The sequence below is a fragment of the Capnocytophaga cynodegmi genome (assembly GCF_002302475.1).
Taxonomy (GTDB): Bacteria; Bacteroidota; Bacteroidia; order Flavobacteriales; family Flavobacteriaceae; genus Capnocytophaga; species Capnocytophaga cynodegmi.
The window spans coordinates 518,510-576,180 of sequence record NZ_CP022378.1; the positions used below are offsets into that span (position 1 = coordinate 518,510).

General features: G+C 34.8%; 44 protein-coding genes (2 of these 44 running past the window's edge). 16 read left to right on the forward strand and 28 right to left on the reverse strand.

Going from position 1 to position 57,671, the window contains the following annotated elements:
- Positions 1 to 837 carry the 3' portion of a ribonucleotide-diphosphate reductase subunit beta gene (locus CGC48_RS02460; RefSeq protein WP_098029735.1) on the forward strand. The gene continues 123 nt to the left of window position 1, outside the view, so the window shows 837 of its 960 coding nt (coding positions 124-960); its start codon lies beyond the left edge, outside the window; its stop codon occupies positions 835 to 837.
- A 30-nt stretch (positions 838 to 867) separates the two neighbouring features.
- On the forward strand, positions 868 to 1,155 hold the full coding sequence (locus tag CGC48_RS02465) for a hypothetical protein (protein ID WP_098028343.1): 288 nt from the start codon (positions 868 to 870) through the stop codon (positions 1,153 to 1,155).
- A gap of 57 nt (positions 1,156 to 1,212) precedes the next feature.
- Here CGC48_RS02465 and CGC48_RS02470 read toward each other — a convergent pair whose 3' ends face one another.
- The 7 genes from CGC48_RS02470 to CGC48_RS02500 all read right to left on the reverse strand — a co-directional run bounded on the left by CGC48_RS02470 (position 1,213) and on the right by CGC48_RS02500 (position 20,593).
- The gene (locus tag CGC48_RS02470) at positions 1,213 to 2,091 is read right to left on the reverse strand and encodes a DMT family transporter (protein ID WP_098028344.1); all 879 of its coding nucleotides are present in this window, start codon (positions 2,089 to 2,091) and stop codon (positions 1,213 to 1,215) included.
- Between the two features lie 66 nt (positions 2,092 to 2,157).
- Positions 2,158 to 2,886, reverse strand: a complete 729-nt coding sequence (locus CGC48_RS02475; RefSeq protein WP_040354106.1) for a response regulator transcription factor — start codon at positions 2,884 to 2,886, stop codon at positions 2,158 to 2,160.
- Between the two features lie 114 nt (positions 2,887 to 3,000).
- Complete coding sequence (locus tag CGC48_RS02480) at positions 3,001 to 4,572, reverse strand: sensor histidine kinase (RefSeq protein WP_041990955.1); 1,572 nt, start codon at positions 4,570 to 4,572, stop codon at positions 3,001 to 3,003.
- Positions 4,573 to 4,643: 71 nt separating this feature from the next.
- Positions 4,644 to 5,237, reverse strand: a complete 594-nt coding sequence (coaE, locus tag CGC48_RS02485) for a dephospho-CoA kinase (RefSeq protein WP_098028345.1) — start codon at positions 5,235 to 5,237, stop codon at positions 4,644 to 4,646.
- Positions 5,234 to 6,124 (reverse strand): YbbR-like domain-containing protein, encoded by an 891-nt coding sequence (locus tag CGC48_RS02490; protein WP_232780535.1) that lies wholly within the window; start codon positions 6,122 to 6,124, stop codon positions 5,234 to 5,236. The genes coaE and CGC48_RS02490 overlap by 4 nt, the downstream gene beginning before the upstream one ends.
- Before the next feature lie 259 nt (positions 6,125 to 6,383).
- Positions 6,384 to 8,543 (reverse strand): S9 family peptidase, encoded by a 2,160-nt coding sequence (locus CGC48_RS02495; protein WP_098028347.1) that lies wholly within the window; start codon positions 8,541 to 8,543, stop codon positions 6,384 to 6,386.
- A 104-nt stretch (positions 8,544 to 8,647) separates the two neighbouring features.
- Entirely contained in the window at positions 8,648 to 20,593 is an 11,946-nt protein-coding gene (locus tag CGC48_RS02500; protein WP_098028348.1) for a T9SS type B sorting domain-containing protein, read from the reverse strand.
- A 377-nt stretch (positions 20,594 to 20,970) separates the two neighbouring features.
- On the opposite strand from CGC48_RS02500, the gene pncB reads away from it, so the two are divergent.
- The 3 genes from pncB to CGC48_RS02515 are packed head-to-tail and all read left to right on the forward strand — an operon-like array spanning position 20,971 to position 22,975.
- Entirely contained in the window at positions 20,971 to 22,158 is a 1,188-nt protein-coding gene (gene pncB, locus CGC48_RS02505; RefSeq protein WP_098028349.1) for a nicotinate phosphoribosyltransferase, read from the forward strand.
- Between the two features lie 4 nt (positions 22,159 to 22,162).
- Positions 22,163 to 22,387 (forward strand): hypothetical protein, encoded by a 225-nt coding sequence (locus tag CGC48_RS02510; protein ID WP_098028350.1) that lies wholly within the window; start codon positions 22,163 to 22,165, stop codon positions 22,385 to 22,387.
- Between the two features lie 48 nt (positions 22,388 to 22,435).
- A complete protein-coding gene (locus CGC48_RS02515) occupies positions 22,436 to 22,975 on the forward strand; it encodes a Smr/MutS family protein (protein WP_098028351.1) in 540 nt (179 codons plus the stop codon).
- 67 nt (positions 22,976 to 23,042) lie between these two features.
- Here CGC48_RS02515 and CGC48_RS02520 read toward each other — a convergent pair whose 3' ends face one another.
- Positions 23,043 to 23,417 carry a DUF1573 domain-containing protein gene (locus CGC48_RS02520; protein ID WP_018279955.1) on the reverse strand — a complete coding sequence of 125 codons (375 nt, stop codon included), beginning with the start codon at positions 23,415 to 23,417 and terminating at the stop codon, positions 23,043 to 23,045.
- Between the two features lie 224 nt (positions 23,418 to 23,641).
- Here CGC48_RS02520 and CGC48_RS02525 point away from each other — a divergent pair, with 224 nt between their 5' ends.
- The 5 genes from CGC48_RS02525 to CGC48_RS02545 all read left to right on the forward strand — a co-directional run bounded on the left by CGC48_RS02525 (position 23,642) and on the right by CGC48_RS02545 (position 30,520).
- Positions 23,642 to 26,275, forward strand: a complete 2,634-nt coding sequence (locus CGC48_RS02525) for a valine--tRNA ligase (protein ID WP_098028352.1) — start codon at positions 23,642 to 23,644, stop codon at positions 26,273 to 26,275.
- A gap of 126 nt (positions 26,276 to 26,401) precedes the next feature.
- Entirely contained in the window at positions 26,402 to 27,232 is an 831-nt protein-coding gene (locus CGC48_RS02530; protein WP_098028353.1) for a hypothetical protein, read from the forward strand.
- A gap of 1,143 nt (positions 27,233 to 28,375) precedes the next feature.
- Positions 28,376 to 29,101 carry a DUF6261 family protein gene (locus tag CGC48_RS02535; protein WP_098028354.1) on the forward strand — a complete coding sequence of 242 codons (726 nt, stop codon included), beginning with the start codon at positions 28,376 to 28,378 and terminating at the stop codon, positions 29,099 to 29,101.
- Between the two features lie 43 nt (positions 29,102 to 29,144).
- On the forward strand, positions 29,145 to 29,825 hold the full coding sequence (locus CGC48_RS02540; protein ID WP_098028355.1) for a hypothetical protein: 681 nt from the start codon (positions 29,145 to 29,147) through the stop codon (positions 29,823 to 29,825).
- 251 nt (positions 29,826 to 30,076) lie between these two features.
- A complete protein-coding gene (locus CGC48_RS02545; RefSeq protein WP_018279947.1) occupies positions 30,077 to 30,520 on the forward strand; it encodes a hypothetical protein in 444 nt (147 codons plus the stop codon).
- Between the two features lie 6 nt (positions 30,521 to 30,526).
- Here CGC48_RS02545 and smpB read toward each other — a convergent pair whose 3' ends face one another.
- The gene (gene smpB / locus CGC48_RS02550; protein WP_018279946.1) at positions 30,527 to 30,982 is read right to left on the reverse strand and encodes an SsrA-binding protein SmpB; all 456 of its coding nucleotides are present in this window, start codon (positions 30,980 to 30,982) and stop codon (positions 30,527 to 30,529) included.
- Between the two features lie 230 nt (positions 30,983 to 31,212).
- Here smpB and CGC48_RS02555 point away from each other — a divergent pair, with 230 nt between their 5' ends.
- Both CGC48_RS02555 and CGC48_RS02560 read left to right on the forward strand, forming a co-directional pair.
- On the forward strand, positions 31,213 to 32,190 hold the full coding sequence (locus tag CGC48_RS02555) for a pyruvate dehydrogenase complex E1 component subunit beta (protein ID WP_041990979.1): 978 nt from the start codon (positions 31,213 to 31,215) through the stop codon (positions 32,188 to 32,190).
- Between the two features lie 385 nt (positions 32,191 to 32,575).
- Positions 32,576 to 33,193: a 4'-phosphopantetheinyl transferase family protein gene (locus CGC48_RS02560; protein ID WP_098028356.1), complete on the forward strand. Its 618-nt coding sequence runs from the start codon at positions 32,576 to 32,578 to the stop codon at positions 33,191 to 33,193.
- Between the two features lie 69 nt (positions 33,194 to 33,262).
- On the opposite strand, the gene gyrB is transcribed toward CGC48_RS02560, so the two are convergent.
- The 6 genes from gyrB to CGC48_RS02590 form a co-directional block, all read right to left on the reverse strand.
- Positions 33,263 to 35,215 (reverse strand): DNA topoisomerase (ATP-hydrolyzing) subunit B, encoded by a 1,953-nt coding sequence (gene gyrB / locus CGC48_RS02565; protein WP_098029736.1) that lies wholly within the window; start codon positions 35,213 to 35,215, stop codon positions 33,263 to 33,265.
- 173 nt (positions 35,216 to 35,388) lie between these two features.
- Positions 35,389 to 38,235 (reverse strand): aminomethyl-transferring glycine dehydrogenase, encoded by a 2,847-nt coding sequence (gene gcvP, locus CGC48_RS02570; RefSeq protein WP_098029737.1) that lies wholly within the window; start codon positions 38,233 to 38,235, stop codon positions 35,389 to 35,391.
- 121 nt (positions 38,236 to 38,356) lie between these two features.
- Positions 38,357 to 38,743: a pyrophosphohydrolase domain-containing protein gene (locus tag CGC48_RS02575; protein WP_041996158.1), complete on the reverse strand. Its 387-nt coding sequence runs from the start codon at positions 38,741 to 38,743 to the stop codon at positions 38,357 to 38,359.
- A gap of 79 nt (positions 38,744 to 38,822) precedes the next feature.
- On the reverse strand, positions 38,823 to 39,284 hold the full coding sequence (locus CGC48_RS02580) for a lipocalin-like domain-containing protein (protein ID WP_098028357.1): 462 nt from the start codon (positions 39,282 to 39,284) through the stop codon (positions 38,823 to 38,825).
- Between the two features lie 128 nt (positions 39,285 to 39,412).
- Entirely contained in the window at positions 39,413 to 40,321 is a 909-nt protein-coding gene (locus CGC48_RS02585) for a bifunctional metallophosphatase/5'-nucleotidase (protein WP_098028358.1), read from the reverse strand.
- A 21-nt stretch (positions 40,322 to 40,342) separates the two neighbouring features.
- Entirely contained in the window at positions 40,343 to 41,131 is a 789-nt protein-coding gene (locus CGC48_RS02590; protein WP_232780537.1) for a 5'-nucleotidase C-terminal domain-containing protein, read from the reverse strand.
- A gap of 64 nt (positions 41,132 to 41,195) precedes the next feature.
- Here CGC48_RS02590 and CGC48_RS02595 point away from each other — a divergent pair, with 64 nt between their 5' ends.
- Both CGC48_RS02595 and dapA read left to right on the forward strand, forming a co-directional pair.
- The gene (locus CGC48_RS02595) at positions 41,196 to 41,711 is read left to right on the forward strand and encodes a DUF6913 domain-containing protein (protein WP_098028360.1); all 516 of its coding nucleotides are present in this window, start codon (positions 41,196 to 41,198) and stop codon (positions 41,709 to 41,711) included.
- 20 nt (positions 41,712 to 41,731) lie between these two features.
- Positions 41,732 to 42,616, forward strand: coding sequence for a 4-hydroxy-tetrahydrodipicolinate synthase (gene dapA / locus CGC48_RS02600; protein ID WP_018279936.1), 885 nt, complete (start codon positions 41,732 to 41,734; stop codon positions 42,614 to 42,616).
- Positions 42,617 to 42,642: 26 nt separating this feature from the next.
- Here the strand turns inward: dapA and CGC48_RS02605 are convergent, their stop codons facing one another.
- The 3 genes from CGC48_RS02605 to CGC48_RS02615 all read right to left on the reverse strand — a co-directional run bounded on the left by CGC48_RS02605 (position 42,643) and on the right by CGC48_RS02615 (position 45,570).
- Entirely contained in the window at positions 42,643 to 43,860 is a 1,218-nt protein-coding gene (locus tag CGC48_RS02605; RefSeq protein WP_098028361.1) for a metallophosphoesterase, read from the reverse strand.
- 81 nt (positions 43,861 to 43,941) lie between these two features.
- Positions 43,942 to 44,724, reverse strand: coding sequence for a glycoside hydrolase family 16 protein (locus tag CGC48_RS02610; RefSeq protein ID WP_098028362.1), 783 nt, complete (start codon positions 44,722 to 44,724; stop codon positions 43,942 to 43,944).
- 123 nt (positions 44,725 to 44,847) lie between these two features.
- Positions 44,848 to 45,570 (reverse strand): copper homeostasis protein CutC, encoded by a 723-nt coding sequence (locus tag CGC48_RS02615; protein WP_098028363.1) that lies wholly within the window; start codon positions 45,568 to 45,570, stop codon positions 44,848 to 44,850.
- Between the two features lie 147 nt (positions 45,571 to 45,717).
- Here CGC48_RS02615 and cdd point away from each other — a divergent pair, with 147 nt between their 5' ends.
- Entirely contained in the window at positions 45,718 to 46,194 is a 477-nt protein-coding gene (gene cdd, locus CGC48_RS02620) for a cytidine deaminase (RefSeq protein WP_098028364.1), read from the forward strand.
- Positions 46,195 to 46,245: 51 nt separating this feature from the next.
- Here cdd and CGC48_RS02625 read toward each other — a convergent pair whose 3' ends face one another.
- The 10 genes from CGC48_RS02625 to CGC48_RS02675 form a co-directional block, all read right to left on the reverse strand.
- The gene (locus CGC48_RS02625; RefSeq protein WP_098028365.1) at positions 46,246 to 48,651 is read right to left on the reverse strand and encodes a 3-hydroxyacyl-CoA dehydrogenase/enoyl-CoA hydratase family protein; all 2,406 of its coding nucleotides are present in this window, start codon (positions 48,649 to 48,651) and stop codon (positions 46,246 to 46,248) included.
- A gap of 187 nt (positions 48,652 to 48,838) precedes the next feature.
- Positions 48,839 to 49,498: a PAS domain-containing protein gene (locus CGC48_RS02630; protein ID WP_041991009.1), complete on the reverse strand. Its 660-nt coding sequence runs from the start codon at positions 49,496 to 49,498 to the stop codon at positions 48,839 to 48,841.
- A gap of 36 nt (positions 49,499 to 49,534) precedes the next feature.
- Entirely contained in the window at positions 49,535 to 50,221 is a 687-nt protein-coding gene (locus tag CGC48_RS02635; RefSeq protein ID WP_098028366.1) for a PAS domain-containing protein, read from the reverse strand.
- Positions 50,222 to 50,476: 255 nt separating this feature from the next.
- Positions 50,477 to 50,995 carry a GNAT family N-acetyltransferase gene (locus tag CGC48_RS02640; protein ID WP_098028367.1) on the reverse strand — a complete coding sequence of 173 codons (519 nt, stop codon included), beginning with the start codon at positions 50,993 to 50,995 and terminating at the stop codon, positions 50,477 to 50,479.
- A gap of 14 nt (positions 50,996 to 51,009) precedes the next feature.
- Positions 51,010 to 51,801, reverse strand: coding sequence for a diaminopimelate epimerase (gene dapF / locus CGC48_RS02645; RefSeq protein WP_098028368.1), 792 nt, complete (start codon positions 51,799 to 51,801; stop codon positions 51,010 to 51,012).
- A 15-nt stretch (positions 51,802 to 51,816) separates the two neighbouring features.
- Positions 51,817 to 52,635 carry a phosphatidate cytidylyltransferase gene (locus CGC48_RS02650; RefSeq protein ID WP_026193946.1) on the reverse strand — a complete coding sequence of 273 codons (819 nt, stop codon included), beginning with the start codon at positions 52,633 to 52,635 and terminating at the stop codon, positions 51,817 to 51,819.
- Positions 52,636 to 52,654: 19 nt separating this feature from the next.
- Positions 52,655 to 53,254, reverse strand: coding sequence for an LUD domain-containing protein (locus CGC48_RS02655; RefSeq protein WP_098028369.1), 600 nt, complete (start codon positions 53,252 to 53,254; stop codon positions 52,655 to 52,657).
- Positions 53,255 to 53,368: 114 nt separating this feature from the next.
- Complete coding sequence (gene ftsH / locus CGC48_RS02660) at positions 53,369 to 55,351, reverse strand: ATP-dependent zinc metalloprotease FtsH (RefSeq protein ID WP_098028370.1); 1,983 nt, start codon at positions 55,349 to 55,351, stop codon at positions 53,369 to 53,371.
- Between the two features lie 4 nt (positions 55,352 to 55,355).
- The gene (gene rsfS / locus CGC48_RS02665; protein ID WP_041991022.1) at positions 55,356 to 55,733 is read right to left on the reverse strand and encodes a ribosome silencing factor; all 378 of its coding nucleotides are present in this window, start codon (positions 55,731 to 55,733) and stop codon (positions 55,356 to 55,358) included.
- Positions 55,734 to 56,054: 321 nt separating this feature from the next.
- Positions 56,055 to 57,065 (reverse strand): META domain-containing protein, encoded by a 1,011-nt coding sequence (locus CGC48_RS02675; protein WP_098028371.1) that lies wholly within the window; start codon positions 57,063 to 57,065, stop codon positions 56,055 to 56,057.
- A gap of 496 nt (positions 57,066 to 57,561) precedes the next feature.
- Here CGC48_RS02675 and CGC48_RS02680 point away from each other — a divergent pair, with 496 nt between their 5' ends.
- Positions 57,562 to 57,671 carry the 5' end (the start) of a site-specific integrase gene (locus CGC48_RS02680; protein WP_098028372.1) on the forward strand. 1,138 nt of this gene lie beyond the right edge of the window, so the window shows 110 of its 1,248 coding nt (coding positions 1-110); the start codon lies at positions 57,562 to 57,564; its stop codon lies off the right edge, out of view.

Consider the following 57,671-nt stretch of genomic DNA (forward strand, 5'->3'; position numbering starts at 1 on the left):
CAGGACTTTAAGTCTAACCTTTCCATCATTGAAAAAGAAGCTGTCAAACGTGCTTTACTTGGTATTGCTCAAGTGGAAGTTTCTGTAAAAACTTTCTGGGGCGACCTTTACGACCTTTTTCCAAAACCTGAATTCAACGGTTTGGGTGCCACATTTGCCGAGTGTGAATTTCGTCATAGTGAGGCATATTCGCGTCTTTTAGAAGTACTTGGCTACAACAACGAATTCGAAAATTTGCTTGAAGTACCTATTTTCAAGGAAAGAAATAATGTTTTGAAAGAGTATTTAGCAAAAAACAAAGAAAATGCTATGGAGCGTATCTTGTTTTTTACATTAATTATTGAAAATGCCTCTCTTTTTAGCCAATTTGCAACTATTTTATCCTTTACACGTTTCAAAGGATATATGAAAAATGTCGCAAATATCATCGCTTGGACCTCTGTTGATGAGCAACTACACGCTAATGCAGGTATATACATTTTGAGAAAAATATTCGAAGAAAATCCAGAAATGAAAGAAAGAGCTAAAGAAGAAGCAACTGATTTCATTCGAAATTATATCGCTCTGGAAGACAAAATGTTAGAATGGATTTTTGAAGAAGGAGAAATTGAATTTTTCACCAAAGAAGATTTAGCAAACTATATGCGTTATCGCCTTGATGATTCACTAACACAATTAGGTTTAGGCAAACCCTTTGGTATAACAAATGAACAGGCAAAACCTATGTTATGGTTTGAAGAAGAAGTATTTAGCAATGAATTAGACGACTTCTTTGCCAAAAGACCAACCGCTTATACAAAACACGATAAAAGCATCAGTGAACACGATTTATTCTAAACAAATAAATTAAAAAAATTATTTTTTTTTATGAAGTTTCATCAGAAAGAAATTCTCATCGGCTTTCTCGTTGGATTTATTGCCAATGGGTTGGGAATTTTGTTGTACATTCTTATTTTTTCGAAATATGGTATTGAAACTACCCTGCAAGATGCTTATCAAAAAGGGTATTTGGGTTCTCTGATTGGTCTGGGAGGCATACTTGACTTACTCTCATTTTTCCTTTTCCTACGTTTAGGACGTGACGAAAGAGCAAAAGGAGTTCTAATGGCTTCATTTGTGTTAGCGTTAGTCATATTAGTTTTACAATTCACGTAAAGTAGTATTTCTTTTAAATAAAAAAGCAGGATTATTTATGATAGTCCTGCTTTTTTATTATTTATCTTTTTGTCCGAAAACAATATCGATTAATACTCCTATAATAATTAGTATCACACCAACTATCAATGTTACTGTAAGTTCTTCTGCAAATAATCCAACGCTGATTCCTACGGCAATAACAGGTTCAATCGCTCCCATAATTGCTGTTGGCGTAGACCCTATGTAACGAATAGCGTAAATCAAAGTCGTAAGAGATAACACTGTTGTAATCAATGAGAAAATTGTAAAATGAAAAAACATTGTTACCTCTGGAACAGGAATTTTAGATTCTAAAATCAATGATTTTACCAAAAAATAAACACTTGAAAAAAGCATTGAATAAAACGCAATCTTAATTCCTGAAGCAGAAAGGTGCGTTTCATTTACTACAACCATATACACTCCATAGACGAATGCTCCCATAAATGCTACAAACAAGCCAAAATAGTCAATTGAAAAAGAAGAAATATTTTTAACACTTAGGATAAATATCCCCACAATAACTATCAACAAAGAAAGAATCGTTGGTAATGAAATTTTCCCTTTAAAGAAAGTCCCTAAAATAACCGCAACAATTACAGGATACATAAAAAAGATGGTAGAAGCTATTCCTGGACTCAGATAATCGTAAGCGGCAAATAAAAATTCAGATGAAAGAGCATACAAAAGTCCCAAAAAGGCAAATGTGCATAATTCTCTTAGAGTAATTTTTAAACTCTCCCTAGTATACAACAAATATCCTAAAATGAAAACACTTGCTATCAGAAAGCGATAAAGCAATGCTCCGTCCAAAGAAAAATCACTTTTCTTAATGGGTATCATAAATAACGGAATCATTCCGTAAGTTGCTGCAGATATAAATGCAAGTATATATCCTTTTAATTTTAACTTCATAAATTAGAAAAGGCTACCCAGAAAAGTAGCCTTAAAAATTGATATTATAAAAAAATGTAATTCCTTCTAAACAAAACTATCTTCTTCCCTATTGGTAGTCAACCGGAAACCTTCTCCGTGTATGTTAAGAATTTCAACTTTTTCGTCTTTTTTAAGATACTTTCTTAATTTAGCAATGTAAACATCCATACTTCGTGAAGTAAAATAATTGTCATCTTTCCATATTTTAGACAAAGCTAACTCTCTAGGCATCAGGTCATTTTCGTGTAAAGCCAACAAACGGAGTAATTCATTTTCTTTAGGAGAAAGTTTTACAGGCTCTTCATCTTTGTACTTCAAAAATCTCAATTTTGAATTCAAGAAAAACTCACCAATTTCAAACTCAAATTTTTTGCTATCAGCCACTGTTTCAATAGATTTTCTTTGTAACATTGACCTAATTTTCATCAAAAGAATTTCAGAGTCAAACGGTTTGTTCAGATAATCATCAGCTCCCACTTTATATCCTTTCAACACATCTTCACGCATTGTTCGTGCAGTTAGGAAAATGATTGGTATCTTTTCATTTTTTTCACGAATTTCTTTTGCTAACGTAAATCCATCCTTGTAAGGCATCATAACATCAAGTATGCAAAGGTCGAAGGGCTCTTTTCTGAATCTATCAAAACCTTCCATTCCATTTTTGGCAAGAGCGACATCAAAACCACTCATTACCAAATAATCCCTCAGAACGGTTCCAAAATTGGGGTCGTCTTCAACTAAAAGAATTTTTTTGTTAGTTGTTGTTGTTTTCATATCATACGAATTTTCACTTACACTCATCATTTTATTTATTTTTTAAAGTTACGCTCTATTTTTCAAGAAGCCAGTAGTAAAGTTAGTAATATTTATAGTTTAGTATTTGCATTTTTAAATAACAGAAAGCTGTATGAAGAATGTACTTCCTTTCCCTTTTTCGCTTTCTACATATATTGTTCCGTTATGGTCTTCTACTATGCTTTTTACATAGGCAAGTCCCAGCCCGTGTCCTTTAACGTTGTGTAAATCGCCTGTATGTTCACGATAGAACTTATGAAAAACCTGTCGCACAGCCTGTTTACTCATTCCCTGTCCCTGGTCTTTTACCCGAATGAGAATTTTGTTATTCTTGATATTTTCCGTATAAATATCAATTTCAGGAGCCTCGGGCGAATATTTTATTGCATTTTCAATTACATTTATCAGAACATTCGTGAAATGTGACTCATTTGCCGATATATCGGCATTTTCTGCCATCAAATGTGTACGAATTACCCCATTTCTTTCATTCAGCATCATTTGCACGTGTCCGATAGCCATTTCTATCAGTATATGAACATCCAAAGGTTCTTTTTCAATATTTAGTTCCCCTTTTTCAAGTCGAGAAATTTGTAAAATATTTTCTACTTGCGAATGCATTCTCTTATTTTCATCTTTTAACATATTAACATACGTTAAAATTTTATCAGGATTACTGATTGTCATCGGATTTTTGATTGCATCAAGAACTAAACTTGTAGTTGCAATTGGTGTTTTAAATTCGTGTGTGATATTGTTGATGAAATCCGTTTTAATTTGAGATATCCGTCTGTGGGTAACCATTTGATTTAAAGTAATTGTGAAAACACCTATAATAACAATCATAAAAACAACTGATAATGAAGCTATTCCGATTACTGATGAAAACACAAACCGCTCACGTTGTGGAAATATCAAAGCCAACTCATACATTAAATCCCCAGAGCTATCCGTAAATAAAGGAGCCCGATATTCATTCATCTCATTGGGGTCAAAATACTTCGAACGAATATTCGTTAATATATTCCGATTATATATCGCGAATTCAAAATCAATATCCAACCCCCGATTTTTCATTTCTCTATTGACAAGATAGCTAATTTGCTGAGAAGAAACTCTGTCTATAATAGGTAATTTTTCAATAATATTCTTGAAAGACTCCTGTATCATTAACCGCTCTATTTCTGGCAAACGACTAAACTTTTCGTAAGTTTCTACGCTTGGGGTAACTTTATTGTCTATGTTCTTTCCAAAACTAATTCGTTGCTCTGATTGCCTACTAATATAATTTTTGATTGACAGCGAATCTGCTATTCCTGAACTAGTTGGCAAACTATAATCCTCTTCTAAAACACCATGTTTGTAAATGAACGTTTCCTTTGTATTTTTATTTTCTTGAACATACATAAACTCCCTAAGGGAGGATTCTTTCAAGACTAATGTGGTATCTTTCTCCTTTAAATCAACAATTTGAGCAACATATTTGCTTATCTCAGTCTGCTCCAAATCGTTAATCACAGAGTTCAACACTTGCTGGACAGAATGCATAAAGGCTTCCTCCCTATCATCAATGGCAGACTTAATCCAATACCCCTGAATGATGATAATTCCTAACAAAGAAATACTCATCAAAACAATGACTATTGTACTTAACTTACCTTTCATTGTACAAAACTAATACAAAAATTTTCTTAATTTTATTTTTTAACTAAATTTTAACTTAAATAAATTCCAAATTATTGTTTTCTCAATTTTTTAATTAATTTAGAATGTATTTCTTGTACTTTTAACGAAGAGATTTCAATATTTATATTATTTATAACTTCGTTCGACAGACTAATTCTTTTTTCATCTGTCCATTGATTTTTTATCCGTTCTCTTACAGATTTTTCGCTAACTCCATCTCTTTCAACTACTCTACGAATTCGTTCTTGCTCAGGAGCTATAACAGTAATGATATAATCACAACTTTGATAAGCCCCACTCTCAAATAAAATTGCACTCTCCTTGATTACATAAGGTGAATTTTGCTTAGTTTTCCACTCTGAAAAATGTTTTGCTACCTCAGGATGAACTATCTCATTGATTATAGATAATTTATCTTTGTCTTTAAAAACAATTTCTGCTATATATTTTCTGTTGTATTTACCATTGATATAAACCAATTCTCCAAATGAAGACTTTATTCTATTTTTAATATTTTCATCACTTTCTATCAATTTCTGAGCTTCTTGATCTGATATATAAACAGAAATTCCTAATTTCTCAAACATTTTTGCAATTGTAGTTTTTCCACTACCAATTCCTCCGGTCAGCCCCACTATCATCATATCTTCCGAATTAAAAAATCAACTTTATTTTCATTCAAAAATGATAATTTCACACGTTTTAACTTTGTCCGAATCGTTAAAGGTAAATATTTATTATTTTGAACGTTGTTATAATCTGCTATTACAGTTATTTCATCTGAAGTTATTTTTTTAAGTATATTCAAATCACCTGAACATAAAATAGTTACCTCTGTAGGAAAAATTTTAATTTGACTTCCTTCAGGTATATTAAGCAATTGTACAGGTATCTTGATGAGCTGCTCACTCATTTTATCGACAATTGCTTTAACGATTATTTTATTCTTGTCAAATTTTACGCAATCTGTATTTTTCAAATGATAAGACTTTTCAAATGAAGACTTTACATTTTTTTGAAGAGGAAAAGATATTGAAATGGTTTTCAATGTATCTATAACAGATTTTGCCCCCGAAACTATTACCGAATCTGGCTGAACAATCATTTCTGTAAGTTGGTATTCTTTCTGAAAATCAGCATTCAAATCAACTTCTACAGGTATTTTTTTAGTATATTTTTTTTGTAAATCGACGTAAATAGTATCTGAATATGTGTTTTGTATTTTCAGTTCCGATGAATATGAAGAATTTAACTTATTTGCAATATTTGTAGAAAGTTTATATTTTTTTCCTTCAATATGTTCTAAATCATTGAAATCTATACTTAATTCTTGAATGCCAGAATAGTACTTAAATAAAGCATATCCTTTTCCTTCTGCAAGAATTTTAATTTGGTGGGTTTGAGATGATTTCAAAAACATATTTTCAGGAACATTCGTAATCGAAATATCAACAGAAAATTCCCTTTGCAAATTTTTCGACAACCGAATAAGCACCCACAAAAGTACAGATAAAAGAATACAAATCAGCATCTTAAATGTTCTTCTATTTATTAGAAGTATTCGTATTTCATTTTTTGTTGAACGTATCACAGAATAATTTTTTTTAATTCTTTCCCAAATCTAAAACTTATTTTATGAAATAAAAAATTTCTGTTAATATTTTTTACACCACAGAAAATATTTTTACAAATTTACTCAAAATATTTTCTTTATGAAATTTTATTTGCATAAAAAAAGAAAAGTCTCATTTTTTACAAAATGAGACTTTTTTATATACATCTTACTACTTTTACTTAGTTATTCCTTGCAAATCCAGCATAAACGCGTATTCTTTGGCGGTTTCTTTCAGAGCTTCAAAACGACCAGAGGCTCCGCCGTGCCCTGCATCCATATTCGTGTCGAGGAACAGCAAATTATTATTGGTTTTCATCTGACGTAATTTAGCCACCCATTTAGCTGGTTCCCAGTATTGTACTTGCGAATCGTGCAATCCTGTAGAAACATACATATTCGGATAATTCTGTGCTTTTACTTGGTCATAAGGCGAATAAGAAAGCATATAATCATAATACTCTTTTTCATTCGGATTTCCCCACTCGTCATATTCTCCTGTTGTTAAAGGAATGGTATCATCGAGCATTGTGGTTATCACATCAACAAACGGAACTGCTGCAATCACACCGTTATAAAGCTCTGGAGCCATATTTACCACAGCTCCCATCAATAAACCTCCTGCAGAACCTCCTTCGGCATACAAATGCTCGTTTGAAGTGTATTTTTCAGCTATCAAGTGTTTAGAACAATCAACAAAATCGGTAAATGTATTCTTTTTGTGTAGCATTTTGCCGTTTTCATACCATTTTCTGCCCAAATATTGCCCTCCACGAATGTGAGCAATCACATAAATGAAACCTCTATCAAGCAAACTCAATCGAGAAGAGGAAAAATACGGACTTACTGTATGTCCATACGCACCATAAGCGTACAACAACAACGGATTTTTACCATCTTTTTTCATTCCCTTGCGATAAACCATCGACATCGGAATTTTTGTTCCATCTTGTGCAGTTGCCCAAATTCGTTCTTCTACGTAGTTATTTTTGTCGAAATTTCCACCCAAAACTTGTTGCTCCTTTAGCACCGTTTTTGCTTTGGTAACCATATTAAAGTCAATCACCGAAGCAGGTGTTGCCATCGACTGATATCCGTAACGCAATACATCTGTATCAAAATCAACATTTTGTGTAGTATATGCCGTATAAGTTTCACTTTCGAAAGGCAAATAATACGACTGCCCACCACTCCAAGGACGAATTTCAATTCTATTTAAACCATTGAACGTTTCTTCCACCACTAAGAAATTCTTGAAAATTTCGATTCCTTCTAAAAATACGTCTTCACGATGCGGAATAAGTTCTTTCCAATTCTCGGCAGAAGTCGCATTTTCAGCGGTTTTCATCAACTTGAAGTTCGTCGCATTGTCTTTATTGGTAACGATGTAAAAAGCATCACCATAGTGTGAAATATCATATTCCAAACCTCGTGTACGTTTCTGAAATACTTTAAAATCACCCGTTGGATTGTCCGCTTTTAAGATTTGATATTCCGATGTAAGCGTACTTCCTGAACCGATAACAATGTATTTTCTTGATTTTTCACGATATACATACGTATAGAAAGTATCGTCCTTTTCGTGGAAAACAAGTACGTCTTTTTTGGTATCCGTGTCCAATTCGTGACGATAAATTTTATCGGAACGAAGCGTTTGTGGATCTTTTTGGGTATAAAATAGCGTTTTGTTATCACTTGCCCAAGCTGCTGAACCTGTGGTGTTTTCAATTTTTTCAGAAAGAATTTCACCCGTTTCTAAGTTCTTGATTTGCAACACATATTGGCGACGAGAAACGGTGTCCACACCAAAAGCAGCCCATTTATTATCATCGCTTACAGAAATTCCCGCAAGTTGGAAATAAGCGTGTCCTTTTGCCATTTCGTTACAGTCGAACATAATTTCTTCGGGAGCGTCCAAAGTTCCTTTTTTACGTGCATAAATCGGATAATCTTTTCCAGTTTCATAGCGAGTAATGTACCAATATCCGTTTCGGAAATACGGTACGGACGAATCATCTTCTTTAATTCGGGATTTCATTTCCTCGAAAAGCGAGTTTTGAAAATCCTTAGTGTGAGCCGTCATTTTTTGGTAATACTCATTTTCGGCGTTCAGATAGTCGATAACTTCTTGGTTTTCACGTTGATTCAACCAAAAATAATCATCGGTACGTACATCACCAAATTTTTCCAATTTGTGAGGAACTTTCTTCGCCACAGGTGGCTGAATATCTGGATATTCTGTCTTTTTCATCGTTTCAGTATTATTTTTACAAGAAGTTGCAAAAATAACAGAAACGGCAGCAATAGTAAACCTTTTTAATGTTATTTTTTTAGGCATAATTACAAAATTTTAGTTTGACATCCCAAAGGTATGAAAAAAATGGAAAGTTCAAGAAAAACTTCTCTAACTTTCCATTTTTTATTCTGCTGATTTGCTACGATTTATCGGTATAGCGTAAAGTTTCCATTGAATTTACGTGAATCAATATTGCTATTCAAATCAATAATATACCAATAATCGCCACTTGGAAGAGCTCTGTTTTCATAGGTTCCGTCCCAACCTTCACCTTGAGAAAGAGTTTTAATTTTTCTTCCATATCTGTCGTAAATATAAACTCTCATATAAGGATAATCTTCAGCATATTTAGGTTTCCAAGTGTCATTTACACCATCTCCATCAGGAGTGAAGAAATTCGGAATCTCAATATCAAAATATTCTTCTTTTATAACCTTTGTACTTGAACAACCAGCTGAATCATAAACAATTACATTGATAACTTTATATCGTTTTCCGTTGATGACTTCTTCTGGGTCAGTAAACCTTAGTTGATATACACCATTTTCTCCTTGGTTTTGACCATTAAACACATACGTATATGGCTGAACCCCATCTTTCCCTTTAACTTCGATCGTATTTATCTTAGTGTTAGGAACTACCTGAACTTCACCTAATTGCAATGTTTTTTCGATAAGAATCGGTTCTGTTAGAGCGTATACACATTCCACTGGAAGTCTGGTTTCTACATCAACATCATTATAGAAAATAGTTAGCGTTTGTGTACCCGTTAAGTTTTCAAACACATTTTCATCAATATAACCAATATTGTCAGTATGTCTGGAGAATGCTCTCTTAGGACCTGCTCCCAACTGATAACTCAACTTATCAAAATTGACATTAGTTCTGAATTTCACTTCAATCCAAGTTTTATAAACATTGGACTCACAAGTTCCCTCTTGAGTTGCTTTTGAAGTAAGGTCTGGAACCTCTTTTACCTCAAATTTGTAAGTTGGTGACAACGTACAACCTCTGGCATCTGTGATTCTTATTTCGTACTCACCCACTCCCAACATTGCTGGTACTCGGAAGTTAGGGTCTGCTGCAGTAACATTCTGTGTATGTATGCTCACAACAGCATCAGTTCTCAGAAGTTCTGCTACATAAGGAGCTGTTCCTCCCTGAATTTCCACGTTAATCCAAGCTGTTTTTTCTGCATAACAAACAGTTAATTCCGCACCTGTTCTTGTCAAGGTCATTGGAGTTGCATCAACAATAGTTAATGTTCCTACTGTAACATCACAATCCCAAGCATCAGTTACAATTACTGTGTATGTATCTGGTGGTAAGTTTGTAAATACCGTTGATGATTGCGTAATCGATGTTTTTGTACCTTGCAGAACATAGTTATAAGTTCCTGCTCCTGAACCTCCTAATACGTTACTTATTGTAATAATCGCATCATTTGCCCCCGGACAAGTTATTTCCTGAGTAATGGTAGCCGTAGCAGTAACAGGAATGGGATGCACAAGTGTTACTGTTGTTATATCCGGTTGAACGCAACCTGAGGCATCTGTAACCGAAACATTGTAAGCTAATGAACCAGAAACTGGATCAGATTTCAAACCAATAAACAAGAATTGCCCGCCATTGTCAGTAACGTTTCCTCCTGTTTTGGTTTGATTTACTGAACCATCAACAGACGTTAAAGTTACTTGGTATGGAGCTTTTCCTCCATTAACAGTCACCATAACTTCTCCTCTATTGTTCAAGCAAGTAACCCCATAGGTTTCAGTTGCTGTAGCAGAAATAGGATATTCGCTTTGTGTAATTTCAAACGAAGCAATAGCTGTACAACCATTTTTAATAGAAGTTGCTGTTACTTGGTACTTACCAGCTAATAATCCAGTAATGGTTTCTGTTTTTCTGCCGTTAGCTGTTCCATTTTTAGTTGAACCTGCTGATGGAGCTATTGGGCTTATCACATAGGTGAATCCGTCTGTTGCTTGATCACCATCTGTAAGTCTTGTATCGGTAAATGTTAGTGTTATTTCACCATCTGAACCATTATGGCATTTCACATTTACCGGATTTGTTGCAGTAAGTATGAATGTTTCTGGAGAATGAACATCATATGATGTTTTTACTTCACAACCTGTATCCCTATTAACTGCTACAATAGTATAGTTTCCTACAGGCAAACTGAATGTTTCTGTCAATGAATTTGATATTTTCGTTGTATAGAAAGCCTCGCTACCATCTTGATTTCGTTTTACCACATTATAAACAATCACCTCATTATTATATGGTGTTCCTGTTGTCAACTCTACTGTAATATCTTGCAAGTTTGTATTACAATCTATCAATTTGTCGGTTGTAATTGATACCTTGTTAAGTATCAACGCAGGTTGAATGGTTATATTTGAGGAAACTTCCGAACATCCGTTTGCATCGTACACTTTTACGTTATATGACTTTTGAGTAGTCAAATGTTGTGATAATCCATAAGTGTAAATCGTTTTACCTGTTGTTACCACTTGTGTACTCAAAGCTGTTGCTACCCCCACTTCATAAAATTCTATACGGCTATAAGCTTGTGTTCCTCCACTAACTTTACCCAAATCGAAACTTAGAATAGGATATGTTGGTAAATTCGTGTTCGCTACACATTGATATTTATCAGCTTTCAGAGCGTCAGGTGCTATGGTCACTGCACTTGGCGAAGTAATTGTTGCTGTTGTTGTCACAGTACAATTTTTAGCAGATGTAGCTTCTATAGTGTAAACAATTCCTGTGTCACTACTTGGTAGATTATCAAATGTTGCATAATCATTTCCTGAAGTAGTCGCTACAATTGGTGTTGTTATCACAGGATTACTTGTAGCTATAATTCTGAATGTGAATGGTGCTTCTGTGTTTGGTTTAGCCTGTACTCGCAGTGAGCCATTTCCAGCAAAACAAATTGAATTAGTAACACTAACTACTTCTATTTGAGGCTGAACTGGTTCATCAACTTTGATTTCTTTCGTAATATAACATTTCTTATTCGCTGAATCATATAGTCGTACTCTGTACTTACCTGCACCATTGTTTATTGGTATTACTTTTGTCCCTACTGAAGCCAATCCTGCTGTAACTATCGGAACTACATACTCATTTCCTTGGTCATCTATATCATATACTTTATCTAATTTGTATTCGTAGTTACCAGAACCTCCTTTTATGTCAGAAAGAATTATTTTAACTTCATCTGTACCACAAGCCATTGGTGACGAACTTAATTTATATTCCATTGGCAAAGGTATATTTATCGTACCCGTCACTTCACAACCATTTCCATCTTTCAATTCAATGGTATAAGTATTTCCTGCAGCCAAACGAATTGGTAAAGAGAATGAGGTAATTCCTGAAGCTATGGAAATATCTGTCCAAGTTGATATTACTGATGTTCCCATAAGTACTTGATAACTATGTTGCCCTACTCCTACTTGTGAAAGATTCAATCGTACTGCAAAAGTTGTGGTGTTCGCACAAGGGTCTTCAACTTCGATTGAATTTATAGCAGGTTCCGTGTCCTTTCCAACTGTGATTGGAGACGTAGCTTTAATACATCCTGAAGCATCTCTTACGAATACAATCCATTGTCCTGCATCAACTTTTTTAGATGAAGTATCGGTTGATGCATCTAATTGGGTTGTTAAAGCTGTGGAACCAATTATAGGAGCTGGAGTTGCCAGATTATGATAATAGTATTTGTATGGAGCTTGACCATCACGTACCTCTACTGAAATTTGCCCGTTGCCTCCTCTACAATTATCATTGCTCGTTGTTGGATTTTCAACAACTAATTCTGTTAATGATTTCTCGATAACAAATGGTTCAGAGGCTTTTTTACAACCTGTCACATTCTCAGTAAATACTACATAGTATTTATTGGCTGGTAAGTCCTCAATTTCTATATTCATAGGCGTTACCACTGGCAAAGAACCTCTGAAAGTTGTTGGTCTGTTATCTGAATATGTATAAACTTCATATTCAATACTTGTAGTTGAGCCATCCCAATCTGACAATGTAAAGCGCACTTTTCCGTCATTGGCACTATTACAAGTAGTTGATGTAGGTGTTGGAGCAGAAATCTTCAGATTTGATTGAGCTGGAGGTACTTCACCAGCCTCTTCTATAATATAACATTTTGTTGTATTGTCATACACTATAAATCTGTATTTTGCCCCCGGTATCAAATCACGTAATGTAGCAGTTGCTCCGTCTACAAGATTTCCTGAGTGATCGGTTACTTTCACTTTGGATCCTCTATACCAAGTTGTTCCACCTACAACCCAAGTATCTCCAGTAGTAGGAGGCGTTCCTGTAGGAGGTGTCAATCCAAGTGTGTACACAGCAAACCAGTGAGAACCATCTGCAATAGATTGTCCTCCCGCATTGTATGCAGAGACTGTAATTGACCCTGTTGCACAACCCGCTGCAATTCCTGTTACAGAAGCTATAATCCTGTCAGATGTTGCTGCAACACTAAATGTTCCTTCTGTTTTACATCCGTTAGCATCTGTAATTACATATGTATAATCGTGTGGAATTAATCCCGCTTTTCTAACGACTGACCCTGTTGTCAAATTAGTTTCTGTATGAACTGGACCTGCGTGAACTACGTCTTTATATCTCATTTCAATACTGAATGGTGCTGTTCCTCCGCTAACAAGCTCTATTTCAACAGACCCTAAATCCATTCCCTGTCCTGCGTTACAATGAACTTCTTTTGTTTTATAAGAAACTTTTAATGCTGGATTTTCAGTAATGGTTACAGAAGCTGGTTCAGAGAAACATCCTCCTGCATCTTTAATAGTAAGATTATAATTTCCTGCTTTCAACCCTGTTATACTTCCAACTGAATGGGTCGTTGTGGTAGTTCCATCAAACAATAACAATTCGTAAGGACTTTGTCCTCCTTCAATATTACTTGCTGACACGTCTATTCTTCCTGAAGCAACTCCTCCACAAGTTATATTTGTAGAAGGAATTGTTCCTTTAAATTTCGGCTTAACTATCTTAACTTCTCGTTTCAAACTGGTTGCCATACAATAGTTACCTGCCTCATACTCATATCTCACTCTGAAGTAATAAGTTCCTTCCTCAGTAGTTGAAAAAACAGCAGAATTACCCGTTGTAACAATGTTAACCCCTGTAGTATTTCCACTATTGAAAGTGGTTCCGTCGTTACTCCACAAGAATTCTTTTACCTTAGTTGGATCGCCACCAGTAGCTTTCAAGCTATAAACAGCTTTACTTGTTTGATGACAAGTTAAATGCTCTGTTGGTCCTTCCACATTCAATCGTAATGGTTCATAAATCACGGCTGAAATTTGTTGTTTACAATTTAATCCATCTATCACTGTAAATATGTGAGTTCCTACAGACAGATTTTCAAATACATAGTAAGCTCCGTTTGCAAAAGGACTTGCATAGAAATCTACACCATTTTGGCTAAATCTGTAATTCCCATTACCATTTGTTACACTTATCTGAATTCTTCCTGTGTCTCCTCCAGCGGAACAAGGTTCAAGATTTTCAACCTCCAATGTTAAAGGCAATTTATCAGCTATTTCCAATGTTGAAGTTGCAATACAGCCATTTGCGTCGGTTACTTCCACTTCATACGTTCCTGCTGGTAATGTATTAAATGTTGCCTCATTATTTATCGCTGGTTGAGTAGTTGTACCTATTTTGAAAGTTTGATAAGGTTTTGTACCTCCAGTTGCTGTCACCCTTACTTCAGCATTAGCATTATCACAGCTAACGCCTCTGAGTAACGTTGTTGTAACTGAAATCGTTTCAGGAGCATTGATTATATAATTAACCTCTGCAACACAACTATGGTCATTATCCTTTCTTATATAAACGATACCATTAATTGTTGCTGGTAAATTATCAATAACAGCAGAATCTTCCGATGTAGAAATTGGTGTAACGGTTAAAGCCGTCCAATTCACGTTATCTGTTGAGTACGAGATATTCGCTCCATTTAAGTTTTCTATCTTCAGATTAACTTTTCCTACGTTACCACATTTTGCATCTTCAGGAGTTCCCGTAACTTTGAAAGCTTTATTTTCTTCAACTGAAACTGATTGACTTTCAAGTCGGACATTACAAAGTTTAGTATCTTGCCAGATTACAATATCATCAACTGCCAAATCACTACCCACTTGAGCTGAGGCTGCTTCCTTGTTACGAATTTCGAAAACCAATTCACTTGTCGTGATAAGAGCCGCATTGAAAATCACTGATTTTGGTTCCCAATTTCCTGTTGCTAAAATTTGTCCTAAGCCAATTCTCTGAATTTCAACTCCTCCTATGGCATTTAAGATTACTAAATCAATATTTGGATTCTTACCTCCTGAATAAGTAGGAGACAACAAATTGTGTAACTTCAAACTTACTTTGAGGTCAGCACCTTGAATCACATCCTTGATTTCTTTTCTATAGATAATTCCTAAATTACCTTGATTAGAGTTTGCATTTACAGCCAAATAACGACCATTTGCCACTGCAGAAGCATCTGTTGGTGTGGGGCTTACCCATTCAGTTTTTCCTTGTACACGACTTGTAATTACATATTGATTACTCTCAAGAGCCTCATTAGGTTTACAAGTCATATAAGTTACTGAATTATCGCACGTATCTTCTCCCACTCCAAAATCTTCCTTAAATAGATAGTTAGGTGTAGTAGCTGATGAACTTCCTGGTCTGTAATGAACAAAAACTGAATAATTTCCGACAGGAAGTGTGAAAACATTTGTTTTCTTTCTCTCATTAACACCATTTCCTACCACTTCATATTCATAATCACCTGAAGGTGTAGCCGTTATAGTAAACGTTCCTTGTCCACTACAAGTGTATTCTACATTGCTTACTGAAATCGTTGGTGGCATTAAAGGAGTAATATTTACGTCGATTTCAAGCGGACAACCATTGCTATCTTTTACGTAAACCTTACCAGAAGCACTCAAATACAACACGTTTGATGTTCCGTAATCAACTCCATTAGAACTATATACATATCCCGTTCCTGAACCTCCAGTTACGTTATTAACGTGTACTTTGTATTTTCTTGGAGTATTTACATTGTCACAAGATTCATCCTCAACTACTCCTGCAAAGGCTTTTAGAGTATTCTCATTTTCACGTATTTCAATTGGATTAATGTACTTACATATCTTTATTCCACTCTTTTTGATACTTATCTCTAATTCATATTTTCCTGCCGTTAATCCATCATAGAAACCTGTTGCATTTGGTGTATATGTTTCTGCTCTATTTCCTGCTGCATCTAACTTATAAAGTTCAGTAATGATGTTTTGCAATCTTGAATTAAAGTTAACTGAAATCTGTCCAGAATTGGTAGCAAATCCACAAATAATATCTTTAGTATCAATTGTATAGCCATCAATTCCTTCTGGATAAATATCTACTTTTGGAGTTTCAGCATACGCTCCATTAGCATCTTTCGTAACAAAGATATATTCACCTGGTTGTGTGATGGTTATCTCTTTTTCAATAAAGCTTTGACCATCTGGGATAGTAGCTATGTTGAACTCAGATGCAGGAATAGAAGCATAATCAGGGTATTTTTGAACTCCATTGATTTTCCATATTGCAAATTCGTATGGAGATTTTCCTCCCTGAACCTCAAAAAGAACATTTAGTTTATTGCAATCTGTCCAAGCTTTCGGAGTTGCTGTTGCAGTCAACTCAGTTTGCTTTTCTATTTTTGCTGTCAGAATTGTTGAACAATTTGCCAAATTTGGAGAAGTAACTTCAACCGTGTAAGTACCTGGTTCTGAAATCCCTGTAATTCTGTAATCGTGAGAACCTGTAGCTTTGTTAATTCCGTTGACTATCTGTCCTGTAGCATTTTTCAACGTATATTGATACGTGATTCCTTCAGTCATCATTCTGATAGTGAAATTACCTGGCTGATAATTAGTTATGTGCCCTACTGGCTGAACAATTTCCCCTGCCAAAGTATTCACAAACACATCAAAATAGTAATAGGCTTCACAACCATTATTTGAAGTAACTTTCAAACGATACTTTCCTTGCGTGTTAGCTGTAAACGTATTTCCTACGCCATTTGCATCAATACGCCAATCTCCTCCATAATCAGGACATTTACTATTGGTATTGGTTCCGTTGTAACGTTGCCATTCCAATTTTGTATTAACGAAATTTACCTTAATGGTTCTTGATGGCTCATTACACAATATAAAGTGGCTTGTCCATCTTCCATCAGCCCCACAAATTGCTCCTCCGTTGGCTTGAGCTTTAATCAAATCTATATCCGAAGCATCGTGTTCTTTAAATTTGATAATTTCTTTGCTAACCAACGTAGTGCCATCGCAGTTTTTAATTTTCTCAACGGTATAAACTCCTGCACTTGTTGCCAAATGTGTGTGTGAGGTTGATGTTGGTATTAACACTCCATCAAGATACCATTTGTATGAATCAAAGCCTTCTGTAGCAGTTAATTCCAATGAAGAACCTGCACAGAAAAGTTCAGAACGCTCGTTATTTTCTGTAGAAATGGCAATTGTATTTGTAGCTGTTTTGATTTGTTTAGGAATCAAGCAATCTTGACTACCTCCCTCATATTCAAATACATAATTCGTAGATAAGAAATTCATACAGGCTTTTCCTATTTCCGAATAATCACCATTAACAGCTAACGGAATGTAAATTTTACGCTCCTCACTATTACCTCTTAGTGTTTCTTTAGGTAGAACAAAAGTGAATGTTCTATCACTCTTAGTATATGTAGGCACATAACTACCCACTGAGGCGTCTGTCACAACAGGTTCTCCTATCGTAATATAAGGATTATCTGAAAATTTAATCGTCAGTGTAGATGTCGTAATATTCTCTTGACCAATATTTTTGTATTCTATTCTATATTGAAATTGCTGATTAAGAGCCAAATCTTGAGTCAGAACATTCCCTGTTCCATCAATATAAGAAGCGTTCACATTTAGATTCAACGCATTTGACTTCACAACTACATTAAATGTACAAGTACTTGTATTTCCAGAAGCATCTGTAAATACATAAGTTACGGTATGTGTTCCAATATCAAAACGATCACCACTTTGGTGAGTTTGTGTATGTGTCCACGTACAATTATCTGTTGCAGTGATAGTTTCCCAATTAACAATAGCGGAACAAGTTCCAACAGCAGCATTTACTTCAATTGGGGTTACAGGACACCCTGTGATTATTGGTGCTGTCTTATCTGGCTCTATGGTAATTGTATTTTCTAAAACACCTTCCAATTTTGTTCCAGGACATATGCCTTCCAGTGATTTTATTTTGTATTTAGCTCTGAATGTGGTTGTTGATGAAACAAACTGTTTGACCTGTTTTCCTGTACCAATACTTGGAAGAATTTCATTACCATCATCATCTAATCTAAACCATTCAATATCAAATAACTGCTCGGAGCCTCCGAAAATAAGCGTCACTTCTCCTCCCAAGCACGGGTCAAGGTTTTCCAAAGTATATCGCATTCTTGGATTTGCATAATTACTTGCTTTTACAGTTACATTATTATACCATTTTCCACAAGTATGCTCTGTTTCAACTACATAATCTCCATCTGAAACATTAGAAAAAACGTGCGATGTAGCTCCTGAACCTTTTTCATAAGTTTTTGAAATAATTTTGCCAGTTGCATCTTTCAATCTAAACGTAAGTGGATATCGAATGTCTTCTGGATTTTTTACAGCTATTGCTACTAATCCATTACCATTGGTTCTGTCGCAATATGTTGACGAAACATCAGTTTGTAATGGTTTCGTATCATTTATAGTAAATTCGTGATAATTTGTAATAAATCGAACCATACCTCGTTGCCATTCTGCAGTACCCCTCAAATGAGTATTCCAAGGTTCGATTACTGTAAATCCGTCAGAGGTATATTCAATAGGTGAATTAGGAACTCGATATCTACCAACATTGTTATCCCATACCATACGCTCCAACATTGAATAAGCAATATTGGTCATATAAAAGCGATATTCACCTGGAGGCAAGTTATAGAAAGTTCCTGATCCTGTTCGCAAAGTTGGTTGTCCTGGCACACTTCTCCATCCACTAGAAGTTTTATGTTGTACACCTATAGTAAAATAAGCGAGTGCCGTTTTCGGATAATTTGCCTTCACATCATACGAAACTGAGGCATACTGACACCCTTGATCTACTCGTACAAAATCACCATCGTACTTAGCTGGTTTTCTCAAAGGTATAAGTTTGGTAATACTCCTTCCACAGGCATCAGTGAAAGTGATATTATAATCTCCTTCAGGAAAATCTCCTTTTATTGAAAAACTTACCTTCGGAACTACCACCGCTGGATCAGGTATATCTTCCTCAATAGGGAATTTAACTGTCTGCTGGTGAGTACCTGTATCTAAAGGCAATGATGTAGTAAAAGTCTTTGATGTACTGCCATCAGCCGGCATAATACTGATTTTAGCTGGATATACAAAACGAGTTGTTGAGATGTAAAGACGTAATGAAACGGTATTCTCAAAAACACCCGCTCCCATCTCAAGACCATCGTAAGCTCTTTCTAAATAATTCTCATTAATAGGTTGCATCCAACGCACTCTCTCTGGCTCATAACAAGAATTAGGAGCTTTTGCACCTGTTGAGTTATTCTTATAGACGACTCTAAAAAATGCCCTTCCTTGCTGCGTTACTCGAGGTAATAACACAATATTATTAGCATTATCTTGCCTATAATCTATTCCGTGTGTAAGTTTTGTCCAAGGACCATTCACTGAAGGTCCACGATATACTTCGTAATAGTAACCAATCTCTCCTGCAGCTCGTTGTGCTTCTGTAAGCCACGCATAACGCATTGGTTGATACCATTCATAACGCCCATAAGTAGCGGGTTTTGAAGCATCTGCCTCATTAGGAAATTGTCTCCACATCCAGTATTCGCCCACAGACATATTCCACTCATCAGGATTACACGCCCTATTGGCTATGTTCCATAGATAAACTGCTGTGTTTGTTGTTGGGTCTCCTGGTTGTTTGTACATTGGATTCATCATTTCAGAAGTCAACGTAAATTTTTCGTGGATTGTATTTGTAGTTCCTTGTACAATTAATTCAACTACATCTCCTACGTTGAAATTATACCCAGTATAGTAAGACGATGGTTCACTAATAGTTCCGTCAGCAAAAGTATGTGAAATATCGTACTCAGCACCCGTAGTTAAATTACGGATAACAGCCACTCCTGACTGACGCAAATACTGAACATTTGCCGTTGTAAGCTGAGTTTTATCTTCTCTTTCAATACGTATCCAAAATTGATGTTTACAATCGCTATCCGTACGAATTCGCGAAACAGCACCATTTTTAGTTATTCTAAACTGCGAACTTGGATCAGGTATCGGAATTTGAACTGGTTCTTTGCGGATTTCACCACAATCGGGTACATTATTTGCTAAATCTTCAATAACAATGATTACATTTCCTGTTGAAATAGGTGTACCTGCTGTCCCTTGAAATGTTACTAAAGCATTGGTTGTTGACTTTTGAATTTCTTGTGAAGGTATATTCAAAGGCGTTCCATCTGCATTCACAAGACTTACTTTAAAGGGACCAATTCCTCCTGTCGGACGTATGTTAAATCGAACACGAGCATCATTTCCAGCCGAACTTGGGGCTGTAATTTGTGGAGGTGTAATATCGATATTACGATACGTTGAAGTAACCTGAACCACCTTGGAAGTTGAACGAGCAGAATTACCTTGATTTATTAAGGTAACTGTATAAGTTCCTGCCTTTAAATTTGTGAATGTATAGCTTCCGTCAGCATCTAAAAGAGGAACACTTGGTAGCCCAATTTGGTTGGGCTCTATCAGTTCCACTGCATACGTACCTGCACAGCCATCAGGAAGCTTAACAGTCAATGCTGCATCTGAAAGACACAACCCGGACTTTGTTGTTGTAGTAAAATTCTCAAAACATTGTTGTCCTTTAACTACCAATGTGGTAATCAAAAATGTGAAAACAAATAAAACCTTTTTCATCCTTTGATTCTTTTAATAGAATTAGTATAGTAATCTTTAATCCACAAAAGTATTTAATTATTTGTTATTCACAAAATATAACATTTTTATCTTAAGAAAGAAATTATAAAAACATAATATTAAAGCTACCTCTAAAACAAAAAACAAAACTACTAAAAATCAAAACTTTAACTAAAAATATCTTTTCCAAATCAATATATTTTTAAAGGTTTTCTATCATTTTATTAATAAAATGTTTTAACTAAAACATCTATTTTATTTAACAAATCACTTCTTATTTTTAACATCATCAGATAATGAAGCACTTACAATCTTTTTGCTTTTATAAATTCTTTTCATACCTTTGCTTTATGTTTAACATTTTTATTTAAAACACAATGTCACAAGAAAATCATCGAGTTTTTAACTCCATTTTAGATAATGACTTTTATAAATTCACAATGCAATGTGCTGTTCTGAAGTTATTTCCTAATACGAAAGGACGTTATAAATTTATCAATCGAGGAAAACACGAATTTCCTGAAGGATTTGCTCAGGTGATGCAACAGGCTGTAAATGATATGGCTCACTTGAAATTAACCAAAGATGAAAAAGAATTCCTAAAAGTTAATTGTCCATATTTGAATCCCGCTTATATTGATTTTCTAGAAGGATATCGTTACGACCCCACCGAAGTAAAAATTAAGCAAGAAGGAACCAATATTGAAGTTGAGGTCGAAGGATTTTGGTATCGTACTATTCTATGGGAAGTACCTCTACTTGCAATGATTAGCGAACTTTTTTACAAACTAACCAAAGCTAAACAGTGGACAGATGAACAAATTATGGAAAATACCATCGAAAAAGTGAGACTCTATGAGGAATTTGGTGTAGTTTTTGCCGAATTTGGTACTCGCCGTAGGCATTCTTACCACGTACACGACATTGTAATGCGAACACTCACAAAATCGAAGAAATATAATTTTTCGGGTTCGAGCAACGTACATATGGCAATGAAGTATCAGGTAAAACCTATTGGAACACACGCTCACGAGTGGTTTATGTTCCACGCTGCCGAGTATGGATACAAAATGTCAAACGCAATGTCTCTCGAACATTGGGTTGATGTGTACAGAGGAGATTTAGGAGTCGCTCTTTCAGACACTTATACCACAGATGTTTTTTTCAAACAATTTGATAAAAAGTTCAGCAAACTATTCGATGGCGTTCGTCACGATAGTGGTGACCCTATTGTTTTTGCAGAAAAAACCATAAATCATTATAAAAAATTAGGAATCAATCCGCTATCAAAATATATTATCTTCTCTGATGGGCTAAATACCGAAAAAGTCAAACTAATTACAGAGGCTTGTAAAGGTAAAATCGGTATTTCATTTGGTATTGGAACTAATTTAACTAACGATGTAGGCTTACGCCCTATGAATATTGTTATGAAGCTCACGGAAGTACTAACCAGTGATAATGAATGGGTTCCAACCGTAAAACTATCTGACGAACCTAATAAACACACTGGCGAACCACGAATGATTGAACTTGCGAAAGAAATTCTGAGAATTAAAAACTAATGATATGAAACCTGCTTACATTTACATAATTCTTGGAATTTTAGTGGCTTCACTTCGTTTTTGGTTTGAACAATACGACCAATTTTTGTTAATCAGCGGAATGGTGCTACTGATGATTGGTATTTATTCTATCTCAAAATCATTGCCTTCCAAAAGAGAAGAAGATTTTCAAGAAAGAATTTTTCCTAAACAGGAAGAAGATGATGATACAGAAGAAAAAAAGAAATAATCAGACAAAACGCATCTTACCTAAAATATTTTTTCATAATTCACAAAAATGGAAATTGGTGATTTAGTAGAAGTTATAGATGATACCATTCAAGGCAAAATTGTTAAAATCAAAGAGAGTAAAATAACTATTTTAACTCGTGATGGATTTGAACTTTCATTTGATAGGTCGGAAATTGTAAAAGTAAAAAAAGAAAATAACTTAAAAATCAACTTTCTTGAAGCAGATGATGATTCGCTGTTGAAAAACATTGAAAAGAAGAAAAAAATCATTCCCAAAAAAGAGAAGAAAATCCCTCCAATGGAAGTGGATTTACACATACATCAATTAGTGGCTTCAACCAAAAATATGACCAATCACGAAATGCTCACACTTCAGATTGAAACTGCACGAAAACAATTAGAATTTGCCATTGAAAAACGAATACAGCGAGTAGTTTTCATTCACGGCGTTGGCGAAGGTGTTTTACGCACTGAATTGGAATATCTTTTAGGAAGGTATAATGTAAAATTTTACGATGCTGAGTACAGCAAATATGGAGTTGGAGCTACAGAAGTCTACATTTTTCAAGACAACAAAAATAATTAAATAAAAAAAGAAATAAGCCACCTTTTATGATGGCTTATTTCTTGTTAAATATAAAATAGTTATGGATTTATTGCTGCACTTCTCCTCTAATTCTCAATGCCTTAACAGGATTTTGTTTTGCATTTGAGGTAACAGTTACCGTTTTGCTGATAGGTCCAACACGTTTTGTATCGTATTTTACCTCAATTTTTCCTTTTGCTCCTGGAGCAACTGGCTCTTTCGTCCAAGACGGCACTGTACAACCACAACTTGAAGCTACGTTTGTAATTACCAATGGAGCTTTTCCTGTGTTTGTAAATTCAAAAACACGAACCCCATCACTTCCTACTTTTATTTTCCCGTAGTCAATTTCTTCAGTTTTGAAAGTGATTTCAGCAGTTTCTTGTGCATAAGAAACTAATCCGAAAGTAGCCACAAATAAAAATGTTAAAAACTTTTTCATGGTATAAAAATTAAATAAATTAGTTTATATTCTCTATAACATCAACAATTATGCCAACCTTTACATTTAATCGTTAATGTTTTCTAAATTCCATAATAACCCTTTCTCAAAAGATGTATCTGGAAATAAAATGCGGGTGCAAAATTAATTTTTTTCTTCAAAATAAACAAATATCTTATATTTGCACGATAATTAATTTCAGTAGACAAAAATCAAGCCAAAGTATGGAAATCCCTTCAAAATATTTACCCAATTCGGTAGAAGCCAAATGGTACGAATACTGGATGAAACACAATTTCTTCCACTCAACTCCCGATGAAAGAACACCTTACACCATTGTAATTCCCCCGCCAAACGTTACGGGAATTTTGCATATGGGGCATATGCTCAATAACACAATTCAAGATGTGCTTATCCGCCGTGCAAGGCTAAAAGGTTTCAATGCTTGTTGGGTGCCGGGTACCGACCACGCTTCTATTGCCACCGAAGCCAAAGTAGTGGCAAAGCTCAAAGAACAAGGCATTGACAAAGCCAACCTTACACGTGAGGAATTCCTCAAACACGCTTGGGATTGGACCCATCAGTATGGTGGTGTTATCCTTGAGCAGCTCAAAAAACTCGGCTGTTCGTGCGATTGGGACAGAACCAAATTCACCCTCGATGATGATCTTTATGCTTCGGTTATAAAGGTGTTTGTCGATTTATACAATAAAGGATACATCTATCGCGGATATCGAATGGTCAATTGGGACCCCGAAGCCAAAACCACTCTTTCGGATGAAGAGGTTATTTATAAAGAACAGAACGGAAAACTTTTCTATCTGAAATACAAAATTGAAGGTTCAGAGGAATATCTTTTGGTAGCTACCACGCGTCCTGAAACAATTTTCGGCGATATTGCCGTTTGTATCAACCCCAACGATGAGCGTTACAAACATCTGAAAGGCAAAAAAGTAATTGTGCCGATTGTTAATCGTGTTGTGCCGATTATCGAAGACGAATACGTGGATATTGAGTTTGGAACGGGAGCTTTGAAAATCACTCCGGCTCACGACAAAAACGATTACGAAATCGGTGAACGCCATAAACTCGAAATCATCGACGCCTTTACCGACGATGCCAAATTGAATCATCACGGATTGCATTACGAAGGAAAAGACCGATTTGTAGTTCGCAAAGAGATAGTTGGAGAACTCGAAGCCAAAAATTTATTGCTGAAAACAGAAGATTATCTTAATAAAGTCGGTACATCGGAGCGTACAGGGGCTGTTATCGAACAACGCCCACTCGACCAATGGTTTTTGAAGATGGAAGATTTGGTAAAACCTGCCATCAGCGGAGTTTTGGAAAGTGAAGAAATCAATTTCTTCCCAAAAAGATATGAAAATACCTATCGCCATTGGATGGAAAACATCCGCGATTGGAACATTTCGCGTCAGCTTTGGTGGGGACAACAAATTCCGGCATACTATTATGGTAGCGGAAAAGAAGATTTCGTAGTTGCCGAAACCAAAGAAAAAGCCTTAGAATTGGCAAAAGCAAAATCTAATAACCACTCCCTAACCACTAATGACTTAAAACAGGACGAAGACGCTCTCGATACGTGGTTCTCTTCTTGGTTGTGGCCAATGAGCGTTTTTGGTGGAATTTTAGACCCTGAAAACGAAGAATACAATTATTATTATCCTACCAATGATTTGGTTACAGGTCCCGATATTATTTTCTTTTGGGTGGCGAGAATGATTATGGCAGGGTACGAATTCAAAGGAAAAAAACCTTTTACAAATGTCTATTTCACGGGGATTGTTCGCGACAAACAGGGACGAAAAATGTCTAAATCATTGGGCAATTCGCCCGATGCGTTGAAATTGATTGATGACTTTGGTGCGGACGGCGTTCGTGTGGGGCTTTTATTATCGTCCGCAGCAGGAAATGACTTACTTTTCGATGAGGCTCTTTGCCAACAAGGTAGCGGATTTGCCAACAAGATTTGGAATGCCTTCAGACTGGTAAAAGGTTGGGAAATTTCGGAAGCTAATCAGCCTGAAAACAACCGAATTGCCATAGAATGGTACCGAAATAAGTTCCAAAAGGTACTTGCCGAAACCGAAGACGATTTTGCAAAATACAGAATCTCCGATGCCTTGATGAAAATCTACAAATTGGTGTGGGACGACTTCTGTTCGTGGCTTTTGGAGATGGTAAAACCTGCTTACGGACAGCCGATTGACCAAAAAACCTTTGCAGAAGTTATCGCCATTTTTGAAGATAACCTCAAATTGTTACATCCGTTTATGCCTTTCATCACGGAGGAAATCTGGCAACATATCACCGAGCGAAAACCTCAGGAGGCTCTGGTAGTGGCAAAATATCCTGAAATAACTTCATTCGATGAGCGGATTTTAGCCGAATTTGAGACCGCTGCCGAAGTAATTTCGGGCATCAGAACCGTGCGAAAAGAGAAAAACATTCCGTTTAAGGAAGAAATGCCTCTTTCGGTACTCAACAACGAACAAACGACAACGACTTTCGATTTGATTATCGCTAAATTAGGCAACTTGTCCGAACTGAAATATGTTAGCCAAAAGGTAGAGGGAGCGATTTCGTTCCGAGTGAAGTCCAATGAGTATTTTATTCCGATGCAGGGCAATATCAATGTAGAGGAAGAAATCAAAAAACTCGAAGAGGAACTCAAATATACGCAAGGCTTTTTGGCTTCGGTGGAGAAAAAACTTTCCAACGAGAAATTTGTCAGCTCCGCTCCCGAAAAAGTGGTGGAAATGGAACGCAAAAAACAAGCCGACGCACTGGCGAAGATTGAAACCATTCAGGAAAGCCTTAAAAACTTGCGGGAGTAAGGAAAAGGAAAAAGTGTAAAGGATAAAGTTACAAGAAAGGGCGAAAGATTTTTTCGCCTTTTTGTATGAAAGAAAGAAGAAATTAAAAGTTTTATATCATTAAATAGTTCTAAAGGAATATAACAAATGAGAGATGATTTTTCGTCAAGTACTAAAAAAATATTAGCTAAAAGAGTTGGATATCGTTGCTCCAATCCTAGCTGTAGAAAAGCTACTATTGGACCAGCTAGTGATAGAGATAAAGCTTTAAATATTGGAATTGCTGCTCACATTACCGCTGCTTCTGAAGGGGGTGCAAGATATAATGAAGAACTATCACATTCAGAAAGGAAAGATATTGACAATGCTATCTGGTTATGTGCAAATTGCGCAGCTCTGATTGATAGAGATACTGATTCATATACAGTAGAAGTATTGAAAGAATGGAAAGAATCAGCTGAGAAGAAGGCTCTTGAAGCTATCAATTTCAATGAGAGAATAAGTGAAAATCCGCCTCTTTTAGAAATAGATATGGTTTATGATACTTGGGGTAGATTTACTGAAAGAATTAGTGAGAAAAATTTTGAAGTATTTGGAGAAACAATCCTCGCGGGAACAGACTACTATCAATATTGGACTTTAAAGTGGAGGTTTTCACTTATAATTTATAACAATTCTGAAGTCACTGCTTATAATATTAAACTCTTAGAAACACAGGGTACTAAATTTACTTCTTTAGAAAAACTTGATCGAATCAATCATATTAAACCTCTTGATAAGCTTGAACTAAAAGGGATCTATTCAAAAGAGTTTCATGGAACTTCAAAGGAAGCCGATACAGAATTAAAAAATGTTTCTAAAGACTTTTCTGATAAGATTTTAGAAATAACATATTATGATGGTAAGCGTAATGAACTTAAAACTAAAGTCACTTTTGATTCAGGAGAACCAGTAAGTACTATGATATCGGGAAAATAATTCAAATGGTTTGTTATATAATTTCTTTCTTAGTAATTAACAGGTAAAATAAATTGATTTTATTATAAATTAAAAACATATGCTCTTTTTGTTACTGCATTCGATATTTGTATAAAAAAATCAATAAAATTTAAAAAGAATAAAGACGTTTTAAGAGCGTCTTTTTAACTTTATAAGCTTTAGGAAGACCCCGATGATAAAAACAAATATTTTCACAAATCAGTATAACCCCAAAATATCAAAACATCAAAAAGTAATTATCGGGATAACCCCGATAATGAAAAACAAGTATTTTTAGCAATCGGGATGACCCCGAAGCATCAAAACATAAGAAAGTAGCTATTGGGATGACCCCGATAATAGAAAACAAATGTTTTCAGCAATCGGGATGACCCTGAAATTTCAAAATGTCAGGAAAAAGATATCGGGAAAACCCCGACACTAAAAAACAATTGTTTTAAACGAAAATTGAAGTATTTTATATCAAATTTCGACTGTGCTTAGTATGATAAGTAATATATTTTTGTCATTCCCTATCGGAGTAAATAAACTTATAAATATTTTATAACATACTTCGACTACGCTCAGTATGACAAATGACGTATTTTTGTCACTTCTATCAGGCTGAGCGTAGTCGATGCCTAAATTCTTACATAAAACATCCCCCTTCCCCCCTTCAAAGGGGGAATTCAGTAGAAAACAATCGTTATAAGTAAATAGTAAAACATTTTATATCATCTTTCGACTTCGTTTAAGAAAACAAGCAACATATTTTTATCAATCCTGTCAGGCTGAGCGGAGTCGAAGCCTAAATTTTCACGTAAAACATCCCCCTTACCCCCTTCGAAGGGGGAATTCAGCAGAAAATTAAATTTCTTTACTCCTACCATAACTAAAATTAAGGAGATATTACCTAAAAATTTCTATACAATACTTTTCCGCCCTATAAATCTCCCTTTAAAGGAGGTAAGGGGGGATGTCCTCTTGAAATGCCTCCCAACTTTTTGACAAAGTCGAAGTCCTTTTTATCTTTTTCTTTCTTCAAAATATAACAAACAAATAGTTAAATGTTAAAAAATTATATTATTTCATTTTTATTTTTACCTTTGTAGAGAATTGAACTCTTAAAATAAACCATTTACTATGAAAAAATTAGATGCACGTGTTCGCACCACTGAAATCGATGATGTTTCTGACCTACTTTTGGTGTTGTATCGCAAAGAAACTGCCTTGCAAGAGGAGGCTTTTTTGAAATCTACTTTTACCGAAATCGAAACGCTTTCCCACGAAATTACCGAAGCCATCAAACGCGATGTGTTGCTCTCCAAACAGGAAGAAGCCGACTTGCGTAGGGATAATTTGGTGCGGTCACTCAATGCGGCATTGCTCGGTTATTGTGCGTTGCCCATCCCTCAATTGAAAGAAAACGGCGAAAAATTATTCGCTGTCTTCTCCAAATATGGGGTGAAAATCACGAAAGAGGCGTACGCTGTCGAATCATCACTTATTGAATCGTTGTTAAAGGATTTGTCTGCCCCCGAATTGGAATCGGCAATTGCGTCACTCCAAGGAATAAAAGAAATCATTTCGCAACTTCGCAATGAACAAACTGCCTTTACTGAACTTCGTGCCGAGTACGAAAAAAGTATTTCCGAGCAGAAAAACACTCCTTCTGCCTCATCACTGAAAAAACCGCTGCTCGAAGCCATCAATGGGAAACTCATTCCGTATCTTATCGCAATGAAAATCGCTAACCCTACGCAATATAGTTCCCTTGCCAACGCTGTGGAACAAGTGATTGACACAACCAACAGCACTATAAAACGAAGAAACAATCAGGGAAAAGGAGATAGTGAAACTAAAAAGTAACAATATAAAATAATTTTAAAATCAAATTAATTTTCTACCACTTATGAAACATTTTTTTACTACACTAACAGCTATTTTATTACTAAGTTCTTGTGCTCCATCAGCTATGTTAATAAACAAAGATGTTTTACCAAGTCACATTACGAATTTAGGAAGTCACGAAACAATTTCAATTATTGGTTTTGTTGAGCAAGGAAACAAAATAAGTCCCAATGATTCGTTATCTAAGATTTCTACAAAATTGTTAGATTCAATCATTACTTCGGCAGATAATCCGAGAATTGAAAAATCTTTCTTAGTTGAAGATAGTCAGAAAGATACGTTACAAGCTGATATTCTCAAAGTTTTCAATCAAATTACCAAAAGTAAAAAGATTGAAAATGTAAAAACAACTCCACTGATGAATTCTGTTGTAAAGGAAAACAATAAAAGATATGGTTTATGTGTGATAAATTCAGGTTTTGACCGCAGAAAAGGCAATTATGGAGGACAAATAGCCAAAGGAATTGGTATGGGAATTCTAACATTAGGAATGTATACACAAACCCCTATAAAGGCGAATACGTCTTTATTTGCAATGATTTATGATGCTGAAGAGGGGAAAGTCGTGTTTTTTAACAGAACACTTCCCGTTGAAAAGTCTCCAACAAATAGGGAAAACTTAGGTGCACTTTATAACAAGTTATTTGATGGTTATTTTTACACAACCAAAAAGAAGAAATAATTTCATCAATAACAAACTCCTAAAAAGATCTAACGGATAGTTTTCCGTTATTTTAGGTATGTAAAATCAGTGAAAACAAATGTATTGAACTAAAATGGATAAAAAGGACGAAAGTATTTTCGTCCTTTTTCGCTTTTGTAAAGAATATTCTTTAATTTTGTTACGGAAAATATGTTTCTGTTGAAATTCAGATTTTGTTAAAAACAAAAATCCTATCTTTGTAGATAAATCAAAAGAACAAAAAACACATTATGAAAAAATTTTTCTTAATTATTGTTGTATTATTCTCATTAAAAGGCTTTTCGCAGGTATACAGCGGAGTTCCGTTAGATGATTTTACAGTCCGTTTGGGTTACAACCACAACGCAAAATCCAAAAATACAGGCTTTTTAGGATTGGGATATGTTAAAGGCGATTCTTTTTTAGCAAGTACAACCCTTTACGGAGGAGTACACTACCTGAAATATGAAGAAAAAGCGAGATTTATTCCCGAAATTGGGGTTGATTTTCATTTGGTTCTTCTATCAGCTGGAGCTTCTCTCAATTCCCAAGCCTTTCAACCAAAAATAGGTCTTAGCCTTCTTTCTATTGCCAACATTACTGCTGGATACAGCATTCCAATCAACAAAGAAAAAATGTTTAAAGGATTCACATTAGGCGTTCATCTTCAAATTCCTGTGCTGAAAAGGAAGTGAGTGTAGTTACCTCATTTTTTTGATTCTGTCCAAGTTTCGTTTGTTGTCTCGCTCCTTAATGGTTTCGCGTTTGTCGTACAATTTTTTACCTCGTACCAAAGCTATTTCAACCTTTGCTAAACCTTTTTCGTTGATGAAAAGCCGTAGCGGAACTATTGTCAAACCTGTGGTTTTTACCTCCTTATGAAGTTTTTTGAGTTCTCGTTTTTGAAGTAAGAGCTTTCGTTCACTTTTGGGTTTGTGATTGTAATACGTTCCGTAAGCATATTCTTCGATAGTCATATTAATTACAAAAAGTTCGCTTTTTTCATTAAACTCGCAAAAACTTTCTGCAATAGAGGCTTTCCCCAATCGTATGGATTTTATTTCCGTTCCAACAAGCACAATTCCAGCGAGATACTTATCCAATATCTCATATTCAAACTTAGCTCTTTTATTAAGTATATTGATATTCTTCTGCATAACACAGCAAAAGTAGTAAAAAGAGTGAATAATGAAAAATCAAACATTAAAAAATTGAATTTTGGGAAAAATCAGCATTCAATACAGAGCAACAAATGATTGTTTTTCAACAATATAAAATATAATTTACAAATATATTTGGATTATATTTCTCAAAAAAATATGAAATTCAATAATTATATGTATTTTTGTGATTTAATTTATTACGATATCAAAATATATTCATAGAAATGAGAACGATACAATTCAGAGAAGCTATCTGCGAGGCTATGAGCGAAGAAATGCGTCGCGATGAATCGATTTATTTGATGGGTGAAGAGGTTGCTGAATACAACGGAGCCTACAAAGCCTCCAAAGGAATGTTAGATGAATTTGGTCCTAAACGTGTGATTGACACTCCTATTGCTGAATTAGGTTTTGCTGGGATTTCGGTTGGTGCTGCGATGAATGGAAGTCGCCCAATTGTGGAGTTTATGACTTTCAACTTCTCTTTGGTTGGGATTGACCAAATTATCAATAATGCTGCAAAAATTCGTCAAATGTCAGGTGGGCAAATCAATATTCCGATTGTTTTCCGTGGACCTACAGCTTCGGCTGGGCAATTGGCTGCAACGCATTCACAAGCTTTCGAAAATTGGTTTGCAAACTGTCCAGGTTTAAAAGTTGTTGTTCCTTCTAATCCATACGATGCAAAAGGCTTACTGAAGTCTGCCATCCGTGATAATGACCCTGTTATCTTTATGGAATCGGAGCAAATGTACGGAGATAAAGGCGAAGTTCCTGAAGGAGAATATACTTTACCTTTAGGAGTTGCTGATGTGAAACGCGAAGGAAAAGATGTTACTATCGTTTCTTTCGGTAAAATTATCAAAGAAGCTTTCATCGCCGCCGAAACTTTAGCCAAAGAAGGAATTGAGTGCGAAATTATCGACCTTCGTACAGTTCGCCCAATGGATAGCAAAACTATCTTTGAATCTGTTAAAAAAACGAATCGTTTGGTAATTTTGGAAGAGGCTTGGCCTTTCGGAAGTGTGTCGTCAGAAATTACTTACCAAGTTCAAGAAAATATCTTTGATTATTTAGACGCTCCAATACAACGAATTACCACAGCCGATGTTCCTGCTCCTTATTCACCTGCATTGTTGGAAGAGTGGTTACCTAATGCCAACGACGTGATTAAAGCTGTAAAAAAAGTAATGTATAAATAGTTAAGACTTACTGAATAAACTTGAAAATCTTTGTAGGAAATAGTTCTTTTCTACAAAGATTTTTTTATTATACATCTAAAAGGAAAATTATTCTTCCAGAAATCATAAAAATTTCTATCAATTGTGTTAATTTTTTAAACAAAATCTAACCCTTTAGACTTTCTCAACAACTCTTAAAATTAACCATTTTTAACCAAACTAGCAAGTCAATATTACTAAAAACAAGCAATTCTAAGGCTTTTGCTACATATATCTTAACAATACTTTTTTGTTAATTTTTATCTTTTCAATATGATTTTACAAAGTATAAACACCCGTGTACTATTGCTTTCAACGAAAATTTTGAGTAAATTTGCGTCCGTTTAAACAAAGAGATGATTTAATTATGCCGTTATTTGAGACTATTAATGTAGATGAGAAAACTCGTCTTTATGTTTGGAAAGTGACAGAGTCGCTTAGTGATTTAGCCAAACGAGCCAATTTGACAGGAATTCATCAAACAAAATATGATTCCATCAAGTTCGAAACAGGAAAGAAAAATTTCTTAGCTGTTCGTGAGATTCTAAGCTCTTTAGGATACACTTCAGATGATTTGTTTTATGATGAAAAGGGAAAACCTTACTTGAAAGATGGAAAAAAGATTTCCATTAGCCATTCGTTTGATATGGTCGCTGTCATTATCGGAGAGCGTCAAGTTGGGGTGGACATCGAAAAAAAGAGAGAGAAAATTATCAATGTTGCAGACAAATTCACACAGTGGAATTATCGCAATGCGTCGTTTTCTTCTCACAACGTTCTTCAGAAACTAACGATGATTTGGTCGGCTAAAGAAGCTGGTTATAAAATGCACGGGAAGCCTGGAATTACAGCAAATCACATTTTAGTAAAAGACTTTTTTCCAAACGACACTGAAACAAAGATTAAAATTAACGATTCCATTTACGATGTTTCTTTTTTGAACATTCAGGAAGAGTTTGTTTTAGCGTATTGTTCAGCTTCTTAAAAAAATAAAAAAAGAGAGTTTATAAGAAAACTCTCTTTTTTTATTTTATCTATTATACACTAAATTGCGTTAAGCATCTATCTTCGCGTATTTTGCGTTTTTCTCAATAAATTCACGACGTGGTGGAACCTCATCACCCATTAACATTGAAAAGATACGATCTGCCTCACTTGCATTTTCAATAGTTACTTGGCGAAGTGTTCTATGCTCGGGATTCATTGTTGTTTCCCAAAGTTGGTCTGCATTCATTTCTCCCAAACCTTTGTATCTCTGGATATTTGTACCTCCTCCAAATTCCTCTGTTAATCGATCACGCTCTTTATCATTCCAAGCATATTCTTTCTTGTTACCTTTCTTCACTAAATAAAGTGGTGGCGTTGCGATAAAAACATAACCGCTTTCGATTAGTTCTCGCATATATCGGAAAAAGAAAGTCAAAATCAGAGTTGTAATATGCGAACCATCTACATCGGCATCACACATAATCACAACTTTATGATATCGTAATTTTTCAAGGTTCAACGCTTTAATTTCAGGATCATAATATACGCCTAAAGCACTATAAATATTACTTATCTCTTCATTATCAAGAACTTTTACAAAGTTTGTTTTTTCAACATTTAAAATTTTACCCTTCAGAGGCAAAATCGCTTGATAATTTTTATCTCGACCACTTTTAGCTGTTCCTCCCGCAGAATCTCCCTCCACAAGAAATAACTCACATTTTTCAGGGTCTTGTTCTGAACAATCTGATAATTTCCCAGGAAGTCCACCACTACTCATTACGGTTTTTCGTTGCACCATTTCACGTGCCTTTCTTGCTGCCTGACGTGCCTGTGCTGCCAAAATAACCTTTTCTACAATGGCTCTGGCATCGTTTGGATTTTCCTCCAAATAGGCTTCAAGCATATCAGAGACTGCTTGTGAAACCGCAGCTGTAACCTCACGATTACCAAGTTTGGTTTTTGTCTGTCCTTCAAACTGAGGCTCAGCAACTTTAACAGAAATGATTGCTGTTAATCCTTCGCGGAAATCATCTCCTACAATCTCAATTGGATTTTTTTTATCTTTACTGGCTTTCTCCAATATTCCTGACTTATCAGCGTAAGACTTTAGTGTACGCGTAAGCCCCATACGAAAACCTTGCAAATGCGTTCCTCCTTCCGAAGTATTGATATTATTCACGTATGAATACAAATTTTCATTGAATGAATCGTTGTAAATCATAGCTACTTCCACAGGAATTCCTGCTTTTTCTCCTTCCATCGCAATTACGCGACCGATAATTGCTGGGCGACTTGCGTCCAAATATTTAACAAACTCTGTTAATCCATTTTCTGAATAAAACTTCTCAGAAATATAGTTTCCTTTTTCGTCTTTATTTCGTAAATCAGTAAGATTAATTGTTATTCCTTTATTTAAAAATGCCAATTCACGAATACGAGCAGCAAGTGTATCATATTTATACTCTGTGGTTTGCTGAAAAATCTCGGTGTCAGGCAAAAAAGTTACCGTTGTCCCTCGTTTATCAGTATCTCCTACTTGTTTTACAGGATATAGTGCTTTTCCGCGAGAATATTCTTGTTGATACACTTTTCCTTCACGAGAAACAGTTGCAGTTAGATGAACTGACAAAGCATTCACACACGAAACCCCTACTCCGTGCAATCCTCCTGATACTTTATAAGAACCTTTGTCAAACTTCCCTCCTGCTCCAATCTTAGTCATTACAACTTCCAAAGCCGAAACACCTTCCTTTTTGTGAATATCTACAGGTATTCCACGTCCATTATCTTCAACTGTAATTGAATTATCTTCATTGATGGTTACCGAAATTGTATCACAATATCCTGCCAAAGCCTCATCGATAGAGTTATCCAACACCTCATACACCAAATGGTGCAAACCTCGTGTTCCTACGTCTCCAATGTACATCGACGGACGCATCCGTACGTGCTCCATTCCCTCTAATGATTGAATATTATCAGCTGAATACTGGCTTTTTTTTATTTCTTCACTCATAATTTTTCCCTTATGCTGTTCTAAAAAATAATAGTCTACAAAGATACTACTTTTTATCAAAACTACAAAATCGGAAAAGTCAAAATAACTGACCAAAAAATAAAATCTCTCAGAATGAAAAAGATTTTTTCTTTCCCAAACTGAGAGATTTTTATCAAATTTACAATATGATTTTACATATAACTTTCAATAGGCGCACAAGAACAAATTAGGTTTCGGTCGCCGTGTGCATCGTTCACTCTGCGGACGGTTGGCCAGAATTTGTTTTCGGCAATAGATTCCAATGGGAAGGCTGCTTTTTGTCGGCTATATGGCAAGTTCCACGTATCGGCTGTAATCATTGAGAGCGTGTGTGGAGCTTCCTTCAAGACGTTAGTCTGGTCTGTTGGAGTAGCTTCTTCTATTTCTCTGCGGATAGAAATCATTGCATCAATGAATAAATCCAATTGAGCTTTACTCTCACTTTCAGTAGGTTCAACCATCAACGTTCCTGCCACTGGGAAAGAAAGCGTTGGTGCGTGGAAGCCATAATCCATTAAGCGTTTAGCAATATCAATAGCCTCAATACCATTTTGTTTGAACGGACGACAATCCAAAATCATTTCGTGAGCAGCTCTGCCTTGTTCTCCCGTATAAAGAATTTCGTAATGTTTTTTCAAATTCTCTTTCAAGTAATTTGCATTCAAAATCGCAAATTTCGTAGCATTTGTTAAGCCCTCTCCGCCAAGCATTTTGATGTATGCGTAAGAAATTAGGCAAACATAGGCACTCCCGAAAGGAGCCGAAGAAACTGCCGTGATAGCTTCACTTCCGCCTGTAGCAACTATCGGGTTAGTAGGTAAGAATGGAGCCAAATGCTTAGCCACACAAATAGGTCCTACACCTGGTCCGCCACCTCCGTGCGGAATTGCAAAGGTTTTATGCAAGTTCAAATGACAAACGTCCGCCCCAATGGTTCCAGGATTGGTAAGCCCCACTTGAGCATTCATATTTGCCCCGTCCATATACACTTGTCCGCCGTTTTTGTGAATAATGTCGATAATTTCAACGATAGACGACTCAAATACCCCGTGTGTTGATGGGTAAGTAATCATCACCGCAGCCAAATTATCTTTGTGTTTTTCAGCCTTTTCTTTCAAATCAGCAACATCGATATTTCCTTTTTCGTCCGTTTTGGTAACCACTACTTGCATTCCTGCCATTACTGCCGAAGCTGGATTTGTTCCGTGGGCTGATGAAGGAATTAAACAAATATTTCGATGTCCTTCTCCGTTAGAAATATGGTATTGGCGAATAACCATCAAACCTGCATATTCACCATTAGCTCCCGAATTAGGTTGAAGCGATGTCGCTGCAAATCCAGTAATAACAGAAAGTGATTTTTCAAGCTCGGTAAGCATTTCGTGATAGCCTTCCACCTGATTTTTAGGTACAAATGGGTGAATGTTTGCCCACTGAGCCATACTTAAAGGAAGCATTTCCGTAGCTGCATTGAGCTTCATTGTACAAGATCCCAACGAAATCATCGAATGATTTAAAGAAAGGTCTTTTCTTTCTAACTTCTTGATATAACGCATCATATCTGTTTCACTATGATACGAATTGAACACAGGAGCAGTTAAAAATTCACTTTGACGACGCAATGCCTCTGGAATAACACTCTTTTCTTCCAAAGAAGTTAGCACCACTTTTTGTTTGCCTTCCGCTTCTGCGAAAACTGCTAAAATAGCATTAAGTTCCTCTACTCCCACAGTTTCATTAAGTGAGATATTTACAGTTTCCGCGTCAGGATAGTAGAAATTAATTTGATTAGCTTCGGCTATAGCTTTGATTTTTTCAGCTTTTGCTTTTACTGAAAGCGTATCGAAGAAGTTTTTAGTATTCACTTGGAAGCCCAATTTTTCCAAATTGTTTTTCAAAGTTACAGTGGCATTGTGGAGTTTACCAGCGATGAACTCCAAACCTTTTGGTCCGTGATAAACCGCATACATTCCTGCCATTACCGCCAACAACACTTGAGCCGTACAAATATTAGAAGTTGCTTTATCGCGTTTGATATGTTGCTCACGTGTTTGGAGAGCCATTCGCAAAGCTGGATTTCCGTCTGCATCAATAGTAATACCAATGATACGCCCTGGAATGGAACGTTTGTATTCATCACGTGTTGCAAAATAAGCTGCGTGAGGACCTCCGTAACCCAACGGAATACCAAAACGTTGCGAAGTTCCTACCACCACATCTGCACCAAATTTTGCAGGAGCTTCAAGCAGAACCAAACTCAACAAATCAGCTGCAACAACCACTTTTATATCCAAACTATGAGCTTTAGCTACAAAATCAGCGTAATTGTACACCTCTCCGTTAGTTCCTGAAGGATATTGAACAATCGCACCGAAATAACTCTCGTCCAGAGTTATCGTTTCGTGATTGCCCACTACTAATTCAATACCAAAAGGAACGGCTCGGGTTTGTAATACAGAAAGCGTTTGTGGAAAAATTGTTTCGGAAACGAAGAATTTATTAACGTTATTCTTTTTCTGTTCGCGAGTACGTAAATCAAGTAACATAGCCATTGCCTCAGCAGCAGCTGTTCCTTCATCTAACAGAGACGCATTGGCAATTTCCATTCCCGTAAGGTCAAGAACAACAGTTTGATAATTAAGTAACGCTTCCAACCTACCTTGTGCAATTTCAGCCTGATACGGTGTGTAGGCAGTGTACCAACCTGGATTTTCAAAAATATTTCGCTTGATTACCGAAGGAGTAATAGCCTCATTGTAACCCAACCCAATATAGGATTTAAAAACTTTATTTTTTTGAGCCAATTCCCCTACGTGTTGTAAAAATTGATATTCGCTGATACCTTTTGGCAGATTTAAAAGCGATTGCAAACGAATATGTTTAGGAATGGTTTGGTCGATTAATTGGTCTAAACTATCAGCACCAATCGCATTGAGCATCTGTGGAACGTCATTATGAGCTATCCCAATATGACGCAATTCAAATTTTTCTGTATTCATAATTGTATGTAAATCAATTTTGATTATTAAACGTACAAATTTATAATTTTTTTTATGAAACAACAAAGTAATAATCAACAAAAACCAAACGTTTCAATCCTCATTATCCAAATTTTATTGTTTAGTTTTCCAAAATCTTTGCAATGTTGGGCTTGAAATAGTTTGCTCCTTTCATTACCTTTCCATCTTCGCGATAAATAGGGTTTCCATTTTCATCAAGTTTACTCATATTACTGCGATGAATTTCGCTAAAAACTTCTTCTATTTTGTGCTGAAGTCCGTGCTCGATGATTGTTCCACAAAGAATGTAAAGCATATCTCCCAATGCATCAGCTACTTCCACAATGTCTTTATTTCGTGCGGCTTCCAAATATTCTTCATTTTCTTCTGCCATCAACTTAAATCGCAAGGTAATAATTTCATCTTTCAAATTAACTGTAGGCTCTTGCTTTGTTCCCAATCTAAAAGCCTTGTGAAAATCTGCTACAGATTTTAATTTATTTTGCATTTCAAATACTTTTTATATTGTTTAAAAATTAAAAACACCTGCAAAAAGGCAAGTGTTTTTTGTATATCCTCTAATAATTTTATCGTTTTTTGTATGTACTTACTATTTTTCTGTTTAGTATGTTGTATGTCAAAGTCAACTTTCCTTCCTTGAAAGTAAAAGGAATTTCAGCAACAAGACCTTCCTCACTTTTCCCAGAAATTATATCATCTGAGATTGTATAAGTCCAATTTATTGGCTTTTCGATACAAATACCTCCAGCTAACAACCCTATGTACGTTGTGAATGTAGTTTCCTGAAAAACAGCATAACTTTTCTTTTCACAATCACTAAGAACACGCTCTTTATCATTAATTTGCATCGAAACTATCTCCCAAGTACCCACAAAAGGATTCTTTTTGGGAGTTTCTTTTTTATCATCTTTTTCTTTAATATCGGAAGAAGAATCTGTTGGTGGCTTAACCTCTTTTTCATCATCCTTTCCGCAAGAAATCACTAACGAACTAAAAATAAGTACAATAAATGTTACAATTTTTCCCATAATAATTTGCTTCTACAAAAATTTGATTACAAAAGAACAAAATACTTCCGAATAAGTGAAGTAAACTTAACCTATCCAGAAAATAAGAAACCCATATAAAACTTTGTTCCTTGTTAGTCAGATTTTTATTAAATTTCTATAATCACTGAACTATTTTGGATATTTTTACCTTCTTCAAAATAAAAATCAATTCTTCCTAAATTAATTCCAAAACACCCAACCTGATTAACTAAAGTTATGTTTCCTTTTTTGTTTGTAACTAAGGTGGGTTTTGGCAAGAAAGTATGCGTGTGACCTCCTATAATTAAATCTATTTCAGATGTTTGCTCAGCAATTTTCAGGTCACATATTCTATCATCATTATCGTATTTGTATCCTAAGTGCGACAAACAAATTACCAAATCACACTTTTCTTCTTTTCGCAATTTATACTCCATATCTTGAGCAATTTCAAGTGGATCTAAGTAATTGGTTTCCTTATAATTATCCTTGTTTACTAAATTCTCCAACTTAATTCCCAAACCGAAGACACCTATGCGAATTCCATCAACGATATAAACTTTGTAAGGCTTTGTATGTCCGTCCATTATCGTGTTTCTGAAATCATAGTTTGCTGTCAGAAAATCAAACTTTGCGTGAGGAAGTTGAGCAAATAATCCATCTATTCCGTTATCAAAATCGTGATTTCCGATTGTTGCTGCATCATATTTCAGCATCGACATTAGTTTGAACTCTAATTCACCTCCATAGAAATTGAAATACGGAGTTCCTTGAAAAATATCACCCGCATCGAATAAAAGCGTATTAGGATTCTCTCTCCGTATTTTTTCTACCAAATAGGCACGTCTGGCAACACCCCCTTTATTAGGATTTCTTGGGTCATTTTCGGAAATGGGGTCTATATGGCTATGAGTGTCATTGGTGTGAAGAATGGTTATTTTTTTCGTATTTTGAGGCTTCATTGAAAGCGATAAACCTCCCAATCCTACAAATAATGATGTTGCTCCTATCCCTTGTATAAATCGTCTTCTTTCCATAATCTCATTCGTAAATTTAGTTTACTTATCTTCAATAAGAATAAATCTGTCATCTCTTTTTGCTTGTATTGCATCTACTTTCTTGAAATAATCAACAAGTATATTTCGTATCAGATAATCTGTTTCATAAACACTTACTGAATTTTGAAAAAATATCATTTTATCACCTCCGTGCATCAAATAATCAGAAGTAGCCACAACATACGTTGCTTTGGTATCAATCGTTTTGCCATTGATTGTAAAAAGCTCTATATCTCCTTTTTTTGTGATATGAAGCTTAACGTGATTTGAAAGAGGATGAGGTGTTTTGGTCTTAATCAGGTATTGAGCCATTTCATTAATTTTTTCTCCTTTCATTTCCAAAACTACCAATTTATTCTCAAAAGGCATCAAGTTATAAGCACTTCCTAACGTCACGTTTCCTTGTGGTAAGTCGGAACGAATTCCTCCCCAATTGAGTAAAACAAAATCAATATTTCTCCCTATTCTTTGAGAATAAATAGGATTAATTATTTCGAACGAAGCATCTGCTATTAAGTTTCCTATTGGAGCATTTAGCTGACTGGCTTCTTTAACCAAAGCTTCAGGATTATATGTTAATATTGCTTCTATTTCTTTGTCAACGTGTTTCTTATAAGGAAGTATAAACTTCTCTATTTCACCATCTTTACCTTCATTATCACTCCCTATTTCTATATTTTTACCTTGAATTGAAATCAAGTTATTTTTTACAGGTTTACAGGAAATAAAACAACTAAGCATTACAAATACAACAAAAGAATATTTCATTCTTAGATATAACTTTTTCATAAATGGTTCTTATTTATAAATTTTTATCTCTATCTTTGCGAACAGAGCGTAAAAGTAATAAATTTTGGAATTTCTAAAAAATTATTTTCTAAAAAAACAAATTCAGAAGAATTTAAAAGCCTTAGAAAGATATTCTGCAAGGTTTGGGAACTCCGTTTCAAAAGTAGGCTGTATCATTGATATGGATATAGTTAAGGACGTTGAGCCACTTTTGGAATTAGTGAAATACTACAATTTACGTCCTGAAAACTACATTTTTTTAGGATATAAACAAAAATCAGAAGAAACCCACACAAACGGACTCCCTTTTTTAATAGATAAAGAAATTAATTGGCAAGGAAAAGTTCGTAACTATCACGCCGACAGGCTTTCAGAGCAGGAATACGACATTTTGATAAATTACTTTAAAAATCCAAAATTGCCTCTGCTGCTGCTTTCTTCATCCATAAAAGCCAAACTACGAATTGGTTTTGAAGGCATTGGTGATGAATATAACGATATAATTATCAATTGTAAGTTGGAAGAGAAGGCTGTTTTTACCACCGAAGTTAAAAAAGTTCTGTCAACAATGTTAAAATAAATTCAAAAAACATAGCATATATGGAACAATTAAGAGGAACAGGAGTTGCACTAATTACTCCATTCACATCTGATAATAAAGTAGATACAGAAGCTCTAACAAAGCTCGTAAATTATGTAATTGATGGCGGAGTAGAATATCTTGTAGTTTTGGGAACCACAAGTGAAGTCCCTACGTTAACCAAAGATGAAAAGAAATTAGTTTGTGAAACCATTATCGAAGCTAACAAACAACGTTTACCTTTAGTTATTGGAATCGGAGGGAACAACACACAAGCAGTCATTGATGAAATAAATGATTTTGACTTATCGGAGTTTACGGCTATTTTATCCGTTACACCATATTACAATAAGCCTTCACAGAATGGATTATATGCACATTTTTCCGAAATTGCAAAAAATTCTCCATTGCCTATTATTTTGTATAATGTACCAGGACGTACAGGAGTTTCAATGAGTGCTGATACGATAAATCGTTTAGCAAAAAACTTTGAAAACATAATTGCAGTAAAAGAGGCTTCGGGTGATTTGTCACTGAATATGGCGGTAATAAAGGATAAACCCGAGGATTTTCTCTTTATTTCAGGAGATGATTTTTCAACACTTCCTTCAGTATTTATGGGTGGTTCAGGAGTAATTTCCGTAATAGGAATTGCTTTCCCAAAAGAATTTTCTGAAATGGTGAGACTCGGACTAAAAGGAGAAGTAGAAAAAGCTAGAGCTATTCACTATCAACTGATGAAACAGACAAATTTAGCTTTTAAAGAAGGTAATCCTGTGGGAATCAAAGCTATTTTAGCAGAAAAAGGATTGTGTAAACCTTATGTTCGTTTGCCTTTGGTGGAGGCATCGAATAGCTTAAAGGCTGAAATTAAAGCAGATATACAAATTATCAGTAAATTATAAAAAAGTGGAGAATTCTCTCCACTTTTTTAATTTATTTTCTTTCTCAATTCAATTACGGTAATTTCTGGCCAAATTCCAATTCTTCCAGGAAATGCGTGATAACCAAATCCACGATTAACATTCAGTTTTTTTCCTGTCTCCTCATACATTCCTGCCCAATATTTGTAAGTCCATTTTGAAGGACTCCATTTCACAAGTCCCTCTATTTCAATACCTACCTGCATTCCGTGCGTATGTCCGCTGAGTGTTAGTTGGATATTTTTATTTTCAGGTAACACTTCGTACTCCCAATGCGTTGGGTCGTGACTTAAAAGAATCTTAAAATCTTCATCTGAAACGTTTTGCATTGCTTTTTCCAAATCGCCATACTTTGAAAATCGTCCGTGTCCCCAGTTTTCAACTCCCAAAATGGCAATCCTTTCTCCATTTTTTTCAATATAACGATGGTCGTTCAAAATCAAATCGAATCCCATTTCACGTTGTATTTCTTTTAAATCTTCAAGGTTTTTTGCCTTTGCTTCGGGAGTTTCCCAAGAGGAATAATCTCCATAATCGTGATTTCCTAAAACGGAAAAGACACCATCTTTAGCCTTTAATTGCTTCAAAATATCTTTCCAAGGAAGCAACTCACTAGCCAAATTATTTACAATATCACCCGTAATCATAATGGCATCACTCTGCTGTTGGTTAATCAAATCTATTCCGTATTGTATTTTCGACTTGTTATCAAGACTTCCTGCATGAATGTCAGATATTTGAGTTATCCGATACCCATCAAAAGCCTCTGGCAAATCGTCAAAATAAAGTGTGTATTTCCAAATTTTGTAATTATATTTTCCTTTTGTAACTCCATAAACCACTGATAAAAAAGGAACTGAAGCTACTCCCAACGCCAACAAACTGACAAATTTTCTTCTTGAAGGAATTGACTTATCACCCGCTGATTTGTACCGAAATAACGCAACACCAATCCGTTGTATGTCCTCCAAAAATAAAATAAGAGATAACACGACAAGTATGATAAACCAAGTAATTAACGCCCCCATCGAGTACTGCTGAAAGATAGTCCATACGGCTTTGGTACGAAGAAGCCACTGCAAAACTACATTTACAATAACCAAAACAGAAACCGCTCCAAAAACATACCTACCTTTTTGAGAAATTTTCAGCGTTTTCAGAGCTTGATTGGCATAACGTGCCAATAAAAGATAAACAACTATAAATAAAACGAGTATTACGTACATATTTTCAAATAAAATTCTTCTCCAATTTCGTGAGAAGTACAAAAATCATTCCCAAAATTTTCAATTTTCATTCTTATAGAACTATTTCTGATAATATCTAACCCAATCAACATACATACGAATTGGTTTTTCAAAATCAGGAACATCTCCTACCCAAGAGCCTCCTAACTGCATATCAATCAACAAATAAAAAGGTTTTCCAAAAGGGAATTGTTCTGGATTTCCTTCAATACGGGGATATGAAAACGTAAATTGGTCATTGACGTAAAAACGCAATTCGTTAGGCTGAATTTCTACTGCATAGGTATTGTAATCGTCTGGATTAATGGGAAAAGTAGTGTAATGCTTAGGATTTTCCTTATTCTTTTGTGTGTATTGCGTATGTATGGTTTGATATACAAAATTATCAAAATTCAATCGTTCCAAAATATCAATTTCACCACCATAAGGCCATTTTCCTACCTTTGGAAGCATCCAAATTGCTGGCCAAGAGCCTTGTGTAGCCTCAAGTTTACAACGAATTTCTACCTTCCCGTATTCAAAATATTTTCCGTTTTTAGTGAAAACACCTCCTGTTACAAATTTAGAAGAATCATCTGGAGCGATGTCGTTTTTCTTCCCAATGAGTATCAGATTTCCATTTTTGATTTCAAAAAGTGATTCGTCCAAACTCATTGTGTTATTCCAATCAGATTTACCACGCGGAATTTTTGACCAAACGCCTGTAGAAAAGATATCATCTCTTTCAAAATCATCTTCCCAAACCAATCGCCACTTCTTTTCTTTTTTGCTACCAATTTCAGAAGAAGTTTTACATCCCACCATCAGAGATACATAACAAAGGAATATCAAAATTTTTCTCATTCTCAAATAATTTTAGAAAAATCACAATTCAAATAAATAACTAAAAATAAAGCTTTTAAAAGTAAAAAATATAAGGTTTTACTTATAATTGTGTAAAACTTTCAGAAAAATAAACACAGAAGTTTACTTCAAGGCGTTCATAATAGTTTTTATCTGTTCGATTCCTGAAATTGGACGCACCGATTCATCTAAAAAACTTGCCGTATTGAAAGAAAAAGGCATTTCGTTAGCTGACTTCTCAAAAACGGTGCCTGAAAAATGTACTTCGTTAAATCCTGCTTCTTTAATCTTTAAAATTGTTTGTGGATTAATTCCTCCTCCTGGCATAATGGTAATCTTTCCTTCAGCCTGTTGATTAAGTTTTTTAAGTACGTCCAACCCTTCCACTGCTGATTTTTTTCCTCCTGAAGTTAAAATACGTTTTACTCCCAAAGTTTTTAATAGATTTAAGGCTTCTTCTGGATTAGGAACGCAGTCAAAAGCTCGGTGATAGATGAAATCAATATCTCCCGCCGCCTCAATCAATTGTTGTGTACGCTCTTTATTTATGGTGTTGTCAGTATTTAAAACCCCTGTAACCACACCTTTACAGCCCAATTCTCTACAAAAAGTAATATCACGGAGCATTACATCAAATTCCTCATCTGTGTAAGTAAAATTTCCACTTCTTGGACGAATTAACACACAATTTTCGATAGAAAGTTCGTTCATAACTTTTTTAATAAGCCCATAACTTGGAGTAACTCCTCCTACTCCTAATTCACTACACAATTCAATGCGATTTGCTCCTGCCAATTGAGCGTTCCTTGCTGATTCAAAGGAACTTGCACATATTTCAAAAACCATAATTGATGTTATTTTATTAAATTAATTGATAAAAAAAGATTTATTTCACTACCTTTTTTCAATTTTGGACACAAAAATACAATTAATAAATGATTATTTTCTTATATTTGTTGCTCTAAGAGTAAAACTTAATATTCTTTTAACAAAATGGAACGTGAACTAACAATAAAGTATAGCATTTTCGATAACATTGATGAGCTACCCTACGAAATACAAAAATTAATGGAAGAAGCTATCAAAGCGAGGGAAAATGCCTACGCCACGTATTCAGGTTTTAAAGTGGGAGCTGCTGTTCTTCTGGAAAATGGAGAAATTTGCATTGGGTCAAATCAAGAAAATGCGGCTTATCCGTCAGGTTTATGTGCTGAACGTGTGGCAGTTTACCAAGCCTCAGCTCGATTTCCTAAACAAGTTATTAAAGCTATCGCACTCACGGGAACAGCCCAAGAGCCTACTCAGTATCCTGTTTCTCCTTGCGGTGCTTGTCGACAATCAATTTCAGAATATGAAATTCGCCAGAAAGAGAATATTAATGTCTATTTTATGGGGGCTTCAGGAAAAATCATCAAAACAGAATCTATCAAAGACCTTCTACCTTTTTTATTTGATGGAAGTCTTTTATAAATTAAAAAACGAGATAATACTCAATGTATCTCGTTTTTTTTACCTTCACTTTTAATTTCTTAAAGGTTTTCCATTTTGCAACATATATTGGATACGTTCCAAAGTTTTACGTTCTGTACAAAGTGACAAGAAAGCTTCTCGTTCTAACTCCAAAAGATATTGCTCCGAAACCAATGTGGGTTCGGAAAGATCTCCTCCCGACATCACATAAGCCAATTTGTCAGCAATTTTTTTATCATATTCCGAAATATAATTTGCTACATTCATTGAGTTTGTGCCAACTAAAAAGGCGCCAAGTGACTGTTTACCAAGTACCTTAATATCGGTTCTTTCTATAGGCTTGGTGTAACCCGCCTCGGCAAGAAGCAAAGCGTGTTTTTTGGCTTCAGCAATTTGTCGCATTTTATTCACTACAACGATATCCTTACCCTTTTGGAAGATATCCAAATCAAAGGCTTCATACGCCGAAGTTGAAACTTTCGCCATACCGATAGTTAAAAAATATTCTTGCAAACGATTAAGTTCCACATCATTTTTTCTCAAGGAATCTGAAGCTCTGAGTGTTAGTTCTTTTGTACCTCCTCCACCAGGGATAACTCCAACTCCAAACTCTACCAAACCGATGTACGTTTCAGCAGCTGCAACAACTTTATCAGCGTGTAAACATAATTCGCAACCGCCACCTAATGTCATTCCGTGTGGAGCTGCAATTGTTGGTATGGAAGAATATCGCATACGCATCATCGTATCCTGAAAATACTTGATTGTCATATACAATTCATCGTATTCTTGCTCTACAGCCATCATAAATATCATTGCGATATTTGCCCCCACAGAAAAGTTAGCTCCTTGATTACCAACAACTAATCCTTGAAAATCTTTTTCCGCTAAGTCTATCGCTTTATTGATTCCTTGAAGAACACCACCTCCAATAGTATTCATTTTTGAATGAAACTCCAAATTCAAAATGCCATCACCTATATCTAAAATACTGGCTTCAGCGTTTTTCCAGATAGTTTTTGTAGGACGGATATTATCCAGAATAATGAAACCTTCTTGCCCTGATTTTTTCAAGTATTTTTTATTCGGAATATCATAATAATATGTAAATCCGTCTTTTATCATATAGAAAGACTCATTTCCTGAAGCAATCATTTCTGTAATCCAAGAAGCTGGTTCGTACCCTTCAGATTGCATTAAAGCAATTCCTTGTTTGACCCCAATTGCGTCCCAAATTTCAAAAGGACCATTTAACCAACCAAAACCCGCTTTCATTGCATCATCAATACGATATAACTCATCTGAAATTTCAGGAATACGATGCTGAACGTAGGCAAAAAGTGCCGCAAATGTTTTACGATAGAATTCTCCAGCCTTATCAGTTCCTTTTATCAAAATTGGAAAACGTTCAAGTACATTTTCAACAGATTTTGTGAGTTCCAACGTAGCAAATGACGCTTTTTTTGAAGGTTCATACTGCATTGTATTCAAATTCAGCTCTAAAATTTCATTTTTTCCATCTTTAGAAGCTACTTTTTTGTAAAAACCTTGTTTTGTTTTCTCTCCCAAATAATTATTTTCAATCATTTTCTGAATAAAATCAGGAAGAACAAATAAACTTCGGGCTTCGTCATTCGGGCAATTCTGAGCTAATCCTTTGGCAACGTGTACCAATGTATCCAAGCCTACCAAGTCTGCCGTTCGGAAAGTTGCTGATTTAGGACGCCCAATCACTACTCCTGTTAATTTATCTACTTCTGAAACTTTTAATCCTAAAACTTTTATTGTATGAAATATATTCATTATGCCAAACACACCGATGCGATTACCAATGAATGCTGGTGTATCCTTAGCTAAAACAGCTGTCTTTCCTAAAAATTTTTCTCCGTAAGATAGTAGAAAATCAACCACTTCAGGTTTACAATCCGCACTTGGAACCACTTCAAAAAGTTGAAGATAACGAGGTGGATTAAAAAAATGTGTTATGGCAAAATGTTTTCTGAAATCCTCGCTTCTCCCTTCGCTCATAAAAGAAATAGGAATTCCCGAAGTATTAGAAGTTATCAGCGTACCTTCTTTTCGATATTTTTCAATGGTGTCGAAAACGGATTTTTTAACATCTAATCGTTCTACAACTACCTCAATTATCCAATCGGCTTCTTTGATTTTTGCAATATCATCTTCCAAATTGCCTGTTTTTATGCGTTTGGCAAAATTTGTATGATAAATTGGAGATGGTTTTGACTTTAATATTTTTGTCAAATTATCATTCACAATCCTATTTCTTACTTCTTTATCAGTAAGCGAAAGTCCTTTTCTTAGTTCATTTTCATTTAGTTCTTTAGGAAGAATATCCAACAATAGCACTTCCACGCCTACATTAGCAAAATGACAAGCGATGCTACTGCCCATAATACCTGAGCCAATGACAGCAACTTTTTTGATTCTTCGTTTCATAATTTATACATTTTATATTCAAGTAAAAATTTCAAATCAGAACACTAAATATTTTAAATGAAAATATTTGTCTTTCCTCACCAAAGGTAGGAAATAATTTAAAAGTTAGAAAATATTATTACAAAAAAACAGATGCACCAACTTAAACTTGATGCATCTGTTAAAAATGTATTAATTAAAATGAATGCTATGAGAACAATTTCTCAAAAAAGCTCTTACGCTTCAAATTCATCTGGTCATTTACGTGGTAAATATCATCTGAAATCACACTTGTATTGTCATTCATCATTGTTGGAGTACTATCCATAAAAGATGGTTTTTCCTGTGTTTCGGACATAATGCTAATCACAAAATCCATATAGTCTTTTCCTTGTTTTACTAGGTAATTCTTAAAAAAACGACTACTTAATTCTATTCCTCCGATTTTTTCAAGTCTGAGTAGTGTTTCATAAAAAGGAGCAATATGGTTATCTATAGCACTTTGGGGTACAGACTTTCTTCTTCCTATATAATGAGTAATATTTCCCATTATATCCTTTCTTATTTCAAAATCTGTAACCACCCAATAATATTCTCCAGACTTTGTCATATTTTTCACAATTCCAACAAAATTATTACCTTTCTTAAGGTTGTCCCATAACATTTTGAACACAACTTTAGGCATATCTGGGTGGCGAATTATGCTATGAGGCTGACCGATAAGTTCTGCGGGGCTATATCCAGAAACCTCACAAAACACATCGTTTACATTGGTAATAGTACCAAAACTATCCGTTTCACTAATAATGGTCTTAGTTTTATCCCAATCTACCTCTTTATCTATTGGTATTGGTCTGTTTATCATCATTTTTTGTTTTTTAGTTAGAAAATATTGTTAGTAATTTTATTGAAATAATCTTTCAAAAAAACTTTTTCGTTTATCCTCAGGCTCGTTGTCGCTCAGTATGTGTATATCATTGGAAATTTCTCTGCTTGGTTCAAAAGACGCGGCGGGAACATCTTCAAAAGAGAGACTAACCTTATTCTTTGTCACAATATCAACAATAAAACCAATGTAATCCTTTCCTTCTTTATCCATATAATTTTTTAAAAAACGATTGCTCAAATCCATTCCTCCTATCTTCTCTAATTTTAATAGAGTTTCGTACAAAGGAGCTATATGATTGTCAATTATATCTTTTGAAACGGACCTCTGTCTGGCAATATAATTAGTAACATTGCCTAAAATATCTTTCTGAGCTATGAAATCTGCTATTACCCAATAGTATTCTCCAGACTTTGATAAATTTTTGATAATCCCAACAAAATTATTCTCATTTTTTAGATTATCCCACAACATTTTGAAGATAAGTTTAGGCATATCTGGGTGACGAACGATGCTATGTGGCTGACCAATCATCTCAACAATAGAATAACCACTCACATCGCAAAATGCATCGTTAACCTCCACAATTCGTCCATAAATATCAGTTTCGCTAACGATGATTTTCGACTTATCCCAAATAACTTCCATATCAATTGGAAGTGGTTTTTCTACAGTTAGTTCAATATCTTGATAGTCTGTAATCATAACTCATACTCGTCACCGACAAAATTAAGGAAAAAGATAGGATAAAACCTTTTTTAATATCTTATTTTTTTGCTAAAATTTAATGAGTAATTTAACATAATTTAAAGAAATTATTTTCAGATAATCGATTTTTATTCAACTTTATTCATATTATTTAATCACTACAAATAATATCACACGCATCATAAAAAAACTTTACAAAACATTTCTATTAGCAAAGTTTTCCACAAAAAAGATATTTTAAAAAAATATCTTCTATAGTTTTCTCTGATATATTATCACATCTTTAAATTTTCCTTGAGAAAAAATCCAATCCTTTTTGATTCCATAAGAAGTAAAACCGAGCTTTTCAAAAAGTTTTATACTGACCATATTGTCCTCTGGGATATAAGCTATCAATTGGTATAAATCAAGGTATTTTTCGCAATGGTTCATTAAATTTTGTAATGCCTTTTGACCAATTCCCTGCCCTTGATATTTTTCAAGAACAGCAATACCTACACAAGCTCTTTTATTTTTAGGGTCAAAACCATACAAATCTATACAACCAAACAATTGATTATCGAAAGAAGAAATCACATATCTGAATTGTTTTGCTTCATAAATATCTTGCTTTGCATTTTGTATATATTCTTGTAACAAAAACTTTGAAAAAGGAATCTGAGTTTGGCTCACTTCCCATAAACTTTCTTGATTTTCAAGTTCATACAAAAAATTAACATCTTCAGGTTCTAAAGCACGAAGTTTTATTGATTTTTCTTTCAAAAAATTCATTTTCAATTTTTTTACTATACTTTTACCTCAAAATTACCTTCAAAAACAAAAGTTGCAGCACCGCACAAATAAACATTTTCATATCCTTTTCCTTTTCTTTCAAAAAGAACTTTCAAATCCCCACCCAAAGTTTGTAGATACACTTCGTTACTGGTGGTTTTCCCGATATGATGCATAGAAATCGCCACAGCAGTCGCCCCCGTTCCGCAAGAATAGGTTTCAGCTTCTACACCTCGTTCATAAGTACGTATATTGAATGTATTTTTATTTTGTTGGTTCACAAAATTAACATTACTTCCTCCTTTATCTTTGTAAAGTTCTCCATATCTGATTTTTGCCCCTTCTGCATTAACATTAATTTTATCCATATTATCAACCACTTGCACGTGATGTGGAGAACCTGTATCTAAAAAAATATAATCTTTTTCAACTTGGATGACTTCTACATTTTTCATTTGTAGCTGTACTTCTCCTTCTTTATTGATTTGTGCTGAATGCTCACCATCCGTGGCAATAAAAAAAGTCCTATCGGAAATTATCCCAAGCTGTTTTGCAAAAGCCACAACACATCTTCCTCCATTACCACACATTGAGCTTTCATTTCCATCAGAATTATAGTAAACCATTCTAAAATCATAGTTTTCAGCACTTTCCAAAAGGATTAAGCCATCTGCCCCAATGCCAAATCTACGATGACACAGAAAAACAATCAATTTTTGGTCATTTTTAGGAAAATTTCCTTTCCGATTATCTATCATCACAAAATCGTTTCCTGTGCCTTGATACTTAGAAAAATTTACAGTCATTCTTTGGGTTATTTATCAATTAAAATAATCTAAAATTTGTAATACTAAAAAGGCGAAAGGTGATGCAAAAACAAGACTATCAAGCCTATCGAGTAATCCTCCGTGTCCAGGTAAAATAGTTCCACTATCCTTCACATTGGCTACACGCTTGAAGCTTGATTCTACAAGGTCGCCTATAGTTCCAGTAATGACTAAAACGACTGCCAAAACAATCCACTCCCACGTTCCTTTACTACTATAAACAGCTATAATATAAGACGTTATTACTGCTCCTACAAGTCCACCGACAAAACCCTCTATTGTCTTTTTAGGAGAAATACGCTCAAAAAGTTTGTGTTTACCAAAAGATTTCCCCATTAAATATGCAAAACTATCACTTGCCCAAATAATACATAGAATTCCAATCATTGTAACTTGAGCATCAAACTGCGAATATGCTAATTCCTTCTTGTATATCAACGGGATAAAAACGCAACCACCACCGATGTACAACAGACTGATTAACAACTTATATCCATTATCCCGAAGCCGCAATGGTGTTTTTCCGTAAAAGAGCAACAAAGTTAAATATACATTAGCCAAAATAGTAAATAACAAAAATATGTAAACAGAAAAAACACTGACTTTCAGATGAATGAACAGCCACCAAATGAATAAAAAGATTATAAAAACAGATAAACCCTTGAGCCTGACAAGCTTCTTAAATTCGAAAATACAAATTATTCCAAAGGATAAAAATAAAAAATCGAATGCACTAACGTCCAGCATTATAGCTGAAAGCAAAAGGAAAATATAAATAAATCCTGTTATCGCTCGTTTAAATAATTCGTTCACAAATTATTATTTTTTGAATTTATAAATCTTCTAACAGAATGAGATACGTTTTTTTGTAAGTTCCTCCGTAATTCATAATATCATTCTGATTTCTATCCTCTTTAAAACTACGAAGCGTTACCAAGCCTGTAGGTTTTCGTTTGGTATATTTAAAGTTAATTCCTCGCATACCTTCTGTAATATCTTTTACCATTTGGCTTGTTTTGGCAAAAACTATAAAAATTTCTGGAAGTTCCTCTGTTTTCTTCTGTTTCAACTGGTTTGACGATAACATAATTCCTCCCAATGTAGTAATTAAATACTCACAATCAGTTAAATAAACATTAGAATCTTGTATATTCGATGTAAAAAGAGAATCGTATTCCTCAAACATACTTTTTAAACTTCCGTTAGAATAACTTATTTTTACATCTACACCTATCTCTTTCAGAATATTACGAAAAACCCCCTGCACCTCAAAATCAGAAGTACAATAAATGAATTTTCCTCCGTTTTCATTAAATTTGATAGCAAATTGCTCATCAGCAGGTATATCATCATCAAAAATGAAATTAACTTGGGAAACTTCTTTTTTTGATTCGCTATTTCGTGTACTAAATATTTTCTTAAAAAAATTCATTAATTTTACTACATTTTAGTAGTTATACGCAATTGATGGGTAAAAGTACAAAAAAAACTTGATTGTTTTTCAAAATACAATCAAGTTTTTACAAACTTTATTTTTAATTATTTCCTAATATTCACCCTCAGTTTTTTCTTCTTGAGATTTATTTTGCTCATTATCAGAATTTTGCTCAACTACCTGTTTAAAATTTCGAATTCCAAAAATAGCTTCCAAATCTTCCTTAAATATCACTTCCCTTTCTAAAAGAAGGTTTGCTAAAGCGATTAATTTATCTTTGTTATCAGTCAATATTTTAATCGCTCTTTCATACTGATTTTCAATTATTTTAGAAATTTCCTCATCAATTAAATGAGCTGTTTTTTCACTATATGGCTTCGCAAAACTATACTCAGACTGCCCTGATGAATCATAATAAGTTAAATTTCCTACTTTATCGTTCAATCCGTAAATTGTAACCATCGCACGAGCTTGTTTTGTTACCTTTTCCAAATCGCTTAAAGCTCCTGTTGAAATTTTATCAAACATTACCTTTTCAGCAGCACGTCCTCCTAGAGCAGCACACATTTCATCAAGAATTTGCTCAGTACGAACAATTTGTCTTTCTTCAGGCAAATACCAAGCTGCCCCTAAAGACTGACCTCTTGGAACTATAGTCACCTTCACTAACGGAGCAGCGTGTTCCAATAACCAACTTACTGTAGCGTGTCCAGCTTCGTGAAAAGCAATCGCTTCACGCTCTTCTGGTGTTATTATTTTGGTCTTTTTCTCAAGCCCTCCTATAATTCTATCAACAGCATCTAAAAAGTCTTGCTTATTCACGGCTGTTTTTCCCTTACGTGCTGCAATCAAAGCTGCCTCATTGCAAACGTTAGCAATATCTGCTCCTGAAAAACCAGGAGTTTGCTTCGCCAAAAATTCTATATCCAATGTTTCAGCAGTTTTTATCGGGCGTAAATGAACTTGGAAAATTTCCTTGCGTTCATTCAAATTAGGAAGCTCGACGTAAATTTGTCGGTCAAAACGCCCAGCTCTCATCAAAGCCTTATCAAGAATATCGGCACGATTTGTAGCAGCTAAAACAATCACATTGGTATGCGTTCCGAAACCATCCATTTCAGTAAGTAACTGATTCAGAGTATTTTCCCTTTCATCATTTGCCCCTGTAAAATTATTCTTACCTCTGGCTCGTCCTATAGCATCTATCTCATCAATAAAAATAATCGCTGGTGATTTTTCTTTTGCTTGTTTGAACAAATCACGTACCCGAGAGGCTCCAACTCCCACAAACATCTCTACAAAATCAGAACCTGAAAGAGAGAAAAAAGGCACTTGAGCTTCACCTGCAACAGCCTTAGCCAACAATGTTTTTCCTGTTCCTGGAGGACCTACAAGCAATGCTCCTTTTGGAATTTTTCCTCCTAAAGAAGTATACTTATCTGGATTTTTAAGAAAATCAACTATTTCCTGAACTTCTTCTTTAGCACCTTCCAAACCTGCGACATCTTGGAAACTAACACGAACTTCTTTCTTCTCATCAAAAAGACGTGCTTTTGACTTTCCAATGCTAAAAATTTGTCCGCCTCCGGCTCCTCCGCCTCCAGCCATTCTTCTCATAAGGAAAATCCAAAGACCTATCACTAATACAAAAGGGAGAATGGAAAGTAACAAATCAGACAACAAGTTTTTTTGTGTTTTGTTCTCACGAGTTGTTGTCAAATTATTTTCTTGTACAATCTGGTCGAAGCGGTTTTCAAAATTACTCAAATCTCCCAACTCAAAATGATACTGAGGAACATCGTTTTGGATATTGGTGCTTTGAAGTACACCTTTTCCTGGTTTTACATCCTTGTGTTCTTCCTTATTTAAAGCATCTTGCGTTAGGTACACATTCGCTTCTTTTCGATTGACAATCACCGTTTTGCTAATATCCCCATTACGCAAGAATTCCTCAAACTTTGACTGAGGAATTTCCTTTGGCTGATTCCACAAACTTCCTTCTGAAAAAAGATTAAATCCTAATATGACAGCTATTAGTATGGCGTAAATCCAATAAGCTGAAAATCGAGGTCTATTCGTTTTATTTTCTGACATATGTCTAATAGTTAGTTTCTATATTTATGAATTTAGCATCTCCCCACAATCCCTCTATATCGTAGTGTTCGCGAATATGTTTTTGAAAAATATGAACCACAACATCTACGTAATCAATCAATACCCATTCTGCATTGCTTTCACCTTCCACGTGCCAAGGCTTTATATGTCCTTCTGCCTGACTTACAACTTTTTGTATAGCTCCTGAAATGGCATTCACTTGCGTATTAGACGAACCATTACACAAAATAAAGTAATCACACACCGTGTTTTCAATATCTCGTAAATCCATAATGGTTATGTCAGTTCCTTTTACTTTTTCGATACCTTTGATAATATCACTAATCAACTGATTTGATGTAATTTCTTTCTTAAATGTCATTAATCTCTGTTTGAAAAATTTTTTTATATTACAATTTTCTGAACTCTCTATTTATAAAACCGCAAATGTACAGCTTTAAACTGATATGTGCTAATAAACCAGCGAAAAAACGCAAAAACCATTCCAAAATAGTATTAACAAAATATTCCACTAAAACTCCAGACAAAGTTTTCCTAAAAAGTATTTATTACCGACAATTTGTCAGAAAAATACAGCTTTTCAATATTTTTAGTAAAAACTTTCATTCTTTGGTAGGTAAAGAATTTAACTCTATCAAATTGTTTCAAAAGCCAAAACATACAACACAAAAAAAGAGGATTTTTAATCCCCTTTTATAAAAGCAAGTACTTCATTTCCTTGAGCATCATACAGTGTCAGATTTAATTCCTCAAGTTTGTAGGAAGTTACCTTTTCCATAGCTTGGTTGTACTGATTGGCAATTTCCATTTCAGGACATAATTTGGCGGTTACCCCTATTCCTGCGAAGACTATTTTCTCATCAGTAAGCTGCTCAATCTGACCGAAATAATTATTACAGCTATCGCTTCCACTGATGCTCATTTCTGTAAGATTAATTTCCAACATCGGAATGCCTTCTTTTTTCTCAATCGATTTTCCTCCAATGCGAACAGCTCCCCAAATGTCGTGCAAACGTTCATTTACCTTCTTTTTAGGACTGAAAATCAGCATCTCTTTATTTGAAGCATCTGACAAAATCAATTTTCCTTCGTCTATTTTAAAAGTACGCACCTGCGACAAGGCATCAAAATATGCCATTTCGATGTTATCGTCCATACACATTTTGCGTGTTGCACCAATTTTTCCAAACTGAATTTTATTCTGATGAAGTTCTGTAATCGTTCCAAAATAATTGTTACATCCGCCAACTCCGTTTATTTTTTTCTCTTGCAAATGAAGTTCCAAATTGGGCTTTAATGATTGTGTAACTTGGTTTCCGTTAAGTTTTTCCAACGTCCAATTTCCGCTAAGTTCAAAAGACATATCTTTCTGTTTTTCAATTTCTTTTATCATTGTGTACTTTACCAAAGAAGCATCGGCAGGGACATTTTTGCTATCCAATTGTGTTTCTTTGACTTGTATCTTCTTAAAAAATCCTTCCTCAAAAACAAAATTCTCTATCGGGGCGTAAAAATATTTCCATTGAGCCTTATCAAGGTCTTCATTTTTAGAAACTTGCAGACATTGGGCTTTTCCTGCTCCTGCATCACAATCTACTTTTACAGAATTCACCCAATAAATTTGTTCTTTTGAAGTAGAACACGCCGAAATAACACCTCCAATTACCAAAAAAAGAATATATTTTAATTTCATATCTTAATAATTTAAAAATTTGCTAAACATTACCACAAAAAGCATTCCAATTTCGCACAAAATCTGAATTTTTTGTTTTTATTTAGGAAGTAAATTCGAGGCTTTTTTCTACCTTTAATTACAAAAAAAGACGCATTACATTGTGTCTTTGTGTGTTTTAGGTTCTGTTATTCTTTCGTGATAAAAATAGTAAATTGAGTTCATTATTTATTTTTATACATTGTTCTTTTCCTTAGATGAAAAGAACTAAGCGACAAAGGTAAGCAAAAAGCTGTAATATACAGATTATAAGCGACTTTATTTTTTATCAGAGAAATGTTGGAAAGCAAGGCATAGGGTAATTTGACGGGTAAAAACAAAGTTAGGTTTCTAAATCGTTACCTAATGGTGGTTTTAAACATTTTAAGTAAAAGACTATATTTCAGTGTTTTGCACTTGTTTTCATAGCGTATGGTAACTCAATAGAAATTAATTTTGTAATTTAAAAAGTTGAGTTATGCAAGTAAAAAAATCAACCTTCAAAGTGCTTTTCTATCTAAAAAAGAATGCTCCTAAGAAAAACGGAAAAGTAGCCATTATGGGTAGGATTACCATTGATGGTAAAAT

Excerpts from the sequence above, each read along its gene's own strand:
- CGC48_RS02465 (WP_098028343.1), top strand. The coding sequence starts at position 868 with ATGAAGTTTCATCAGAAAGAAATTCTCATCGGCTTTCTCGTTGGATTT.
- CGC48_RS02470 (WP_098028344.1), bottom strand. The coding sequence starts at position 2,091 with ATGAAGTTAAAATTAAAAGGATATATACTTGCATTTATATCTGCAGCA.
- CGC48_RS02475 (WP_040354106.1), bottom strand. The coding sequence starts at position 2,886 with ATGAAAACAACAACAACTAACAAAAAAATTCTTTTAGTTGAAGACGAC.
- CGC48_RS02480 (WP_041990955.1), bottom strand. The coding sequence starts at position 4,572 with ATGAAAGGTAAGTTAAGTACAATAGTCATTGTTTTGATGAGTATTTCT.
- coaE (WP_098028345.1), bottom strand. The coding sequence starts at position 5,237 with ATGATGATAGTGGGGCTGACCGGAGGAATTGGTAGTGGAAAAACTACA.
- CGC48_RS02490 (WP_232780535.1), bottom strand. The coding sequence starts at position 6,124 with ATGCTGATTTGTATTCTTTTATCTGTACTTTTGTGGGTGCTTATTCGG.
- CGC48_RS02495 (WP_098028347.1), bottom strand. The coding sequence starts at position 8,543 with ATGCCTAAAAAAATAACATTAAAAAGGTTTACTATTGCTGCCGTTTCT.
- CGC48_RS02500 (WP_098028348.1), bottom strand. The coding sequence starts at position 20,593 with ATGAAAAAGGTTTTATTTGTTTTCACATTTTTGATTACCACATTGGTA.
- pncB (WP_098028349.1), top strand. The coding sequence starts at position 20,971 with ATGTCACAAGAAAATCATCGAGTTTTTAACTCCATTTTAGATAATGAC.
- CGC48_RS02510 (WP_098028350.1), top strand. The coding sequence starts at position 22,163 with ATGAAACCTGCTTACATTTACATAATTCTTGGAATTTTAGTGGCTTCA.
- CGC48_RS02515 (WP_098028351.1), top strand. The coding sequence starts at position 22,436 with ATGGAAATTGGTGATTTAGTAGAAGTTATAGATGATACCATTCAAGGC.
- CGC48_RS02520 (WP_018279955.1), bottom strand. The coding sequence starts at position 23,417 with ATGAAAAAGTTTTTAACATTTTTATTTGTGGCTACTTTCGGATTAGTT.
- CGC48_RS02525 (WP_098028352.1), top strand. The coding sequence starts at position 23,642 with ATGGAAATCCCTTCAAAATATTTACCCAATTCGGTAGAAGCCAAATGG.
- CGC48_RS02530 (WP_098028353.1), top strand. The coding sequence starts at position 26,402 with ATGAGAGATGATTTTTCGTCAAGTACTAAAAAAATATTAGCTAAAAGA.
- CGC48_RS02535 (WP_098028354.1), top strand. The coding sequence starts at position 28,376 with ATGAAAAAATTAGATGCACGTGTTCGCACCACTGAAATCGATGATGTT.
- CGC48_RS02540 (WP_098028355.1), top strand. The coding sequence starts at position 29,145 with ATGAAACATTTTTTTACTACACTAACAGCTATTTTATTACTAAGTTCT.
- CGC48_RS02545 (WP_018279947.1), top strand. The coding sequence starts at position 30,077 with ATGAAAAAATTTTTCTTAATTATTGTTGTATTATTCTCATTAAAAGGC.
- smpB (WP_018279946.1), bottom strand. The coding sequence starts at position 30,982 with ATGCAGAAGAATATCAATATACTTAATAAAAGAGCTAAGTTTGAATAT.
- CGC48_RS02555 (WP_041990979.1), top strand. The coding sequence starts at position 31,213 with ATGAGAACGATACAATTCAGAGAAGCTATCTGCGAGGCTATGAGCGAA.
- CGC48_RS02560 (WP_098028356.1), top strand. The coding sequence starts at position 32,576 with ATGCCGTTATTTGAGACTATTAATGTAGATGAGAAAACTCGTCTTTAT.
- gyrB (WP_098029736.1), bottom strand. The coding sequence starts at position 35,215 with ATGAGTGAAGAAATAAAAAAAAGCCAGTATTCAGCTGATAATATTCAA.
- gcvP (WP_098029737.1), bottom strand. The coding sequence starts at position 38,235 with ATGAATACAGAAAAATTTGAATTGCGTCATATTGGGATAGCTCATAAT.
- CGC48_RS02575 (WP_041996158.1), bottom strand. The coding sequence starts at position 38,743 with ATGCAAAATAAATTAAAATCTGTAGCAGATTTTCACAAGGCTTTTAGA.
- CGC48_RS02580 (WP_098028357.1), bottom strand. The coding sequence starts at position 39,284 with ATGGGAAAAATTGTAACATTTATTGTACTTATTTTTAGTTCGTTAGTG.
- CGC48_RS02585 (WP_098028358.1), bottom strand. The coding sequence starts at position 40,321 with ATGGAAAGAAGACGATTTATACAAGGGATAGGAGCAACATCATTATTT.
- CGC48_RS02590 (WP_232780537.1), bottom strand. The coding sequence starts at position 41,131 with ATGAAAAAGTTATATCTAAGAATGAAATATTCTTTTGTTGTATTTGTA.
- dapA (WP_018279936.1), top strand. The coding sequence starts at position 41,732 with ATGGAACAATTAAGAGGAACAGGAGTTGCACTAATTACTCCATTCACA.
- CGC48_RS02605 (WP_098028361.1), bottom strand. The coding sequence starts at position 43,860 with ATGTACGTAATACTCGTTTTATTTATAGTTGTTTATCTTTTATTGGCA.
- CGC48_RS02610 (WP_098028362.1), bottom strand. The coding sequence starts at position 44,724 with ATGAGAAAAATTTTGATATTCCTTTGTTATGTATCTCTGATGGTGGGA.
- CGC48_RS02615 (WP_098028363.1), bottom strand. The coding sequence starts at position 45,570 with ATGGTTTTTGAAATATGTGCAAGTTCCTTTGAATCAGCAAGGAACGCT.
- cdd (WP_098028364.1), top strand. The coding sequence starts at position 45,718 with ATGGAACGTGAACTAACAATAAAGTATAGCATTTTCGATAACATTGAT.
- CGC48_RS02625 (WP_098028365.1), bottom strand. The coding sequence starts at position 48,651 with ATGAAACGAAGAATCAAAAAAGTTGCTGTCATTGGCTCAGGTATTATG.
- CGC48_RS02630 (WP_041991009.1), bottom strand. The coding sequence starts at position 49,498 with ATGATGATAAACAGACCAATACCAATAGATAAAGAGGTAGATTGGGAT.
- CGC48_RS02635 (WP_098028366.1), bottom strand. The coding sequence starts at position 50,221 with ATGATTACAGACTATCAAGATATTGAACTAACTGTAGAAAAACCACTT.
- CGC48_RS02640 (WP_098028367.1), bottom strand. The coding sequence starts at position 50,995 with ATGAATTTTTTGAAAGAAAAATCAATAAAACTTCGTGCTTTAGAACCT.
- dapF (WP_098028368.1), bottom strand. The coding sequence starts at position 51,801 with ATGACTGTAAATTTTTCTAAGTATCAAGGCACAGGAAACGATTTTGTG.
- CGC48_RS02655 (WP_098028369.1), bottom strand. The coding sequence starts at position 53,254 with ATGAATTTTTTTAAGAAAATATTTAGTACACGAAATAGCGAATCAAAA.
- ftsH (WP_098028370.1), bottom strand. The coding sequence starts at position 55,351 with ATGTCAGAAAATAAAACGAATAGACCTCGATTTTCAGCTTATTGGATT.
- rsfS (WP_041991022.1), bottom strand. The coding sequence starts at position 55,733 with ATGACATTTAAGAAAGAAATTACATCAAATCAGTTGATTAGTGATATT.
- CGC48_RS02675 (WP_098028371.1), bottom strand. The coding sequence starts at position 57,065 with ATGAAATTAAAATATATTCTTTTTTTGGTAATTGGAGGTGTTATTTCG.